56 protein-coding genes, 1 tRNA gene and 1 pseudogene are annotated in these 55,348 nt (G+C 64.1%); 23 read left to right on the top strand and 35 right to left on the bottom strand.

The window, feature by feature from the left end:
• Positions 1-67: 67 nt before the first annotated feature.
• Genes thrC through thrA form a run of 3 tightly spaced genes read right to left on the bottom strand, consistent with a single transcriptional unit; the run spans position 68 to position 4,799 of the window.
• Positions 68-1,354 carry a threonine synthase gene (thrC, locus tag R1L06_RS04975; protein WP_317217060.1) on the bottom strand — a complete coding sequence of 429 codons (1,287 nt, stop codon included), beginning with the start codon at positions 1,352-1,354 and terminating at the stop codon, positions 68-70.
• Between the two features lie 29 nt (positions 1,355-1,383).
• Positions 1,384-2,298, bottom strand: coding sequence for a homoserine kinase (locus R1L06_RS04980; protein WP_317217061.1), 915 nt, complete (start codon positions 2,296-2,298; stop codon positions 1,384-1,386).
• Complete coding sequence (thrA, locus tag R1L06_RS04985; protein WP_317217062.1) at positions 2,295-4,799, bottom strand: bifunctional aspartate kinase/homoserine dehydrogenase I; 2,505 nt, start codon at positions 4,797-4,799, stop codon at positions 2,295-2,297. Before thrA ends, R1L06_RS04980 begins: the two co-directional genes overlap by 4 nt.
• A gap of 27 nt (positions 4,800-4,826) precedes the next feature.
• Here thrA and R1L06_RS04990 point away from each other — a divergent pair, with 27 nt between their 5' ends.
• Positions 4,827-5,141: a hypothetical protein gene (locus R1L06_RS04990; protein ID WP_317217063.1), complete on the top strand. Its 315-nt coding sequence runs from the start codon at positions 4,827-4,829 to the stop codon at positions 5,139-5,141.
• A 9-nt stretch (positions 5,142-5,150) separates the two neighbouring features.
• Here the strand turns inward: R1L06_RS04990 and R1L06_RS04995 are convergent, their stop codons facing one another.
• Together R1L06_RS04995 and R1L06_RS05000 are read right to left on the bottom strand one after the other, a co-directional pair.
• Positions 5,151-6,101, bottom strand: a complete 951-nt coding sequence (locus R1L06_RS04995) for a DMT family transporter (protein ID WP_049462024.1) — start codon at positions 6,099-6,101, stop codon at positions 5,151-5,153.
• 160 nt (positions 6,102-6,261) lie between these two features.
• On the bottom strand, positions 6,262-6,960 hold the full coding sequence (locus R1L06_RS05000; RefSeq protein ID WP_032127419.1) for a helix-turn-helix domain-containing protein: 699 nt from the start codon (positions 6,958-6,960) through the stop codon (positions 6,262-6,264).
• A gap of 81 nt (positions 6,961-7,041) precedes the next feature.
• On the opposite strand from R1L06_RS05000, the gene R1L06_RS05005 reads away from it, so the two are divergent.
• Positions 7,042-7,821, top strand: coding sequence for a DUF6491 family protein (locus tag R1L06_RS05005; RefSeq protein ID WP_317217064.1), 780 nt, complete (start codon positions 7,042-7,044; stop codon positions 7,819-7,821).
• Here R1L06_RS05005 and R1L06_RS05010 read toward each other — a convergent pair.
• The 3 genes from R1L06_RS05010 to R1L06_RS05020 form a co-directional block, all read right to left on the bottom strand.
• Positions 7,818-8,870: a linear amide C-N hydrolase gene (locus R1L06_RS05010; RefSeq protein WP_032127421.1), complete on the bottom strand. Its 1,053-nt coding sequence runs from the start codon at positions 8,868-8,870 to the stop codon at positions 7,818-7,820. The genes R1L06_RS05005 and R1L06_RS05010 overlap by 4 nt on opposite strands.
• A gap of 67 nt (positions 8,871-8,937) precedes the next feature.
• The gene (locus tag R1L06_RS05015) at positions 8,938-9,351 is read right to left on the bottom strand and encodes a DUF6691 family protein (RefSeq protein WP_032127422.1); all 414 of its coding nucleotides are present in this window, start codon (positions 9,349-9,351) and stop codon (positions 8,938-8,940) included.
• Complete coding sequence (locus tag R1L06_RS05020; RefSeq protein WP_032127423.1) at positions 9,348-9,785, bottom strand: YeeE/YedE family protein; 438 nt, start codon at positions 9,783-9,785, stop codon at positions 9,348-9,350. Before R1L06_RS05020 ends, R1L06_RS05015 begins: the two co-directional genes overlap by 4 nt.
• Before the next feature lie 86 nt (positions 9,786-9,871).
• Between R1L06_RS05020 and R1L06_RS05025 the strand changes: the two genes are divergently transcribed.
• The gene (locus R1L06_RS05025) at positions 9,872-10,192 is read left to right on the top strand and encodes an ArsR/SmtB family transcription factor (RefSeq protein ID WP_071228893.1); all 321 of its coding nucleotides are present in this window, start codon (positions 9,872-9,874) and stop codon (positions 10,190-10,192) included.
• Between the two features lie 3 nt (positions 10,193-10,195).
• Here R1L06_RS05025 and R1L06_RS05030 read toward each other — a convergent pair whose 3' ends face one another.
• The 5 genes from R1L06_RS05030 to R1L06_RS05050 form a co-directional block, all read right to left on the bottom strand.
• Complete coding sequence (locus R1L06_RS05030) at positions 10,196-10,624, bottom strand: BLUF domain-containing protein (protein ID WP_032127425.1); 429 nt, start codon at positions 10,622-10,624, stop codon at positions 10,196-10,198.
• An 83-nt stretch (positions 10,625-10,707) separates the two neighbouring features.
• Complete coding sequence (locus R1L06_RS05035) at positions 10,708-11,841, bottom strand: hybrid sensor histidine kinase/response regulator (protein ID WP_317217065.1); 1,134 nt, start codon at positions 11,839-11,841, stop codon at positions 10,708-10,710.
• Positions 11,838-12,413, bottom strand: coding sequence for a chemotaxis protein CheB (locus tag R1L06_RS05040; RefSeq protein WP_032127501.1), 576 nt, complete (start codon positions 12,411-12,413; stop codon positions 11,838-11,840). The genes R1L06_RS05035 and R1L06_RS05040 overlap by 4 nt, the downstream gene beginning before the upstream one ends.
• Positions 12,413-13,237: a CheR family methyltransferase gene (locus tag R1L06_RS05045; protein ID WP_317217066.1), complete on the bottom strand. Its 825-nt coding sequence runs from the start codon at positions 13,235-13,237 to the stop codon at positions 12,413-12,415. The genes R1L06_RS05040 and R1L06_RS05045 overlap by 1 nt, the downstream gene beginning before the upstream one ends.
• Entirely contained in the window at positions 13,234-16,344 is a 3,111-nt protein-coding gene (locus R1L06_RS05050; protein ID WP_317217067.1) for a response regulator, read from the bottom strand. Before R1L06_RS05050 ends, R1L06_RS05045 begins: the two co-directional genes overlap by 4 nt.
• A gap of 151 nt (positions 16,345-16,495) precedes the next feature.
• Between R1L06_RS05050 and R1L06_RS05055 the strand changes: the two genes are divergently transcribed.
• Both R1L06_RS05055 and R1L06_RS05060 read left to right on the top strand, forming a co-directional pair.
• The gene (locus R1L06_RS05055) at positions 16,496-17,659 is read left to right on the top strand and encodes a two-component system sensor histidine kinase NtrB (RefSeq protein ID WP_498371068.1); all 1,164 of its coding nucleotides are present in this window, start codon (positions 16,496-16,498) and stop codon (positions 17,657-17,659) included.
• Positions 17,649-18,008: a response regulator gene (locus tag R1L06_RS05060; protein WP_010482617.1), complete on the top strand. Its 360-nt coding sequence runs from the start codon at positions 17,649-17,651 to the stop codon at positions 18,006-18,008. Before R1L06_RS05055 ends, R1L06_RS05060 begins: the two co-directional genes overlap by 11 nt.
• 30 nt (positions 18,009-18,038) lie before the next feature.
• On the opposite strand, the gene R1L06_RS05065 is transcribed toward R1L06_RS05060, so the two are convergent.
• Positions 18,039-18,605 (bottom strand): TetR/AcrR family transcriptional regulator, encoded by a 567-nt coding sequence (locus tag R1L06_RS05065; protein ID WP_049398528.1) that lies wholly within the window; start codon positions 18,603-18,605, stop codon positions 18,039-18,041.
• A gap of 171 nt (positions 18,606-18,776) precedes the next feature.
• Here R1L06_RS05065 and R1L06_RS05070 point away from each other — a divergent pair, with 171 nt between their 5' ends.
• A complete protein-coding gene (locus tag R1L06_RS05070; protein ID WP_317217069.1) occupies positions 18,777-19,607 on the top strand; it encodes a universal stress protein in 831 nt (276 codons plus the stop codon).
• Here R1L06_RS05070 and R1L06_RS05075 read toward each other — a convergent pair.
• The gene (locus R1L06_RS05075) at positions 19,555-20,448 is read right to left on the bottom strand and encodes a helix-turn-helix domain-containing protein (protein WP_049421337.1); all 894 of its coding nucleotides are present in this window, start codon (positions 20,446-20,448) and stop codon (positions 19,555-19,557) included. The genes R1L06_RS05070 and R1L06_RS05075 overlap by 53 nt on opposite strands.
• Positions 20,449-20,594: 146 nt before the next feature.
• Here R1L06_RS05075 and R1L06_RS05080 point away from each other — a divergent pair, with 146 nt between their 5' ends.
• A complete protein-coding gene (locus R1L06_RS05080; RefSeq protein WP_132809997.1) occupies positions 20,595-21,152 on the top strand; it encodes a GNAT family N-acetyltransferase in 558 nt (185 codons plus the stop codon).
• A gap of 7 nt (positions 21,153-21,159) precedes the next feature.
• Here the strand turns inward: R1L06_RS05080 and R1L06_RS05085 are convergent, their stop codons facing one another.
• Positions 21,160-21,624 (bottom strand): GNAT family N-acetyltransferase, encoded by a 465-nt coding sequence (locus R1L06_RS05085; protein ID WP_317217070.1) that lies wholly within the window; start codon positions 21,622-21,624, stop codon positions 21,160-21,162.
• Between the two features lie 117 nt (positions 21,625-21,741).
• Here R1L06_RS05085 and R1L06_RS05090 point away from each other — a divergent pair, with 117 nt between their 5' ends.
• Complete coding sequence (locus R1L06_RS05090) at positions 21,742-22,632, top strand: dihydrodipicolinate synthase family protein (protein WP_317217071.1); 891 nt, start codon at positions 21,742-21,744, stop codon at positions 22,630-22,632.
• A 671-nt stretch (positions 22,633-23,303) separates the two neighbouring features.
• On the opposite strand, the gene R1L06_RS05095 is transcribed toward R1L06_RS05090, so the two are convergent.
• The 4 genes and pseudogenes from R1L06_RS05095 to R1L06_RS05110 all read right to left on the bottom strand — a co-directional run bounded on the left by R1L06_RS05095 (position 23,304) and on the right by R1L06_RS05110 (position 26,057).
• On the bottom strand, positions 23,304-23,747 hold the full coding sequence (locus R1L06_RS05095; RefSeq protein WP_317217072.1) for a RidA family protein: 444 nt from the start codon (positions 23,745-23,747) through the stop codon (positions 23,304-23,306).
• A gap of 70 nt (positions 23,748-23,817) precedes the next feature.
• A pseudogene (locus R1L06_RS05100) lies at positions 23,818-24,161 on the bottom strand (hypothetical protein); the annotation flags it as partial.
• A 717-nt stretch (positions 24,162-24,878) separates the two neighbouring features.
• On the bottom strand, positions 24,879-25,574 hold the full coding sequence (locus tag R1L06_RS05105; protein WP_317217073.1) for an SGNH/GDSL hydrolase family protein: 696 nt from the start codon (positions 25,572-25,574) through the stop codon (positions 24,879-24,881).
• 57 nt (positions 25,575-25,631) lie between these two features.
• Positions 25,632-26,057 (bottom strand): hypothetical protein, encoded by a 426-nt coding sequence (locus R1L06_RS05110; protein WP_317217074.1) that lies wholly within the window; start codon positions 26,055-26,057, stop codon positions 25,632-25,634.
• 171 nt (positions 26,058-26,228) lie between these two features.
• Here R1L06_RS05110 and R1L06_RS05115 point away from each other — a divergent pair, with 171 nt between their 5' ends.
• Positions 26,229-26,441 carry a hypothetical protein gene (locus tag R1L06_RS05115; protein ID WP_317217075.1) on the top strand — a complete coding sequence of 71 codons (213 nt, stop codon included), beginning with the start codon at positions 26,229-26,231 and terminating at the stop codon, positions 26,439-26,441.
• The gene (locus R1L06_RS05120) at positions 26,389-26,772 is read left to right on the top strand and encodes a tyrosine-type recombinase/integrase (RefSeq protein ID WP_317217076.1); all 384 of its coding nucleotides are present in this window, start codon (positions 26,389-26,391) and stop codon (positions 26,770-26,772) included. Before R1L06_RS05115 ends, R1L06_RS05120 begins: the two co-directional genes overlap by 53 nt.
• Before the next feature lie 7 nt (positions 26,773-26,779).
• On the opposite strand, the gene R1L06_RS05125 is transcribed toward R1L06_RS05120, so the two are convergent.
• Positions 26,780-27,667 (bottom strand): HEPN domain-containing protein, encoded by an 888-nt coding sequence (locus tag R1L06_RS05125; protein WP_317217077.1) that lies wholly within the window; start codon positions 27,665-27,667, stop codon positions 26,780-26,782.
• 106 nt (positions 27,668-27,773) lie between these two features.
• Positions 27,774-27,850 (bottom strand) — tRNA-Arg (locus R1L06_RS05130).
• A gap of 111 nt (positions 27,851-27,961) precedes the next feature.
• Here R1L06_RS05130 and R1L06_RS05135 point away from each other — a divergent pair.
• The 6 genes from R1L06_RS05135 (at position 27,962) to R1L06_RS05160 (ending at position 33,775) form a co-directional block, all read left to right on the top strand.
• Positions 27,962-28,552 (top strand): phosphatase PAP2 family protein, encoded by a 591-nt coding sequence (locus tag R1L06_RS05135; protein ID WP_317217078.1) that lies wholly within the window; start codon positions 27,962-27,964, stop codon positions 28,550-28,552.
• A gap of 109 nt (positions 28,553-28,661) precedes the next feature.
• Positions 28,662-28,967, top strand: coding sequence for a hypothetical protein (locus R1L06_RS05140; protein WP_317217079.1), 306 nt, complete (start codon positions 28,662-28,664; stop codon positions 28,965-28,967).
• Positions 28,968-29,056: 89 nt separating this feature from the next.
• Positions 29,057-30,163 (top strand): polysaccharide biosynthesis/export family protein, encoded by a 1,107-nt coding sequence (locus tag R1L06_RS05145; RefSeq protein ID WP_180864592.1) that lies wholly within the window; start codon positions 29,057-29,059, stop codon positions 30,161-30,163.
• 11 nt (positions 30,164-30,174) lie between these two features.
• Positions 30,175-30,864: a YjbF family lipoprotein gene (locus R1L06_RS05150; protein ID WP_317217080.1), complete on the top strand. Its 690-nt coding sequence runs from the start codon at positions 30,175-30,177 to the stop codon at positions 30,862-30,864.
• The gene (locus R1L06_RS05155; protein ID WP_317217081.1) at positions 30,861-31,634 is read left to right on the top strand and encodes a capsule biosynthesis GfcC family protein; all 774 of its coding nucleotides are present in this window, start codon (positions 30,861-30,863) and stop codon (positions 31,632-31,634) included. The genes R1L06_RS05150 and R1L06_RS05155 overlap by 4 nt, the downstream gene beginning before the upstream one ends.
• Before the next feature lie 44 nt (positions 31,635-31,678).
• Entirely contained in the window at positions 31,679-33,775 is a 2,097-nt protein-coding gene (locus tag R1L06_RS05160) for a YjbH domain-containing protein (protein WP_317217082.1), read from the top strand.
• 45 nt (positions 33,776-33,820) lie between these two features.
• Here the strand turns inward: R1L06_RS05160 and R1L06_RS05165 are convergent, their stop codons facing one another.
• The 13 genes from R1L06_RS05165 to R1L06_RS05225 all read right to left on the bottom strand — a co-directional run bounded on the left by R1L06_RS05165 (position 33,821) and on the right by R1L06_RS05225 (position 48,094).
• The gene (locus R1L06_RS05165; protein WP_317217083.1) at positions 33,821-34,927 is read right to left on the bottom strand and encodes a KpsF/GutQ family sugar-phosphate isomerase; all 1,107 of its coding nucleotides are present in this window, start codon (positions 34,925-34,927) and stop codon (positions 33,821-33,823) included.
• The gene (locus R1L06_RS05170) at positions 34,842-35,393 is read right to left on the bottom strand and encodes a KdsC family phosphatase (protein WP_317217084.1); all 552 of its coding nucleotides are present in this window, start codon (positions 35,391-35,393) and stop codon (positions 34,842-34,844) included. Before R1L06_RS05170 ends, R1L06_RS05165 begins: the two co-directional genes overlap by 86 nt.
• Before the next feature lies 1 nt (position 35,394).
• On the bottom strand, positions 35,395-36,240 hold the full coding sequence (gene kdsA, locus R1L06_RS05175; RefSeq protein ID WP_329764139.1) for a 3-deoxy-8-phosphooctulonate synthase: 846 nt from the start codon (positions 36,238-36,240) through the stop codon (positions 35,395-35,397).
• A 14-nt stretch (positions 36,241-36,254) separates the two neighbouring features.
• Positions 36,255-36,818, bottom strand: a complete 564-nt coding sequence (locus R1L06_RS05180; protein WP_317217085.1) for an acyltransferase — start codon at positions 36,816-36,818, stop codon at positions 36,255-36,257.
• Positions 36,815-37,399 (bottom strand): acyltransferase, encoded by a 585-nt coding sequence (locus R1L06_RS05185; RefSeq protein WP_317217086.1) that lies wholly within the window; start codon positions 37,397-37,399, stop codon positions 36,815-36,817. The genes R1L06_RS05180 and R1L06_RS05185 overlap by 4 nt, the downstream gene beginning before the upstream one ends.
• A gap of 95 nt (positions 37,400-37,494) precedes the next feature.
• Positions 37,495-38,781, bottom strand: a complete 1,287-nt coding sequence (locus R1L06_RS05190) for a hypothetical protein (RefSeq protein ID WP_317217087.1) — start codon at positions 38,779-38,781, stop codon at positions 37,495-37,497.
• Positions 38,782-38,891: 110 nt separating this feature from the next.
• The gene (locus R1L06_RS05195; protein ID WP_317217088.1) at positions 38,892-40,157 is read right to left on the bottom strand and encodes a lipopolysaccharide biosynthesis protein; all 1,266 of its coding nucleotides are present in this window, start codon (positions 40,155-40,157) and stop codon (positions 38,892-38,894) included.
• Positions 40,157-41,419 (bottom strand): hypothetical protein, encoded by a 1,263-nt coding sequence (locus R1L06_RS05200; RefSeq protein WP_317217089.1) that lies wholly within the window; start codon positions 41,417-41,419, stop codon positions 40,157-40,159. Before R1L06_RS05200 ends, R1L06_RS05195 begins: the two co-directional genes overlap by 1 nt.
• A 50-nt stretch (positions 41,420-41,469) precedes the next feature.
• Complete coding sequence (locus R1L06_RS05205; RefSeq protein ID WP_317217090.1) at positions 41,470-42,510, bottom strand: WaaS/CpsH family glycosyltransferase; 1,041 nt, start codon at positions 42,508-42,510, stop codon at positions 41,470-41,472.
• A gap of 29 nt (positions 42,511-42,539) precedes the next feature.
• A complete protein-coding gene (locus R1L06_RS05210) occupies positions 42,540-43,673 on the bottom strand; it encodes an NAD-dependent epimerase/dehydratase family protein (protein WP_317217091.1) in 1,134 nt (377 codons plus the stop codon).
• A gap of 106 nt (positions 43,674-43,779) precedes the next feature.
• Entirely contained in the window at positions 43,780-45,990 is a 2,211-nt protein-coding gene (locus R1L06_RS05215) for a polysaccharide biosynthesis tyrosine autokinase (RefSeq protein WP_317217092.1), read from the bottom strand.
• 58 nt (positions 45,991-46,048) lie between these two features.
• Entirely contained in the window at positions 46,049-46,483 is a 435-nt protein-coding gene (locus tag R1L06_RS05220; protein ID WP_317217093.1) for a low molecular weight protein-tyrosine-phosphatase, read from the bottom strand.
• Between the two features lie 153 nt (positions 46,484-46,636).
• On the bottom strand, positions 46,637-48,094 hold the full coding sequence (locus tag R1L06_RS05225) for an undecaprenyl-phosphate glucose phosphotransferase (RefSeq protein ID WP_317217139.1): 1,458 nt from the start codon (positions 48,092-48,094) through the stop codon (positions 46,637-46,639).
• A 439-nt stretch (positions 48,095-48,533) separates the two neighbouring features.
• On the opposite strand from R1L06_RS05225, the gene amaB reads away from it, so the two are divergent.
• The 7 genes from amaB (at position 48,534) to R1L06_RS05260 (ending at position 55,210) form a co-directional block, all read left to right on the top strand.
• On the top strand, positions 48,534-50,066 hold the full coding sequence (gene amaB, locus R1L06_RS05230) for an L-piperidine-6-carboxylate dehydrogenase (RefSeq protein ID WP_032127496.1): 1,533 nt from the start codon (positions 48,534-48,536) through the stop codon (positions 50,064-50,066).
• Between the two features lie 40 nt (positions 50,067-50,106).
• Complete coding sequence (locus R1L06_RS05235) at positions 50,107-50,916, top strand: SDR family NAD(P)-dependent oxidoreductase (protein ID WP_317217094.1); 810 nt, start codon at positions 50,107-50,109, stop codon at positions 50,914-50,916.
• Between the two features lie 179 nt (positions 50,917-51,095).
• The gene (locus R1L06_RS05240) at positions 51,096-51,380 is read left to right on the top strand and encodes a DUF4190 domain-containing protein (RefSeq protein WP_010484694.1); all 285 of its coding nucleotides are present in this window, start codon (positions 51,096-51,098) and stop codon (positions 51,378-51,380) included.
• Between the two features lie 5 nt (positions 51,381-51,385).
• Entirely contained in the window at positions 51,386-52,156 is a 771-nt protein-coding gene (locus tag R1L06_RS05245; RefSeq protein WP_317217095.1) for a class I SAM-dependent methyltransferase, read from the top strand.
• Between the two features lie 8 nt (positions 52,157-52,164).
• Positions 52,165-53,220 (top strand): quinone-dependent dihydroorotate dehydrogenase, encoded by a 1,056-nt coding sequence (locus tag R1L06_RS05250; protein ID WP_317217096.1) that lies wholly within the window; start codon positions 52,165-52,167, stop codon positions 53,218-53,220.
• 8 nt (positions 53,221-53,228) lie between these two features.
• Entirely contained in the window at positions 53,229-54,290 is a 1,062-nt protein-coding gene (murB, locus tag R1L06_RS05255; RefSeq protein WP_107431775.1) for a UDP-N-acetylmuramate dehydrogenase, read from the top strand.
• A 32-nt stretch (positions 54,291-54,322) separates the two neighbouring features.
• Entirely contained in the window at positions 54,323-55,210 is an 888-nt protein-coding gene (locus R1L06_RS05260; RefSeq protein WP_317217140.1) for a DMT family transporter, read from the top strand.
• The last annotated feature ends 138 nt before the right edge of the window (positions 55,211-55,348 follow it).

Below are 55,348 nucleotides of genomic sequence, written 5' to 3' on the forward strand. Positions count from 1 at the left end.
TATCTGGAACGCGCGGCACCGCCACGGGTAGTGCCGGCCGCTGGCCGGCAACCGCGTCCCTCTCCGCTCAGCGCAGCAGTACCTCACGCAATGCCGCGTAATCGGCCGCCAACGGTTCGGCGTGCGCCGGCCGCTGCAGCAACGCATCCAGCGCAGGCGGCACCGCCACCGTTTCGCCGATCAGCGGCTCGACCACGGCCTCGAACTTGGCCGGATGCGCCGTGGCCACCACCGCCCAGTCGCCCTTGGCACCGCGAGCACGCAGGTCCTGCAGCACCTTCACCGCGGTCGCCGTGTGCGGGCAGAACAGCTCGCCATTGCTGGCATGCGCCGCCGCAATCGTCGCGCGGATGGTCACGTCATCCACCGCGAACGCGCGGAACGCAGCACGCAGTTCCGCGTCGTCGCCGTGGTAGAGCCAGCGCAGTCGCTCGAAGTTGCTCGGCGCACCCACGTCCATTGCATTGGCCACCGTCGCCACACTGGCCTGCGGCTGGTAGTCGCCGCCATTGAAGTACACCGGCAGCACGGCATTGGCATTGGTGGCCAGCACGATCTGGCCGATCGGCACGCCCAGCGCGCGCGCCAGCACGGCCGCCATCGCATTGCCCAGGTTGCCGGTCGGCACCACCAGGTTGAGCCGGCGACGATGCGCGGCGTAGTGGGTCAACGCTGCATGCGCGTAGTAGCTCATCTGCGGCAGCAGTCGGCCCAGGCTGATGCTGTTGGCCGAACTCAACGGCACCTGCGCCTGCAGTTCGCGATCAGCCAGCGCATGCTTGACCATCGCCTGGCAATCGTCGAACGCACCGGCCACGCGCAGGGCCTGGATGTTGTCGCCGAAACAACCGAGCTGATGCGCCTGGCGCGGAGATACGCGGCCATCCGGATACAGCACCACCACGCGCACGCCGGGCTGGCGATGGAAGGCCGCCGCAACGGCGGCACCGGTATCGCCGGAGGTGGCGACGACGATCGTCAGATCGCGGTCCTTGCCGGCCTGCAGCCGCGACAGCGTACCGGCCAGGAAGCGCGCGCCGATATCCTTGAACGCCGCCGTCGGCCCATGGAACAGCTCCAGCACATGGTCACCGTCGCCCAGCGGGCGCAGCGGTACCGGAAAGTCGAACGCCTCGCGGCAGATCGATGGCAGTGCAGACTCCAGCGCGTCGCCAGCAAAGAACGGCATCAGCAGATCGGCGGCGGTATCGGCCAGGGTCGCCCCGGCCTGCAGCTCGCGTGGCGCCGGCAGCATCTGCGGAACGTACAGCCCACCATCAGGCGCCAATCCGGCGGCGATCGCCGCGCTGAGGCCAACGGCCGGAGACTGGCCGCGGGTCGAAACAAATTGCATGGGTTCGGTATCCAGTAAAGGGGAAGGATTCAGCACAAGCGAGCTCCCGGTGCATCCAGCGGCGACACCCAGGCGTCACTGTCGAAACCTGCGGCTGCAAATGCGGCCTGCACCGGTGTGGCGGCGGTACGCGCCTGGTCGGCATCCTCGAACCAGGCGAACACGCTGGGACCGGCACCGGAAATGCCCGCGCCCATTGCATTGGCCGACAGCGCCGCATCACGTGCGGCTTCGAAGCCGGCAATCAATCCGGCCCGGCGCGGCTCCACCAGCACGTCGCGCAGTCCCGCGCGCACCAGTGCGGCATCGCTGCGATGGCAACCACTGAGCACCAGTGCGAGGTTCGCGCTCTGCGCCACGAACTCGCCCAGCGCATAGCTGCCCTGCAGGGCCTGGCGTGCGCGGCGTGTTTCCAGCACCGCATGCGGATGCACCAGCAGGCTGTGCCAGGTAGCCGGCACCGGAATCGGCAGCAGCCGGTCGGCCGTGCACAGCGCAAGACCACCCAGCAGCAGCGGCCCCACGTTGTCACCGTGGCGGCCACCACTGGCCACCGCCTCGCCATCCAGCGCAAACGGATACAACGCCTCGCGCGACAGCGGCACATCCAGCAGCGCGTTGGCGGCGACCAGCGCCGCAACACTCGACGCTGCCGAACCGCCCATACCGGAACCGAACGGAATGCCCTTGTCGATCTCCACCGCGAAACCGAAGTCCAGGCCCAGCCCTGCGCGCAGCGACATCAACGCTGCACCCGCAGTGTTTCCAGCCGCATCCAGCGGCAAATCAATGGCACTGCCGCGGATCGCCTCGATGCGCACCAGCGGCTCATCGATGCGGCGCACGCTCACGGTATCGCCAATGCCGGCAATGGCATGGCCGAGAATATCGAAGCCCACCGCCACGTTGGCCACCGAGGCAGGCGCGAACGCACGTGCGATCACAGGCGCGCTCCTTCACCGGCCGCGACCCGCAGCAGGTCGGCAAACACACCCGCCGCGGTGACTTCCGGGCCGGCGCCCGGCCCCTGCACCACCAGCGGGTTGTCACAGTAACGGCGGGTGCGGAACTGGACCACGTTGTCGGTCAGTCGCAGGTTGGCGAAGGCATGATCGGCCGGCAGTTCCTGCAGGCCGACCGAGGCGCCATCGGCACCCAGCTGTGCCACATAGCGCAGCACCGCCCCCCGCGCCCGCGCGTCCTGCAGGCGCTGCAGCAGGCTGGCATCAGACTCACCCAGCCGCGCCATGAACTCATCCACGCTGCCATCGCGCAGCAGCGCCGGCACCAGGCTTTCCACCTGTACCTGTTCCAGGCTGAGCGCGTGGCCGGCTTCGCGGGCGAGGATCACCAGCTTGCGCGCCACATCCACGCCTGAAAGATCATCGCGCGGGTCCGGCTCGGTGTAGCCCATCGACCGCGCCTGCGCGACCAACTGCGAGAACGGCTGGCTGCCATCGAAACGGTTGAACAGCCAGGCCAGCGTGCCGGAGAAGATGCCTTCAATCGCCAGCACCTCGTCACCGGTATCGACCAGATCGCGCAGCGTGGTGATCACCGGCAGGCCCGCGCCGACCGTCGCCTCGTAGCGGAAGCGCGCGCCACTGGCCGCCGCTGCAGCACGGATGCGCTGGTAACGCGGCAGCGGCCCGGCACCGGCCTGTTTGTTGGGGGTGACCACATGGATGCCGGCCGCCAGCCAGCCCTCATAGCGCTCGGCCACCTCGGCACTGCCACTGCAGTCGATCACCACCGCATGCGGCAGGTGGGCGGCCAGCAGGTGTTCGGTGAAACGATCCAGATCGCTGGACTCGCCCGCTTCGCGCAAGGCCTCCCGCCAGTCGGCGTGCAGGCCATCCACTTCCAGGCGCATGCGCGAACGCGAGGCCAGCGCGCGCAGGCGCAGATCCACATTGGCCTTGGCCAGCAGCTGCGGGCGTGCGGCAAGCAACTGGTCCAGCAGTGCGGCACCGACGTTGCCCGGCCCGATCACACCGACCGCAAAGGTCTGCGGCGACAGCCAGAAGCCGGCATGTGCAGCGCGCAAGGCGCGGGTGGCATCGGCACTGTCCACCGCCACCGAAATGTTGCGCTCGGACGAGCCCTGCGCGATCGCCAGGATGTTCACCTGCGCACGGCCCAGCGCCTCGAACAGACGTGCGGCCACACCGGGCTGGCCGGCCATGCCGTCACCGACCGCGGCCAGCACGCTGACCCCCTCGCTGACCTGCACGCGCTGCACCTGGCCCACCGACAGCTCATGCGCGAACGCGTGCAGCAGTGCCTCGCGGCCACGGCCGGCTTCAGCAGCACGCACCACGCAGCAGATCGAATGTTCCGACGACCCCTGCGAGATCATCACCACCGACACCTGCGCCTGACGCAGGGCGGCAAACACACGCTCGGCGGTACCCGGCACACCAATCAACCCGGTGCCTTCCAGGTTCAGCAGGGCCAGCCCGGGGCTCAGGGTCAGGCCCTTCACCGGCCCGCGCGGCGAGCGCTCGGCGCTGATGCGCGTCCCCGGATGCGCCGGCTGGAAGGTATTGCGGATGAAGATCGGCAGGCCGAGGCGGATCGCCGGCGACATCGTCTGCGGGTGCACCACCTTGGCGCCGAAATAAGCCAGCTCGCAGGCCTCGTCGTAGCTCAGCGACTCCAGCTGCACCGCCTCGGGCACCAGCCGCGGGTCGGCCGACAGCACGCCGTCGACATCGGTCCAGATGTGCAGTTCATCGGCGTTGAACAGCGCGGCGAAGATCGCGCCGGAGTAATCGCTGCCGTTGCGGCCGAGCGTGGTGATGCGGTCATGACGGTCACGGGCGACGAAGCCGGTGGCGACCAGGCGTGGCTGCGGATGCTGCAGGCGCCACTTGGCCAGGCGGTCGGCACTGGCTTCCCAGTCGACATCCACGCCCAGTTCGCCATGCCCCACCACCAGTACGTCGCGCGCATCCAGCACTGCACAGTCTGCGCCCAGCGCCTGCAGGTGCGTGCCGAGCAGCTGCGCGGAAAACACTTCGCCCAGGCCCTGCACGCGGTCGAGTACTTCGCGTGGCAGCTCGCCGATCACCGCCAACGCCGCCAGCACGTCGGCCAGTTGATCGAAGCGGGCATCGATCCATTCGACGGTCTCGCCCACCTGCTCGCCCAGCAGCGCCACAGCGGCGCCACGATGGCGCGCGCGCAGCGCATGCCAGGCCTCGCGCCAGCCGTCGTCCCCCTTGGCTGCCAGCTGGGCCAGATCGATCAGTGCGTCGGTGACGCCCTTCATCGCCGAGACGACAGTGACCTGCAGCGATTCGGGGCGGGCCAGCAGCAGGCCGGCAACATGGCGGTAGCGTTCGGCATCGGCCACCGAGGTGCCGCCGAACTTGTGCACGACGATGGACGGTGCAGCCAGATCGGCCGGGGCAACGGGATGAGCGGGGGCGTGGGAAGACATGCAGACCTCGGTAGGAGGCCCCGTCGCATGCAGGTGTCGAGTTTCCCCGCCACCTGTATGGTGCGGGGCCGTGGTTTTCGGGAGTTACACGAAGACGACGGGCCGCACCAGGGCAGTGGTGACGGTGGTGGTGGTAATGGTGGCGACCGGCGCAGTCGAACGGCCCGCAGTAGCGGGGGCGATCAGGCTGGCGTGGGCGGCATCAAGAACCATGACGCACAGAAAACACCGTGCGCCGGGCCGCTGTCAAGTGCTGCGGTGCAAAAAGTCGTTGCCGCGATCATCGGCCAACATGCCGGCATTTGGTTGCATCTGAGACAAAGCGGCCATCAGTATGCTTGACGACCGCATTCAGCCGGCATGTTCGGCGATCGCGCGGGGCGTGCGATGCGCATGCGCGCACAGCATCACGCCGGCCACCAGGAACACGATCGCCAGCGCTTCGAGCAGCGAGGGCCAGCGCTGCTGCCAGGCGAATGCGTAGAGCAACGCGAACAGGGTCTCGAACACGATCATCTGGCCGGTCAGGGTCAGCGGCAGCAGGCGGCTGGCACGGTTCCAGAACGCATTGCCAAGGATCGAGGCGACCACCGCCACACCCGCGCTGATCGCCCAGAAACCACTCCACTGCGCCGCCGTGTGCCCGCCGGTGTGGCCGATGAAGGCCATCGGCACCAGCAGTAGAGCCAGGCCGCCGGTGGTGACACCGGTCAGCAGCGACCAGTCGTGGCTGGACAGATCCGGTCGGCGCGCCAGCCAGCGGCTGTTGCCGATCGAGTACAACGCCCACGAGAACAGCGCGCCGAACGCGCACAGCAGGCCGATCAGGCGCTGCCGCCACGGTGTCGCGAGGTGCTCAGACATCAGTGCTTCCCAGCCAACCAGTGCCACGCCCAGCACGCACAGGCCCAGTGCCGGCAGCAGCTGCTTCAGCGGCACCGCGCCCTGCTCGCGCACACCGACCAGGGTCACTACCACCGGAATCAGGCCGACGATCAAGGACGCCGCCGCACCGCCGGCCCACTGCACCGCCGTCGCCAGCAGCAGGAAGTACACCAGGTTCCCGGCCAGGCTCAGCCACAACAGGCCGATCCACTCGGCGCGGCCCAGCCGTGGTGCCAGCCGCTTCCAGCGCGGCAGCAGCAGGGCTACAGCGATCAGACCGTAGACCAGATAGCGGCCGGCCGACAGTTGCAGGGCATTGAACGACTGCAGCACGGCGGGCGCGAGGAAGACCACGCCCCACAGCGCGCCAGCGGCAACGCCATTGGCGATGCCCAGGGCCATCGGGTTGTTGCGCATTCGGGTTCTTCGGGGGGAGAGAACAGGCCGCGCAGTGTAAGCGCTGGCCGCTGGGCGCTCTTGACCGAGGCTACTGCCCTCCCGCCTTTGTAGCGTCGAGCCATGCTCGACTGCCGTTCACGAGGTGGTCGGTGCAGAAGCAGTCGAGCGTGGCTCGACGCTACAGTCCGGCGCCCCTGCGCCACGCGGCCGGCGTCTGCCCACACTCACGGCGCAGCGCGCGGGTCAGTGCACTCTGCTCGGAATAGCCTGCGGCCAGCGCGATATCACTGATCGGCGCCGTGCTGGAGCGCAGCTGGTGCTTGGCCCAGCGCAACCGGCATGCACTGAGCCATGCCTGGGGGCTGAGCCCGAACTCACGCTGGAACAGCGCGTGCAACCGGCTCTCGCTGACCCCGACAGACGCGGCCATGCGCGCCACCGGCCACGCCTGGCCCGGATCGGCCTGCACTGCCGCACACAGTCCCTGCATGCGCGCGCCACTGCCGGCCGGTGCAAACACCTGCAGCAGCTGCGGCAGCAGGGCCGGCATCGGCTGCCCGTCCTGCACGCCCGCCAGGCGTTGTCGCAGCGCATGCGGCAGGTGCAGCCAGCGCTGCCGGCACAGATGCTCCTGCGTGCCGTCATCAAGCACGCCGGGAGGACAATCGACGATCACGAAACCGTTCGGGCCATCGGCCATCTGGTCATGCGCTTCGCCGGCCGCAACGAAAACCCCCTGCAGCAGGTCGAGGCGGCCACCGCGGCCTTCCATCTCGAAGTGCAGTTCGCCCTGCAGCGGCAGCACCCACTGCGCGTAGTCATGGCGGTCCAGGCCGGTGGCCTGGCCGTAGTGCCGCAGATGGAAGATGGCGCCCATCCGCGCAGTGTGCGCGTGTAGCAACGGCCGTGCAAACCGCTGCTATAGTCGATCCGTCATCCAACGCAGGGAGTGCAGGACATGGCCCATCGGCAGGCGTCACTGGTGCTCGCCAGCAGCCTCGGCCTGGCGCTCGCAGCTTCGGCGTCCGCACAGGAGCGTACGCCCCCGGCCCCGCACTGCATGGACGCGGTCGGCGTGCAGGAAGTGGAGCAGGCATCACCGCGCTCGATCGCACTGCGCGCCGCCTCCGGACAGGCCTATCGCATCGACTTCAGCGAGGATTGCCCCGGCGTCCGCGGCGCTACCTCGCTGAAGCTGGAAGCACCTGCCGGCTGGGCCTGTGGTCGCCCCAGCGAACGCGTCGTGGTCGACGGCCGCCGCTGCGCCGTCAGTGCGGTCACCCCGCTGCAGGATCGCGACTACGCCAGCGTCGCCCGCGACAGCGACCGCCGGCGCACGGCCACCCTGCCCGCCGTGACCATCCGCGAGCGCAGGGAAATCCGCCGCAGCTTCGGCGGCTCACCGTCGTACTGCTTTGCCACCCGCAACGTGCGTGCCTGGTCATCCGACCAGCAGGGCATGCTGGTGGAGACCAATCCGCGCCGCAATGGCGGCCACCGCTACTACCGGGTCGAACTCGGCAGCCACTGCCGCCAGCTCGACCGTGCGCCGCAGCTGAGCTTCCACTCGGGCCTGCAGAACGGCCTGATCTGTGGCAATCCCGGCGATCGGATCATGACTGCCGAGTTCGAGACAGACGATCTGCGCGGTGAAAGCATCGCCCCGCTGCCGCAGTACACCCGCGGCAGCTGCGCGATCCAGGCGGTCTACCCGGCCTCCAGCCAGGCGTCGAACTAACCGTCGACGCCCAGGAAGGTGAACGGTGCGCTGGGCACGAACTGGCCCAGTGCATCGCCGGCAAAGGTATTGCGCTGGTCCTTGCCAAGATCGAGCTTGAGCACCTGGCCGCCGAAATCGACCTTGTTCAGATCGACCCAGAAGGTGTTCGGGGTCAACGCCGACTCGAAGAAGTACAGCCGCCGCTTGTGATCGGCCACCGTGCGCCAGCGCGTGGATGAGATGTTTGGCTCACCCGGCGTGGTGATGCCATACGGCACCGACGCGTTGCGGATCACGCTGAACACACTGGCCAGCGCCTCCACCGGATCTTCGGCCTTGGGAATGGCGTTGATGTAGAACGAGGCGCGCGCGAAACGATCGGCGGAGCGGTTGGTGCCCGGCAGCATCACCGTGCCGCCGATCTGCTGCCAGTAACTGTTGAGGGCCAGCTGCTGCTCGAAGATCGGCGAATTGGTCATCACCTGATAGCGCCGGTCATGGTGAATCACCTGGCGACCGCCGATGTACTCGACGATGGCGCTGTCGCCGGTGGCATCGGACAGCGACAGGTGCAGCGTCGCCTGGCGGTCTTCGCCCGGCACCTTGTCGGTGACGATGGAGTACGGCTCACGTTTGAGCGCCGCGACCGCCTCGTCCACGGTGGCGAAATTGTCCAGCACATACTGCGCCCACAGCGAGATCGCCAGTCCCGGCTTGTTGCCACGCTGCTGCGGATACTCCGATTCCACCAGCCACAGCAGGTTGGCCACCAGGCCCTTTTCGTTCATGCCATCGGTGGTCGACACGTCGTAGCCGGTGGCCACCACGCTGCCGTAGCGCGCAGTCCAGGCCAGCGATTTCGGACCGGCCAGGCCGGTGCGTGCGATGCCACGCGGCAACACGTAGAGGTTGGTCGCCACATCGACCTTCCAGTCCATCGAGCGCGCAGTGATCACATCGCCGTTGTCGCCCCGATACACCGCACGCGTGCAGGCCAGTGCCGGCGTGATCGCAGATGCCAGCGCCATGGCCAGCATTGCCTTTCCCTTCCACTTCATCCGTGCCATGTCGTTACGCTCCTTTCCCCGTGGTCCGTCGATCTGACCCGATCCATGGTGACACAGGGGTGAAGCCTCAGCGCACGAAGCGATCGTGCAGCCAGAAGCCCACCACCATGGCAGGCACGAACCACAGCGCTTCACGCGATGCGACAGCCAGCCCGGCGATGGCCGGTCCAGGGCAGTAACCGGCCCATCCCCAGCCGATACCGAACAGTGCAGCACCCAGCAGCAGGCGAGCATCGACATCACGTGCACTGGGTAGCTGGAAGCGCAGCGCGAACCACGGCTGCGCGCGTCGCAGTACCCAGCGCTGCCCGACGGCACTGACCAGCAGTGCCGAGCCCAGCACCCACATCAACGTCGGATCAAAATCACCGGCCACATCGAGGAAGCCGAGTACCCGACGCGCGTCGGTCATCCCCGAGAGCGCAAGCCCCGCGCCAAACAGCGCACCTGCCACCGCGGCGGCCACGACCGCGCGGCTCATGCCAGGCCTCCGCCGTGACGGACCAGGAACGTGGTCAGCATCGCGCAGGCCATGAACACCAGCACTGCCAGCAGCGAGCGCTTCGAGCCGCGGGCCATGCCACAGACGCCATGACCACTGGTACAACCACTCCCCAGGCGCGTGCCGAAGCCCACCAGCAGGCCGGCGCCGATCAGCTGCCAGGCGGGCAAGGCATCGCGCAGCAGCACACGTGGCGAGGCCTCGGGCAGCGACTGCCACCACAGCACCAGCCCCGCTGCTGCGAGCAGCCCCAGCAGGAATGCCCAGCGCCAGCCACGCTCGCCTTCCGCTGCGCGCAGGCTGCCCGCAGCGATCCCGCTGATACCCGCCACGCGCCCGACAGTGGCGAGCAGCAACACCGCGGCGGCGCCGATCAGCGCTCCGCCAGCCACCGCAGTCCATGGCAGGTTCATGCCCTGCCCTCTTTCACGCCGCTCATGGGATTGCCCTTTGATTTAGATTTATCTAAATTAGACACTTCTAAACAAAAAGGTCAACCATGGCCCGCACCCCGCTCGACAGCGCCGCCATGGCCGAACACGCCGCCGAGGCTGCAACGCTGCTTAAGAGCCTGGCCCATCCTGCGCGGCTGCGCGTGCTGTGCCGCCTGGTCGAAGGTGAGGCACCAGTACCGGAACTGCAGGCATTGACCGGCCTCAGCGCATCGGCGCTGTCACAGCATCTGGCGGTGTTGCGCGAACTGGATATCGTCGCGACGCGTCGCGAAGCGCAGGCCATCCACTACCGCGTGATTGAAGGGCCCGCACTGGGCGTGCTGCAGGCGCTGCATGCCGCCTACTGCGGCGGCACTTCGCGTTGACGCTCAGCCGGCGTGCAGGGCGGGCTGCACGACGTTGTCGAGCAGATCCACCGGGGTCGGCGCCGAACGATCACCTTCCAGCGCCCGGCTGAAACCCGACCAGTCGCTGGCCGACAGCTGGCGCAACAGCGCCGCATCCACCGGCAACGCGCGCATCGACCAGTACGGAAACTGACGCTGGCCCAGGCGGCCGCGCGCCAGCTCGATGATGTCGACATGGCTGCCGGCCTGCAGGATGCGCTCGTACACCGAATCGATACCGTCCGGCGGCCCCTCGATGTACTGCAGGAATCGCCCGCCGTCATGCAGAAGCACACCGGTCACGCCCGCCATCTTGTTGAAGCGGGCGGCATCGTCGACCAGCGCCTGCAACCGTTCAGCGGAAAGATCCGGCAACGCCTGGCTGACGTAGGCGATGGCACGCAGTGGCATGGTGCTTCCTTGACAAGATGTACACCCACGGTAGCAGTTGCGGACGAGTCCGTCTCAGTGCCCGTGGATGTTTCCTGAAGAATTCAGTTTGCCGCTGCAGGCAGCCCTTCTGCGCGTCTCGGCAGCAGGGCTTCGAACACCACCTGCCCGGCCTCGTTGCGCGCTGCGATGCGCCCTCCGTGCGCGCGCACGAACTGATCGACGATATACAGGCCCAGCCCCAGGCCCTTGCTCTGGTGGAAGCTGGCCTTGAACGGTTCGAACAGCCGCGGCAGCAGCGCGTCGTCGATCCGGCCGGCATTGCTGACCCGCAGCAGCACGTTGCGCGGATCGCGCCCGTCCACCTCCACCCTCGCCTCGCTGCCATGAGTGAGCGCGTTGCCGACCAGATTGGCGGCAACCTGGCCGAGACGGTCCAGATCGCCCTGCAGCCGCGTATCGCCATGCATGTCCAGATGGATCCGGTCCGCGCCATGCGCGCTGCCCGCTTCGGCCACCACCGCACGGGTCACGTCGGCCAGATCGCAGGCACTGGCCTGCAGGCGCAGGCCACCGCTGCGGATCCGTGAGAAGTCCAGCAGCTGTTCGACCATGCGTGCCATGCGCAGGGCGCTGGCCTCCAGGTACTGCAGGGTCTGCTGCGCACCCGCATTGTCCTGCGGGATCTCCAGCGCCAGCTTGTCACTGCACAGCAGGATCGCCGACAGCGGCGTGCGCAGGTCGTGGGTCAGCACCGCCGCCATTGTTTCGTTGAGCTTGAGCGCGCGTTCCAGCGCCTCGTTGCGCGCCTTCAGCAGCTGCCGCTGCTGGTACAGCTCGATGAAGACGTTGACCTTGCTCAGGATCACCTGCGGTGCCACCGGCTTGTGCAGGAAATCGACCGCACCGCTCTCGTAGCCCTTGAACACGCGCAGGGGATCATCCGGGGAGGCGGTCAGGAAGATGATCGGCACGTCGCGGCTGCGATGCGAACCGCGCATCAGTTCGGCCAGGGTGAAGCCATCGATCTCCGGCATGTGCACGTCCAGCAGGGCCAGTGCCACCTCGTGCTCGAGCAGCAGCTCAAGCGCCTGCGCGCCGGAACCGGCCAGCAGCAGATTCACGCCCTCGCGCTGCAGCAGCGCCTGCATGGCCACCAGGTTCTGCGGCACGTCATCGACGATCAGCAGGTTGACCGGGGACTGCGACTGCGCAGGGTCCGGTGGCAGCAGGTTCATGCAAACAACTCCTTCAGGCGACGACACATCAGTTCAAGGGGCAGCACGGCATCGGCGCCGGCGTACTGCAGGGCGGAGGCCGGCATCATCGACGCTTCGGCTTCCTCGGGACATTGCAGCCAGGCACGGCCACCGGCACGGCGCACGGCGGCAACGCCCTCGCTTCCATCACTGCTGGCACCGGTCAGCAGCAGGGCCAATACCCGCCTGCCGAACACCGCAGCAGCGGAGTCGAACAGCGGATCGATGGCCGGACGGGAGAACAGCACCGGCGCATCCACCGACAACGCCACCGCCCCCTCGTCCTCCACCAGCAGGTGGTAATCCGGCGGCGCGAACGTCACCGTGCCCAGCTGCAACGGCTGCTTGTCTTCGGCTTCGCGCACCGGCAGCGCGCAGTACGGCGCCAGCACCTCAGCGATGCGGCTGGTGCGGTCACGCGGCAGGTGCAGCACGGCCAGTACCGGCACCTGCAGCGTCGCCGGCAGCGCACCGAGTACCGCCTGCAGGGCCGCCACGCCACCGGCAGACGCGCCGATCACCAGCACGGCAGGACGCGCCGGCAGGGCCATCAGGCCACCTTCCGGTACAGGCGGTGCTCGCGCGAACAGACCTCGAAGGCGTCATGGTGGCACCCGAACTGCAGCGATTCCTTGCTGCCAAGACCGAGGAAGCCCCGGTGCACCAGCGCTTCGCGGAACAGACCGACAGCGCGGTCCTGCAGGTCGCGGTTGAAATAGATCAGCACGTTGCGGCACGACACCAGGTGCACTTCGGAGAACACGGTATCGGTGGCCAGGCTGTGGTCGGCGAACACCACGTTGCGGCGCAACAGGCGGTCGAACACCGCGCCATCGTAGGCCGTGGCGTAGTAGTCGGACAGCGACGCCGTGCCACCGGCAGCCAGGTAGTTGCGGCTGAACTGGGCCATCCGGTCGATGCCATAGGCGCCCGCCTCGGCGGTGGCCAACGCGGCCGGATTGATGTCAGTGGCATAGACGATGCTGCGATCAAGCAGGCCTTCCTCATGCAGCAGGATCGCCAGCGACCACACTTCCTCACCGGTGCTGCAACCGGCCACCCACAGCTTCACCGAGGGATAGGTGCGCAGTACCGGCACCACCTGCTCGCGCAGTTCACGGAAGTACGCTGGATCACGGAACATCTCCGAGACCTGTACGGTGAAGAACTGCATGGCCTGGGCGAACAGCTCCGGCTCGTGCAGCAGCCGGTACTGCAGGTCGACCAGCCGTTCGCACTCATAGCGCTGCATCGCCTGGCGCATGCGCCGGCGCAGCGACGACACCGCATAGCTGCGGAAATCGTAGTGGTAGCGCTGGTACAGCGCCTCCAGCAGGACCTTCAGCTCCAGGTCGAACAACGCCTGTTCGTTCATTGCCGCGAGCACCAGACCCGGCACAGCGACACCAGCTTGTCGACGTCGATGGGCTTGGCGATGTAGTCGTTGGCACCGGCCTGCAGGCACCGCTCGCGGTCATCGGGCATGGCCTTGGCAGTCAGCGCGATGATCGGCAGGTCCTGCAGGTGACGCTGCGCGCGGATCTCGCGCATCGCGGCCAGGCCGTCCTTCTCCGGCATCATGATGTCCATCAGCACCAGGTCGACCTCGCGCTCGGCCAGGCGATCCACCGCTTCCTGGCCGTTGCGCGCGATCTCCAGCGTCACGCCCAGCGGCTCAAGCACGCTGGACAGCGCGAAGATGTTGCGCACGTCATCCTCGGCCAACAAAACAGTACGGCCATCGAGCACGGTGTCGCGACGGCGGGCCTCGCGCAGCAGGCGCTGCTGGTCGGTGGGCAGGCTGGCTTCCACGCTGTGCAGGAACAGGGTGACCTCATCCAGCAGGCGTTCGGGCGAACGCGCGCCCTTGATGATGATGCTCTTCGAATAGCGGCGCAGGCGCTGCTCTTCCTCGCGGCCGAGCGCGCGACCGGTATAGACGATCACCGGCGGGAAGCCGACATCATCATTGCCGGCCATGTGCTCGAGCAGGTCGTAGCCGCTGCCGTCGGGCAGCGACAGGTCCATCACCATGCAGTCGAAGGTGACCGTGCTGAGCTGCTCCAGCGCGCCGGCCAGCGTTCCCACTGCAACGATCTGCAGCTGATCACGGCCCAGCAACAGTTCCAGGTTGTGGCGCAGCTCGCTGTCGTCCTCGACGATCAGCAGGCGCCGCACGTCGCGCTGGCTGGTCTGTTCCAGCTGTTCGATGGCCGTCACCAGCCGCTCGCGCGTGGTCGGCTTGATCGCGAAACCAATCGCACCCAGCTCGCGCGCCACCTGGCTGCGGTCCATCGCCGAAACCACGTGCACTGGGATATGCCGGGTATCGGGGTTGCGCTTCAGGCGCTCCAGCACGCTCAGGCCGGACACGTCCGGCAGGCCGATATCGAGCAGGATGCCGTTGGGGCGCAGTTCGCTGGCCAGGGTCAGCGCCTCTTCGGCGGTCCCAGCCACCACGCAGTCGAAGTCCAGTTCATGGGCCAGGGCCACCAGCGCTTCGGCGAAGGTGACGTCGTCCTCGACGGCCAGGATCAAGCGGCCGGCGCGTTGGCGACGGCCGCGGTCATCGGCCACGCTGGCGGTGACGGGCGCCACGGATGCAACGGTCGGTGCGACAGGGGTGCGCGCAGCGATCGGCGGCGCAGGCTGCGGCGCAGGCGCTATTGAGGCGGCGGCAGGCACTTCGCCCGGTTCCGAAACCGGCGCGCCCTGCAACGGCAGTTCCAGGATGAAGCAGCTGCCGCGACCCGGTTCACTGTCGACCTGGATGCTGCCACCCATGCGCTCGGCCAGATCGCGCGAGATCGACAGGCCCAGGCCGGTGCCACCGTAGCGGCGGCGGGTGCTGCCATCGGCCTGGCGGAAGGCTTCGAAGATGACCTGCAGCTGCTCGCGGGCAATGCCGATACCGCTGTCGCAGACCTCGAAACGGATGCGTCCTTGACCGCCCGCACGCACGTGCAGGCTGACCTTCCCATGCTCGGTGAACTTCACCGCATTGGCCAGCAGGTTCTTCAGGATCTGCTGCAGGCGCTGGCTGTCGACCACCAGCTGGCTGGGGGCCAGCGCATCGGCCTCGATCTGCAGGGCCAGGCCCTTCTGCCGCGCCATCGGCTCGAAGGTCTCGCGCAGGCGCTGCAGTACGCTGCCCGTCACCACCACTTCATCAGCCAGCTCGACGTGGCCGGCCTCGATGCGCGACAGGTCCAGGATGTCATTGATCAGCGCCAGCAGATCATTGTTGGACGACAGGATCGCGCGCGCATACTTCACCTGTTCTTCGGTGAGCGTGCCGTCCTTGTTGTCGGCCAGCAGCTTGGCCAGGATCAGCGAGCTGTTCAGCGGCGTGCGCAGTTCATGCGACATGTTGGCCAGGAACTCGGACTTGTAGCGCGAGGTGGCGGCCAGTTCGTTGCTGTTGCGCACCAGCTGGCTCTGCGCGACCAGCAGCGCCTGCTTCTGCGCTTCTAGCTCGTGGGTGCGCTCCTCCAGCTGGACGTTGCTCTGTTCCAGCTCGGCCTGCTGTTCTTCCAGATGGGTCTGCGAGTGCTGCAGGCTGCGGCTCTGCTCTTCCAGTTCCTCATTGGCCACGCGCAGCTCTTCCTGCTGGGCCTGCAGTTCCTCGCCCTGGCGCTGCGATTCCTCCAGCAGCACCACCAGTTGTGCGCGCAGCAGCGAGGCACGCAGCGCCATGCCGATGGTCTCGCCACAGCGCTCCAGCAGCTCGACATCGAGTCGATCCTGTTCGCCGGCGCGGGTGCGTCCCAGTTCAATGATGCCCACCACCGCGCCATCGCTGCTGATCGGCGCCAGGATGCGCTCGCGCACCGGCAACCGCCCCAGGCTGGTCTGCAGCTCAAGCACCGCATCATCACCCCCATGCAGGTGGCGGATGCGTTCGTCGCGTGCCACCTGCCCGGCCACGCCCTCCTGCAATGCCAGCGACGCCGGCATGCCGGACGGCAACGCCAGCCCGCCGGTCAGCTGCAGTCTTCCCCCTTCCAGGCGGTAGACGGCGGCGACATCCGCCTGCAGCTGAGCCCCCAGGCTGGTTGCCGCCGCCTCGGCGATCTGCTCCGGACCCAGATCACCGCGCAGGCTCATCGCCACCGCGTTCTCGGCCTCCTGCAGCCACAGCGCCCGCATCGCGTCGCGCCGCGCCTGGATGGCGCGGGAGACGATCAGCGCGATCATCAGGAACGCACACCCGCCAATGCTGCGGTTGACGAACGAGAACGCCGAGTTGGAGCTGGCCGGGGCAACGTTGTAGCCGATGATCAACAGGATGCAGGCGACGACGGCCACGATGAACGGCGCGCGTGCACTGCGCTGGAACAGCGTGACGCCGACAGCGAGGAAGTACGCCAGCCAGACGGCGTAGCCCAGCGGAACCACCAGTTCCAACGCAATGGTCGCTGCCAGCAGTACGGCGGAGGTCATCCAGATCCAGCGGTCACGCGTAGTCGCACCAGGACGCATGCAGGTCGGTTCCAGAGCACAAAGGGTGGGTGATGGTACTCCGTGTCGTATTCAGCCGCACAGGACCATTGGCACGTGCCGCGCCTGCACGCACTCTTCACACTGCACTGCCTAGCTTCACGTCCCTCCCAGGGGTAATGCTCATTTCCACGTGGACGCAGCTGCTTCTACGACGTCCGTGCTGACGGACCCTTCCCGCCAACTGCGACTGCTGATCGACAGCGTGCGCGACCATGCGCTGTACCTGCTTGATCCTGATGGCATCGTCTGCAGCTGGAACCCGGGCGCGGAGCGCATCAAGGGCTATTCAGCCGGTGAAGTGGTCGGCACGCACTTTGGCCGTTTCTATCTGGCTGCTGATCGCGAAGCCGGGGAACCGCAGCGCCTGCTCCACCTCGCAGCGCAGCACGGTCACGTCGCCAGTGAAGGCTGGCGGGTGCGCCGCGATGGCTCGTCTTTCCGTGCCAGCGTGGTCATCGAGCCGGTCGTCGAAGCGGGCGAGCTGCTCGGCTTCGTCAAGATCACCCGCGACATCACCGAGCAGTGGCAGGCACAGCGGCTGCTGCGTGATGCCCAGCGTGCGCTGCGCAATACCCAACAGTTCGAGACCGTCGGCCGCCTCAGCCGCGGGCTGTCGCACGAGTTCAACAATCTGTTGACCACCATCGGCAACGCCCTGGACCTGCTGTCCCTGCGCGTGAACGGTGACGATGCACGCGCCGCCGAGCTGCTTGATGCGGCGCAGACTGCGACCGATCGTGGTGCGCTGCTGACCCGCCAGCTGTTGGCCTTCAGCACCGGCCAGACCCTGATCCGCGAACCTGTGGATATCAATGCGCTGATACGGCAGTGGCTGCCGGACCTGCAACGCGCCTGCCCGCCCACGGTGGTGCTGGATGCCCAGCTGGCGCCCGGCCTGCCTGCGATCAACACCGATGCGCTGCAGCTGCAGACGGCGCTGGCCAATCTGGTCGCCAATGCCGCGGATGCTACCCTTGAAGGCGGCCGCATCCTGATCGGCACCGCGCTGGAGCATCGCCTCGACCCGGATGCGGACTCCACGCTGCAACGTGGCTATGTCACCCTCAGCGTCTGCGATGAGGGCCACGGGATGGCGGCCGACATCGCCGAACGGGCGACCGAGCCGTTCTTCACCACCAAGGACATCGGCAAAGGCAGCGGCCTGGGCCTGAGCCAGGTGTTCGGATTCACTACCCAGAGCGGCGGCTTCGTCGACGTGTCCACCACGCCCGGTGTCGGCACCACGGTCAGCCTGCTGCTCCCCGCAATGGAGGACCCTGCCGATGACCGATGACCCGATCCGCGTATTGATGGTGGAAGACCAGACCGATCTGCGTGAAATGATCGGCCTGGCCCTGCGCGACCTCGGCATCGACGTGGCCACGACCGCCGATGCGCATGAGGCCGCCGCCCTGCTGAAGGGCGAAGCGCGTTTCGACGTGGTGTTCAGTGACGTCAGCATGCCCAACGGCATGTCCGGCATCGAACTGAGCGAGCATGTGGCGCGCGAACAGCCGCAGGCGCGGATGATCCTGTCGTCCGGTTATGCGCGCTCGCAACTGCCGCCCCTGCCGGAACAGGTGGAATTCCTGCCCAAGCCGTACCGCCTGCGCCAGCTGGTGCAGTTGTTGAAGCAGGCGTAAGGCACGGTGCCCCGGCAGCAAGCCCCTGGGTCAACCCTTCATCGCTCCCCGCTGGAACGAAGCCAGCAGCGTAGAGGCTGCCGCTGCCGGCGCCAGCCGACCGCGCGCCAGTGACCAGGTGATGCCGTAGAAGCAGGTCCAGTAGAAGTCCGCGAGCCACACTGCGGTGAAACCAACGTTGAACTCTCCGGCCGCCTGACCACGCAGGAAGAAGGCCTCGAAGCGCTCGCCGATCGGCGCCCAGCGCTCCGGCAGCAGATGCAGGTCACCCTGGCGCTGCTGCTCTTCCATCATCCGCGCGAACAGCAGCGTTACCAGTTCCCAGTCCGCCAGCAGCGTGGCGGTGACCTGCTCCAGCACGTGGTGTGCATCACCGCCCTCATCGAACCAGACCGCCGCCGCTTCCACGCGCTCGAAGCCGGCCGCGAACAGTGCCTCGTCGATCGCCTCCCGGGTGGGCGCAAACCGGTACAGGGTCGCGCGGCTGATACCCGCCCCGCGCGCGAGTTCGCTGAGGGTGCAGCGTGGATGGCTGACCAGGGTGGCCGCCAGCGCATGGGGCAGGTCGCGGCGGGTGCGTGCTGCGGCAGGTCGCATGAAAGCGCTGAGGTGTGGGTTCGCCCTCACGCTAGCATGAATCACCAATTAATAAACTGAATCAAAAATGATTCATTCGGATCACCGATGCGCTAAAACAGAGATGCGTCCGGTGCACCCGGGTCGGTGCACGGCAGGGAACGCGTCACAGGCATCGAAGGAGACAACGCCATGCTGCATCCACTACGCGATATCGCTGTGTTGTTCGACGCCAGCGACACCGGGGACCGCGTTCTCAACATCGCCGCCCATCTGGCGCAGGCACAGCAGGCCCATCTGGTCGCGGTCTCCACCGCCCAGCATCCCACCGACATCGCCAACGGCTTCGCGCGCGGTGCCGGCATCGCCGCCGCACTCGACCACGAGGCGCGCGCGGATGCCGCCTGCACCGCGCAGCTGATGCAGAACCTGCGTGCCGTGTCCGAGCCACTGCAGATCAGCACCGAACTGCGCATCGTCTCGGACTATCTGGGCGGCGCCGACCTGGCCCTGCAGTCGCTGTACTGCGACCTGATCATCGCCGGCTATCCGCGTACTCCCGGCGCCCCTTCTGGCTGGCACCCGCTGGGAACGCTGCGCCAGACCGGCGTGCCGATGCTGCTGGTACCACCACATTGGCAAGGCGACCAGGTCGGCCATCGCATCGTGGTGGCCTGGAATGCCAGCAAGCAGGCACGTCGTGCGGTAGCCGATGCGTTGCCGCTGCTCGCACGTGCGAAAGCGGTGCACCTGCTGATGGTCGACACGCCCAAGGCCGAGGCCACACCTGGCGCCGAGATGGCCCAGCACCTGGCGCGGCACGGCGTCGAAGTAGATATCCAGGCGATCAGTTCAAGCCAGGGCGGCGTTGCCGCGACCATCCGCCAGCACGTGCTCGATGCCGACGCCGACCTGCTGGTGCTGGGCCCCTACAGCCGCAGCCGGGTGGTCGAGCGTGTGCTCGGCGGGGTCACCGAGGATCTGCTGGCCGAAGTACCGGCGCCCTTGTTCGTGTCGCACTAGTACCGCCCTGCCCTGCCCGGCGATAGCCGGTCAGCGACTGCCCGGTGTGCCGCCGGAAGTAGCGGCACAGGTAGGACGCATCCTCGAAGCACAGGCGCTCGGCGATGCGACCGATCGGCAATTCGCTGTAGGTCAGCAGCGCCTTGATTTCCAGCACCACCTGGCGATCAATCAACGCCTTTGGCGTTTCGTCGAAGCACTCGCGGGTCAGCTGCGAAAGATAGAACGGGGTGATGCACAGCGCGTCGGCATAGGACTGCACGTCGCGCTGGCGCGTACTGCGCTCACCGACCAGTTCCCAGAAATTCCAGGCCAAGCGCTCGCGTCGGCTGACCTGCGCCACGGCCACACTGCGCGCCGGCAACAGCGTTGCGAATTTGAGGAAGAACGTCTGCAGCAGGTTGCGCAGCATCACGTGACGATAGCGGCCACCATTGTGCTGCGCATCCATCAACTGCTGCAGCCAGCCCTGCAGCAGCGGCACGTCCAGCGGCGACGGCACGCAGTGGGGCTGATCGTGCAGGAACTTGAACAGTGCATTGGGAAGCACATAGGCCACCTCCGATGCCAGCGCCTTGGGCATCAGGCAGACCACCGCCAGAAAGCCGCGTGAGCGCTGCCGCAGCAGCGCCAGCGTGTCCTCTGCCAGCACTAGCACATCGTGCCGCTGCACCGCTACCTCGCGAAAGTTCAGTGCAAAGCGTGCGCGCCCCGATACGCATACCAGCACCGCCAGATAAGCGTGGCCGAACGACAGCGGGACGCCCTGCCCTTCGGCCAACGTACTGACCTCCAGGCGCATGGATTCGTCCTGGTCCAGGAGCTGGGGTACGCGATCCATCGGCCGATCCGGCTGTATTCCGGGCCCCAGCATACCCGGGCTCGGCCACCCGTTGTGAAAAGTACCGAAACCATCAAGGTCCCTCTCTGGGCCGATCGCGCCCGGCGACCTAGCCTGTGCACTCTCTTTGTTCCCGTGGAATTGACATGCAGCTGCACACCGAACGCTTGATCCTTCGCCCCTGGCGCGACACCGACGCTGCCGATCTGTACGAGTACGCCCGCGACCCGCGCGTGGGCCCCATCGCCGGCTGGCCGGTGCACACCAGCGTTGAGGAAAGTACCGAAATCATCCGCACCGTCTTCAACCGGCCAGAGGTCTACGCGCTGCAGAGCCGCGAGGACGGCCATGCGATCGGCTGTGTCGGCATCCTGATCGGCACCGACAGCAACTTCGAGATCAGCGATCGAGAGGGTGAGATCGCCTACTGGATCGGCGTTCCGTACTGGGGCCGCGGACTGGTGCCCGAAGCGGTGCGCGAAGTGATGCGGCACGCCTTCATGCAACTGGAACTGGACGCACTGTGGTGCGGCTACTTCGCTGACAACCTGCAATCGCTCAGCGCACAGAGCAAATGCGGTTTCCAGCATCACCATACCGAAGTGAACAAGTTCAACAGCTTCCTCGGCGACTACCGCACAGAGCACATCAGCCGCATCACCCGCGAGCAATGGTTTGCCCTGCAGGCCACCTTGCCAGCATGAGCGAAGTTCAGGCCGACGTGCGCTGCATGAACAGAAGTTCCGGCGTCGAGAACGCATCAACCTGCTGGAAACCGAGGTCGCGATACAGGGTCACGGCGGCGGTGTTGTCACGATAGACGCGCAACGTGAGGCGCTGCACACCGTCTTCGCGCATGGCCTGAGCACTCAAGGCGTGCATGAGCAGCCGGCCAAGGCCGCGCCCGCGTGCCAGGGGGGAAACAATGATGCGACCCAGGTGCGCGGTGCCGGCGTCGGTCATCCAGTACTGGCCAAAGCTCAAGCACTGGCCCTGCTCGTCCAGCAGCGCCCAGCCCGGCCTCGGCCCGAGTTCGAGCACCTGCGCGAACCGTTCCTGCGGCAAGGGAAACGGCACGCCGGGGCCCGCCCAGCGCTGGGTGGCCTCGGCGGAATCAAGCCAATCGGCAATGGTGGCGTAGTGGGAAGGCTGGACGGCGCAAAGGCTTGGTTTCATGACCCGCATGGTGCGTCATTCGTGACGATCAGACACGCTGCGTGGCGACACTTGAGTTTTGTCATAGGACAATAAACAATTCCAGGCGTCCAGCCCATTCCCCCTTCGGGAGATCCCATGTTCAAAGGCCTCAGCGCGTTTCCACTGACCCCGCTCTCTGAAGCCGGCACCAACTTTCGTGCGTTTGCCGGACTGATCGAGCGCCTGGCCGATTCCGATGTTGATTCGATGGGCGTGCTTGGCTCCACTGGCAGCTACGCCTATCTGGAGAAGCACGAGCGCAAGCGCGTGCTGCGCGAAGCGCTCGCGCACGCCGGGGGTGTTCCGGTGATCGCCGGCATCGGTGCATTGCGTACTCGCGATGTGCTGGAACTGGCCCTGGACGCCGAGGATGCAGGTGCTGCAGGCCTGCTGCTCGCCCCCGTGTCCTACCAGCCCCTGAAGGATCACGAGGTGCAAGCGCTGTTCGAAACAGTATGCGCAGCGGTGCGTACACCGATCTGCGTCTACGACAATCCGGGCACCACGCACTTCCGCTTCACCGATGCACTGCTTGGCCGGATCGCCGCGCTGCCCAACATCGCTTCGATCAAGATTCCGCGCCTTGCTGATGATCCGGCCGATGCGGCCGCGCGTGTTGCGGCATTCCGTGCGTGCGTTCCCACACATGTGACGCTGGGCGTCAGTGGTGACGCATCTGCGGTGCGTGGACTGCTGGCGGGGTGCGATGGCTGGTATTCGGTAACCGCCGGGCTATTCCCCGAGGTAGCGCTGCAGATCATGCGGGCCGTGGGTAGTGGCGATGAAGAGGGTGCTATTGCCCTGTCTGCGCGGCTGGCGCCGCTGTGGTCGCTGTACGACCGGTTCGGCGGGATTCGCGTCATGGCCTGCGCGGCGGCCCTGCTGGGACTGTGCGGCGAGAACTGCCTGCCGTTGCCGTTGCAGGGGCTGCGGGACGGTGAGCGCGAGGAGGTGGAGGCGGTGCTGGGTGGGCTGGGGTTGTTGTAGAACCCCGACGAGCGGGGGCCTGCCGCGTCAGCCACACGGTGAACGCGCCGCGGAACAACCTCGAGGGCCTGTTGCAGAAGATCGCCTGACATTCGCTATCCCAAGACGTGGATTGTTGCCTGTAAGGCCCGCGAAAGCCCGGAGCCATACCCTTTGCCCTCTTCGCAGTACAACACAAGCAGCGGACGCTAATCGCGCATCAGTCTTTGCATGGGGGCAACGTGGCGAGCTTGAGTTGGTTCGACGGAATGGTCCTCGGCTTTTTGCTCGGCGTCGCTGCCAGCGCAATTGCCGCATTCCTCGCCCTCCGCGACAAAAGCCGGGATGAATGACCACAGCGAAATTCCGCACAGCGCCAGCTTCCCGCGCTTGTGGGAAGAAATGGCGATTCAAGACACTTGTAAGCCTGCCAAATGCCAGAAGCCATTGACTCATGGTGACCCCGGCCCGATTCAAACGGCCAACCTTCCCATTAGGAGAGGGGCGACGGCGCCATGAGAGTCAAGGGCTTCGGTAGCATCTGTGCCAATCGTGTGCCAAAACAGGGCTTACGGCAGGCGGTTACGCCCCTGGAAGGGTTGCGCGGCGGCCCATTCCCGCCGCGTCATCAGTCGCTTCGACTTGGGCCTCGTGATACCAGCGGGCGGAGTCGACCCCGCCCGCCCATGTCTTCAGCTCTGCACTTCCGCCCGGAGGGCAATCTCGATCAGCTGCTCGGGGAAGGCCAGCGCCGAGACCCCAATCAGGTTGCTGGCCACCTGCGGCACCGGCTGGCCATACACGGCCGGCCGGACCTTGCCACTGGCCGCGAAAGCGGCTGGAACGTCGATGACGAACAGCGTTTCCTCGACCACATCTGCGAGCGACCCTCCCAGCTCTGCCAGCAGCACCTGCGCGTTCTCGTAGGTCCGCCTCATCTGGACTTCCATGGTGTCGAAGTTGGCGGGCTTGCCGTTCGCTCCCAGCTCCGCAGGCGCGACCAACTGCCCCTCCGGCGTGTGCGACAGCTGGCCGGACACGAAGATCGTGTTGTTGACTCGGACGGCTTGGACGTACCCATAGGCCGTTTCCCACGGCACTCCGAAGCTGGCGGTCTTGCGATTGGTGGCGCTCATCGTCGCTCTCTCTGGTGAAAGGGCAAGTCTGGCAAGCAAGCAGCGTCGACCGCCTCCCCTGAACGGGGGATCAGATTCGAGCTCGGGACAGCTGCTCTTTACCTGCCCCTGAGCCACGCCTTCATAGGGTCCCTCGCCCTGAGCTTGGTTTTCTTCAGCGGTCGGCGCGGTTCCAGCGCTTCCTTCCCCGCGCAGTAGCCGCGGCCGTTGCCTCGGCTAGGCGCCGGGCCTGGTGCTGCTGCTCGCCGGTCGGCAGCAGGCCGGGCAGCGGTTCGAGCGGTTCTTTCGGCGTGGTGTCGCCGCGCGCAGGCGAAGCTCTGGGTGGAGCCTGACCGCACACCAGCGTTCGGCATAGCGTCTGCCCTGCGCGAGGATGGCGGCCCACTCGTCCTTGGTCTGCCACATCTCTAGGGCAGGAAAACTTGCGCCACCGAGGACCCAATCGAATTTAGCGTGCGACACGAACAAGTTCGAATGATCACCCGCCAAACGGCTGGCCTGATCGGCAGGGGCCACTCACGTCCACCACCATCACGCCCATCCCAGTGCCCGAGGCTACCGGGTCGAGATACCCCAAGGTGCGTAGGACCCCTCTCCGCTGTTCCACGTCTGCAGGTCGTATCCATCGCCCCGCAGGCACACGAAGCCCTCTGAACAGGCAGGCTAGCCTCCACCGCACCGGAGCTGCTGGCCGGCCTACTCGGAAGGCTCTACGCCTCTGCGAAGCCTGGAACGGCGCCAGCCGCCATGCGACTTGAAGTAGCCGCTATCTCCAGTCAGTGAGTACCTGAGTCCAACCCACGCCGAAACCAGTACCGGAGCGTGCCAGCCACGCGCCTTCTGATAGGCGTATCGGTAAGCCTCCATTATCGCGATTCCTGTCGTCGTGCTGAGCGCCGGCTAGCAGCCGCCTTCCAGCAGAGGGCAACTCCATGGATTAGCGCCAACACGACGCTTGCTGCCAGCGCCGCTACGCCTAAGGAAATGAGAAGTTTCAAAGCGGAGTCCTACAAAGCCGTGGGGAGTAAGCACTGTCGAGCGCTCGGCCGTTGAGCACCCAGCAGTCCCCCTTCCGCTATGTGTTGAACATTGCCGCCAACGCATGAATGCGATGTGAAATCCAACCCCATATCAGCCTAGGACCGAGCGCACCAGCACCTGGCCGTAGCGCGAGAATTCCGCCGGCCCGGCGCGGTTGAACAGCGCCGCAGCACCGGGCGACTCAGGGCTCGCACCCATGCCGCCCAGCTGCTCATCGGTAACGATCCAATGCTGAGGTGCGAACGCCGCCCCTGCTTCAACAGCAGAGCGCCACAGCACGCGGTTGGTGTAGTTCCATCCTGTCAACCACGGGCCATCCACCACGTTGCGCCGCGGCACCGACATGACGATGACGTCCATGCCAACGGCCCGGGCCTGGCTGACGATGCTCTTGTGGTTGACCAGCGTTGTGGATTGCCCCAGCTCGTTCATACCGAAATGCAGCAGCAGTACATCAGCGCCGGAATCGAGTGCATGGTGCAGGCGTGCCGGCCGCAGGGCATTGTGCTGCGTGTTAGCGGAGGCCGAACCACCGCGTCCCAAGTTCAGGTATTCCACTGGCTGACCCGACGCCTGCTCAAGCGCTCCGATCAACGACCAGATCGCGCCGATCTTCACATGCACCTGCCCTGCACCGTCTTCGAAGTCGTACCTGGGCAACGCGGCGAGGGTGTCCGCAGGCATGTTGATCAAGTAGTTCTCGGGCCGATCGCGTCCAGCACCATCGGCCGTGTACGGCGGATCATTGGCGTGGCCCTCGACGCGTACGTGGTGGTTGCGGATCAATCAGCTGCGCACCCGTATCCGGGTGCGCAGTTCAAGCCCGGCGAGGCCATGCAGGCCTCAGCCTTTCTTCCACTTGATCCTGGCGAAGACGCGAGTCTGGCAGGCAGTCGCAGCGCTGCACCAGGTGTGGTGGCCGGCTTCAATTCTTCCCAGGATCTCAGGGGTTGTAGCAATGCTGATCGCGGTCCTCGGCTCGAGGCGGTGGGGGAGCTTGGTGCGCTCCAAGAGATCTGCAATCACTGCGGATCGCGTCTTGGAGCGGCGGGCGAAGTGAAATGCCACCTCAGTAATGGTCACCGGCAGGTAACCGGTGTTGATCACCTCAACCGCACCCGTCCAGAGATCGTCGCGCGGAAGGTAGATCGACACGAATCTGACCTTCAGTCGGACCGTGTCCTTGCGGATCAGCCACAAGGCGTTGAACACGCCGAGCGTGGCGCCCAGCACCGCAATCCCTAGCGTCAGCCAGTTCGTCCATTCCATGGCCGAAGCATAGCTGCGGCCGCCCGAAACGCGAATACCTCCTGGAGAACTCCATGCAGCGCCGCAAACGGCCCTTATGGCACCTGATCCTCGCTATCTACGCCCTCGGCGCCCTCGCCTTTGGCGCGTGCATCGGCTTCGGCCAGCGCCTCTTCGGGCAGGAGTGCAGCCATGACTCTCCTCGCCCACCATTCCAACGAGCAGCGCGCCGCTGCAGCCGCTGGCATCGTTGCCCGCACCGGGCGCCGCTGGGGCCTCCTCCCCAACCTGGTCGTCGCTGCCTCCAACATCGCCGCCAATGCCGTCCTGCGGCAGGGCAAGAGCGCTGCAGGTGCTATCGTCGCCGCTCGCCGTGCAGCGCGCGCACAAGCAGGTGCTGCATGAGTGCCCCAACTTCGCCATCATCGAAGTGCGTGGCTGCGGTATGCGCCTGCGCGCCATGAAGGACGAGGGCGGCTGGCGCATCTCCGGCTGGCGACGAACCCAAGGCGCAAAGGCCATGGTCATGTTCGCGGCTGCGGATACCACACCGACCTTCAGGGAGACCGCCGGCCAGCACCACCACACATTCTGCGCTCACATGGTGATGGCTGGTGTGCCATTGCGTCGCGTTCAGCTACTTGCGGGTCATGCAGACTATGCAACCACTGAGAAGCGTTACGCCCATCTAACTCCAGACGGAGATGACGGCGCCGTCTCAAAGCTCATGTACTGACCGGCTTCTACTCACCAAACAGAAGGCTCTCGAGCTCTTCCTTTGTCGGTACACGCCTGGACTCGATCATCCTTATGATGACCTTTCGCAGCAACTCCAGCGATGCCAGCAAGTCCTCCGAGGAATGCTTTGGCGACCCGTGGGCTGCTGCAGACCTCGCGTCGTAGAGCTTCATTACTCGCTTATGCTGGGCGATTCGTTCGGGCCCCGGCGGTTTCAGGTATGCAGCGATCATCACTGATACGCGAAACCTGAGCTCGCTATTTGCCCCCGTAAAAAGAGCTTCAAGTGCGCCCCAGACAGAGACAAGCCCGAGGGCAGAGCTGTGGACCAACTGAACGTTGAAAATCGCGTCCAACGCCAGGCTGAATGATGCACTCGATTCAGCGAGATCGATTGCGGCTTCCCAGTGATCTCGAATCCACTCCAGATCTTTCAGGGTATCCCTTTCAGTCGCCGGATGGAGCTCGAAATACCAAGGCTGCACCTCGACCGCAGAAGCAACGTGGACCCTCTCCTTCTCAGGCGCACATTGAATTCTGTGAGGAGGGATGTGGGACGCCAGAGTCCAGCGAATCCGAGGATCGACCCAGAGGCGGAGCAATCCTGCTATGTACCTTGCGACGGCTCCGGAGTCAGACTTCGCACGCCTGTAGCCTGCGGGGATAAAAAGAACTGCCTCGGAGTCGAAAGCGAAGCCATTCCCGGTTGCGGCCCAAGGACCAGGATGATGCCGGCCTGGTGCTGCAGGTCGCTCAACGGCAACCATTGAACTAGACATGACGCGTGTGTAACCCGGGGCAATCGACAACCCATGGCCCAAGTCGAACGCTTGGTCTCCCACCTGGAGAGACGACAAGCAGCAGTAGAGGTCCAACTTCTCAGGCTCTTCCATGATCAGCACAGCTCGATTGAACTGTGCCAACTGTGCCAGAACGCGGCCTATTCACGGCGAAATAGAGCTGCGCATCTCTGCAGAAACGACGCAACCCTTCGATTCATGGTGACCCCGGCCCGATTCGAACGGGCGACCTTCCCCTTAGGAGGGGGACGCTCTATCCAGCTGAGCTACGGGGCCATTGGCAGCGGGGAAGGATACCGCGTCTGGCTGAATGGACCAAGCCATCGAAACGCTGTGGACAGGCAAACACCCCTAAGCTGACGTTCCCCGCTCCCGCCCGCCCCATCGATGCAGATTGTCTGGTCGTCCCTTTCCGCCCTCGGTGACAGCCGCTGGCTTCTGCCAATGGCGCTGGTGCTGCTGCTCACCCTGCCCCGCAGCGAAACGGGCCTGAAGGCGCGATGGCTCAGCGCCATCGCAGTGGCCGCCTGTGTGACGCTTGCATCCAAGCTGGCCTTCATGGGCTGGGGTATCGGCATCAAGAGCCTGTACTTCACCGGTTTCTCCGGGCACGCGGCGATGTCCAGCGCCGTGTATCCATTGGTCGGGGTGCTGCTGGCGGGACCCGAAAGACGCGCCCGGGTGGTCGGCCTGATGAGCGGGGTGTTGTTGGCGGTGGCCATTGCCTGGTCCCGCGTCCCCCTGCACGCGCACAGCCTCTCTGAAGTCATCGCCGGGCTGGGCCTCGGCCTGGGCTGCAGCGCATGGGCGCTGCGCGGCAAAGCACCTTCCAGACGCCCGAGTGCTGTGACCGCCACGGCCGCCGTGCTTGCCGGAATGTTCCTGCCCCTCACGCTGCCTGATATCCAGACCCATCAACTGGTCATCGCACTGGCAAAATTGATCTCCGGCAGGACTGAGCTTTTCCAGCACTCCTGAGAACTGCAAAGGGCACCCCACATTTCCTTCACGTACCTTGACAGAGCAAACGAATAGCCGCCAACATAGCGGTGGAAAAATTTCCCTCACGGAGTAGGAGACCCCGTAGATGAAGAAGATGATTGCCGCCCTGGCCCTGCTGGGTCTGTCCTCGCCGGTGTTCGCTCAGGAAGCTTCTGTCGCCACCGAAACCAGCGCCGAAGTTGCGAGCGCCGAAGCCGCTGGCGCCGCTGCCTCTGGCACCCTGACCACCGCTGCGTCCATCGGTCTCGGCGTTGCAGCCGCAGCTGTGGTCTACAGCGTCGCCGCAGACAGCAGCAGCGACGATGCCGGCAACAACAATGGCGGCGGCACCACTCCGCCGGGCGGCACCACCGGTAGCACCGGCACCACCGGCACGACCGGCACCCGCTGATCGAAACGCCGTTGTAGTACCCACGCCCTCGCCGGGCGGCAGTTCGGCGAGGGCTTTTTCATGCCCGTTCGGGCCAGGAATGATTAACGATGGACTGCAAGCGTCTCGTCGCCGCCATGGCGTTCACCCTCACCATGTCAGGCTGCATGTGGGCCCCCGGCCAGCACATGCGCTCGAACTCCCTGATGGGTAGCAGCCAGCAGATTGGCAACGATCAGATCGAGTTGATTCCGATCACGCCCAAGCTCATCGCCATGGAGCGCGGCGCAAAGAGCGCCCCCGGGCTTCCGGCCTCGTTGATGCAGTACCAGCCCGGGCCCTATCAGATTGGTGCAGGCGACATCCTGTACATCACAGTCTGGGACCACCCCGAACTGACTGTCCCTGCCGGCCCGCAGCAGCAACTCAGTGCAGCCGGTCGCTTGGTGCAGTCCGACGGCACGCTGTTCTACCCCTATATCGGCAAGGTCACCGCCGCCGGCAAGACACCCGCCGAGCTGCGTGAAGAGATCACCACCCGACTGGCCCGCTACATCGAAGCGCCGCAGGTGGATGTCTCGATGCTGACCTATGCCAGCCAGCGCGTGTGGGTCACCGGCGCATCGCGCCAGCCGGCCACGGTGGCACTGACGGTCACTCCGCTCACTCTCGGTGATGCCATCAGCCAGGCAGGCCTCGACCCGGCACAGGCCGACCTGTCCGGCGTCCGCCTCACCCGCGACGGCACGACCTTCACCATTGATCTTGACGAGCTGGGCCGCAATGGCGGCGGCGATACGAACGTCTTCCTCAAGGCGGGCGATCACCTGTATGTGCCGTATCTCGACCGCAAGGAAGTCTTTGTCGTCGGTGAAGTGAACCAGCCCGGCGCCATGAGCTTCAAGACCGGCGGGATCTCACTGAGCCAGGCGCTGGGTCGCGCGCGCGGTCTGCTGCAGACCACCTCCAACGGCAACGCGGTCTACGTGATCCGCGGCTCGAACGACCTCCAGGACACGCCCTCGCAGGTGTTCCACCTGGAAGCCAAGTCGCCCTCCGCTTTCGCCGTTGCCAGCCAGTTCAACCTGCAGCCGGGTGACGTCGTGTTCGTGGGCGCAGCTGGCGTGACACGCTGGAGCCGCTTCGTGAACCAGCTGTTGCCGTTCACCGCCATCATCAGCAACGCAGCCAGCGCGCGCAACGATCTGGACAACTGACGAGGCTTCAGATGAGCAGGAACGCTCTCTCCCGCCTCGTGCTCCGGAGTTTCCGCCCGGGCCTGCTGGCTACCGTCATCGCGGTCTCTGCAACCGGCTGCGGTGTTGTCGGTCGCAGCAGCGTCAAGGCAGTGCAACTGGCCGTGCAGGGTAAGCCGGATGTGCAGCCCAGCGCCGAGGACGTTGCACGCAACCGCTATCCACAGATCAAGGTCAACGGACCTGCTGGCGGCGCAGTGCTGGTGCTCGGCGCAGTGGATGGTGGCCGCCAGGCCTGGTACAGCAGCGAACGCAGCATCGTGTTCCTGCGCAATGGCCTGATCGAAGCGACCCACGGCGGTACTCCCGAGCTGCAACAGATGCGGATCATCGGGCCGAACCCGCTGCTGGACCTGCGCAAGGTGAAGGATGGCGACGTCGTGCAACGACGTTACGACCTCATGCCGGACTATCGCTTCAACATGAAGGTGACCGGCACCCTGCACCCGCTGGGCACGGAGAGCGTCGAGATCCTGGGCCGGACGCGCGAACTGCTGCACGTGCGCGAGGAGCTGCGGGGTGACGGCTGGAAGCAGCAGAACCACTACTGGGCGGACCCGTCCAGCGGCTTCATATGGAAAAGCCGCCAGGCCATCGCGCCGGATGCCCATCTGGAAATCATCCAGCTCAAACCCTATTCGCCGGACCTGCAACCCCGATGAAGCCGCAACTGATCGTGATGGCCCTTGGCGCTGTACTCGCCAGCACGGGCCAAGCGGCCTCTCCCATCCAGGTGGAAGCCTTCGGAAACGTTCGCTCACCGGGCCCCCACACCCTGGCAAGCGATGCCCGGCTCAGCGCCGCAGCCCTTGCCGCCGCACCAGACGAGCATGCCTACATGGCGGGCGCCGCGCTGCTTCGCACGAACAGCCTCGAAGCGCAGGCACGCCTGAAAGCGGGGCTGCTGTTCGACCTGGAAACACTGGCAGCTCTTGAGGACGCGCCAGAGATCGCCGACGCAGCGTCCCGGATGGCCCGCGAGTTCGGCGCACTTCCCATTACCGGGCGCGAACCGCAACTGCTCGAGCCGCGCTCCCTGGAAGCCGATCGCCCGCAGGATCGGCCGGCCCGCGCAGGCGATCGACTGATCTACCCGTCGCGGCCAGCGACAGTGACCATCATGGGCGCCGTCCCCCATTCGTGCTCTTTGCCGCACGCTGCAATGCAGGATGCGCGCAGCTACCGCAACCAATGCGAGCTGCTGCCCGCAGCCAGTCCGGACAACCTGTATGTGATCCAGCCCGATGGCCGGGTCACGAAGATCGGCATTGCGCTGTGGAACCGTAGCGCACGGACAACGCTGGCGCCCGGAGCCGTGATCTACGTTCCCATCGTGGGATCTGCCGTCCGGTCCGCCACCCCCGATATCAACGATGAAGCCGCGCGCTTCCTCGCCACCCAGGTGCTGGACGCGCCGGGAGTTCCAGATTGATGTGCCGTAATCGATTGCCGCTGGCTCGCGCTGGCGCCGCCCTGTTGAGCCTCAGCATCAGCGCAGCCCTGTATGCCCAGGAAGCTCCCGCCCCCACCGCCAGCGACTGGGGCGGTATCGGCCTGCTGCAGACCCCCTCCGCGCGCATGAGCGAAGAAGGGGAGCTCAGCCTTACCGCAAGCCACACCTCGCCGTACAGCCGGTACACGGTGGTCATGCAGCCCCTGCCGTGGGTGGAAGGCTCCTTCCGTTACATTTCGGTTGCCAATCGCCGTTATGGCTCGCAGTGGCTCAGCGGCGACCAGAATTACAAGGACAAGTCGATCGACCTGAAGCTGCGCCTGTGGCAGGAAGGACGCTGGCTCCCGGAAGTGTCCGTCGGCGCGCGCGATCTTGGCGGCACCGGGTTGTTTTCAAGCGAGTACGTCGTTGCCAGCAAGCGCTTCGGCGCGTTCGACGCAAGCCTCGGTGTGGCAACCGGCTATATCGGCAACCGTGGCGACCTGGACAATCCACTGGGCGCGATCGACGACCGCTTCAAGGAACGCCCCGGCGTCAATACACCGGGCGACTTCAATACCAGCGCGATGTTCCGCGGCCGGCTGGGCGTATTTGGCGGCGTCAGCTACCAGACCCCCTGGGACCGCCTGCAACTGAAGCTCGAGTACGACGGCAACGACTATCGCAACGAGCCGCAGCGCAACAACCAGAAGCAGTCCTCGCCCATCAATCTGGGTGCCGTTTTTGCGGTGAACGACAACGTGTTGCTGCACCTGGGCTGGGAGCGCGGGAACACCGCCATGGTCGGCATCACGCTGCGATCCAACCTTGCCCAGGCCAAGCCCATGACCAAGCTCATGGACCCGCCCCCGATTGCCCGCAACCCTGCAGCGCAGGGCGAGCCGCAGACGGTCGCCACAACCTCGGCGACAACACCCACCGACTGGTCATCCATTGCCCAGGAGCTGGAGGAGAACGCCGGCCTGCGGGTGAAGCGCATTGATCGAAGCGGCCAGGAGCTGATCGTCAGTGCCGAGCAGCGTCGCTTCATCTACCCGGCACAGGGCATTGGTCGTGCGGCACGCATTCTTGATCCGCAGACGCCTCCCAATGTCAGCTGGTGGACATTGCGCAACGTTCGCCTGGGCCTCCCGATCATCGAGACCAGCCTCGAACGCAAGACGTTCAACCAGTACCTGGACGACCGCACGGACCTGGCGACCGTCAGCCGCCATGTCGAAATGAACGCCCCGTATGCAAGGCGCTCGGAAACGCTGTACGAAGCCCCGCTGAAGCGCTTCGACGGTGCGTTCAACGTCGGCTACCGGCAGAGTGTGGGCGGCCCCGACGGTTTCATCCTGTTCCAGGTAGCTGGGATGTACGGCGCGACCTTCCGCTTCAACGAAAACCTCTGGCTGAGCGGCACGGCCAGCTACAACGCCTATAACAACTACGACAAATTCAAGTACGACGCCCCCAGCCGGCTTCCGCGCGTGCGTACCTATGTGCGCCAGTATCTCACCACTTCGGACTTCACCCTGCCCAACCTGCAGCTGACCGGCACGAAGCAGCTCGGCCGCGACCTGTACGGCATGGCCTATGCCGGCATGCTGGAGTACATGTATGGCGGCGTCGGCGGCGAAGTCCTCTATCGCCCGATGGACGAACGCTGGGCGCTGGGCGCTGAGCTGAACTGGGTCAAGCAGCGCGATTTCGACCAGCGCTTCAGCTTCCGCGACTACAGCGTGACCACGGGCCATGCCACGCTCTATTACCTGTGGGGTGACCAGCGGCGCCTGATCAGCGCGGTCAGCGCAGGTCGATATCTCGCCAAGGACTGGGGTGCGACCGTGTCGGTTGCACGCATGTTCGACAATGGCGTGACCATGGGCGCCTACGCCACCAAGACCGACGTTTCATCCAAGGACTTCGGCGAAGGCAGCTTCGACAAGGGCATCTACTTCTCGGTGCCTTTCGACTTCATGCTGCCGCGCTCGACCCGTGCCCGCGCCGATTTCATGTGGAACCCGTTGTACCGGGACGGTGGTGCCCGCCTCTCGCACTCCCACAGCCTTTACCAGCTGACATCCGAGCGCGACTCGGAGTTTTTCTACCGAAACTTCGACGCCATTGCGAAGTGATACCGGCACAGAACGAAGGCGCCCTGCAAGGGCGCCTTCCTCTTTCTACTTCTTGAACACACCGGCCAGCACGTCGCCGTCGAACACCAGCAACGACGAGATCCGCCGCCGCTCCATCAGCACCAGCGCATCCTCAACCCGCGTCCCTACGCTCACCTGGGCAGGTGAGGCGGTCATCAGCTCGGCCGCGGACTTATCAAACACCTCGCGGCCATGACGCTCGAGCGCGCGGCGAACGTCGCCATCGGTGATGATCGCGTAGCTGGTGCCAGCCCGTACGATCGCCAGACCGAGGCTGGAGCGGGTAATGGCCTGCAATACGTCCATCATTGTTGCTGCTGCGTCCACCACCGGCAGATCGCCAGCAACCATCTCGTGCTCCACGCGCGACAGCAGGCGCCGGCCCAGCGAGCCACCCGGGTGGAAGCGCGCGAAATTTTCCGGCTGGAAGCCTCGAGCCTCCATCAGTGCAACTGCAAGCGCATCACCCATCGCCAGCGTTGCCGTGGTCGATGCGGTGGGTGCCAATGCAAGCGGGCAGGCTTCCTGCGAAACACCCGCATCCAAGTGGCAATCCGCGGCCTGGGCCAACGTGGACGTCGCACGACCGGTGATCGCCACGAGGAAGTTGCCGTTGTCCTTCAGGAAGGGCAGCAGCTTCACCACCTCTTCGGTTTCGCCGGAGTAGGAGATCGCCACGAATACATCGGTGGCGGTGACCATGCCAAGATCACCATGGAACGCTTCACCCGGGTGCATGAAAAAGCTGGGGGTACCCGTGCTGGCCAACGTCGCAGCGATCTTGCGCCCGATGATTCCCGATTTGCCCATGCCGCAGATGATGACCCGGCCCTGCGAACCCAGCACCTGTTCCACGGCCTGGGTGAACTGCCCATCGAGCCTGTCGGCGAGCGCGGCGACAGCCGATGCCTCGATCTGCAGGACGCGCTTGGCCGATGCAATGTGATCGACGACTGATACGACGGAGGACATACCTTGTTTCCTTCTGATGATAATTCGCAGAGCACCTGCGTGCGCTGCGCTTACCCGCGCAACCCTGCGCCGGCTACTGCACCGCTCCAGCGGCGTTCCATCCTGCAATGAGGGGCGCGTATGCTGCAGGCAGATCCACCCCGCCTTCGGCAAGAACACGCTCGGCCACCTCGCGCCCGACGCCACGTCCGCCCTGTGCGTCTGCAACCACGTCAGCGGCTACCAACACCAGCGGATGCGCGTCGGAAGGCGCGTAGAAGCGCCCTACCCGTCCCGCCAACGGCAGGTCCACGACGTCGTCCCCCACATAGGCGATCTCGGTCTCGTTGATTCCAAGATCCCTGCAGATGGCGGCCAACGCGTCGAGCTTTTCGAGGCGACCGGTCACCGCCACATCCATGCCCAGTTGCTGGATCCGGAAGTCCAGGGAGGGGCTCGCCTTGCCCGACAGCACGCCACACCGGATGCCATGCACACGCAGCAATGCGACGGCCAGGCCATCGCGGACGTTGAACGTCTTGAACTGCTCGCCCTTGCCATCGATGTGCAGGCCACCATCGGTCAGTACGCCGTCCACGTCGAACAGGACCAGCTTGATCGGCCCCCGGTACTTCGCCGATTCCATGTCAGGCAATGTCGAGCTTCGGGAACGACTTGACCAGATCATCGACCGCCTTGATCTGTGCCAGGAACGGCTCAAGTGCGCTCAACGGCAACGCGCTCGGGCCATCGCAACGCGCGTTGTCCGGATCCGGATGCGCCTCCAGGAACAGCCCTGCCAGGCCAACCGCCATACCTGCGCGCGCAAGTTCCACTACCTGGCGGCGGCGGCCACCGGAGGCCTCACTGCCCGAGTCGCGGCGCTGCAGACTGTGGGTCACATCGAAGATGGCCGGCAGGCCACCGGTGGCCTCGATCATCTCACGGAAGCCCAGCATATCCACGACCAGGTTGTCGTAGCCGAACTGCGCGCCACGCTCGCACAGGATGATCCGCTCATTGCCGGCCTCACGGATCTTGCTGGCGATGTTCTTCATCTGCGACGGGCTGAGGAACTGCGGCTTCTTGATGTTGATCGCCCGGCCAGTACGCGCAATGGCAGTGACCAGATCGGTCTGGCGCGCCAGGAACGCAGGAATCTGCAGCACGTCGACCACTTCGGCCACGGGAGCCGCCTGCTCCACTTCATGGACGTCGGTAATCACCGGCACGCCGAAGCGGCGCTTCACTTCCTGGAAGATGCGAATACCTTCTTCCAGGCCAACGCCACGGAAGGACTTGATCGACGAGCGATTGGCCTTGTCGAACGAAGCCTTGAAGACGTAGGGAATACCGAGCTTGCCGGTGACCTCGACGTACTTCTCCGCCGCAAACAGCGTGGAGTCGAGGTCCTCAAGGACGTTCAGGCCGCCGAACAGGACGAAGGGGAGGTCGTTGCCGACAACTACCTTCTCGGAAATGGAAACGTTCATCACACAACCTCTCATCAATGTTTAACAGCTCGGACCCACGCCTGCTGGCTTGAGTCATAGGTCCGCACGACTTTCGCAGGAGCGCCGACAAGAACCGAATTGGCAGGGTATTCTCCCCTGACTACCGAGTTCGCGCCAACCACGCAGCCATCGCCAAGGCGCGTACCTGGCTGAATCCGAGCCCCCATTCCAATGAAGCAGTTCTTCCCGATGCTGGTTTCCCGCGTTGTGTGGCCTTGGGACATCACCGGCACACCAACCTTCTGGTACTCGTGGTCGATATCGGTGATTGATACGAACCCGGCAATCACCGTCCCTTGCCCAATAATCAATCGTGCGCCACATGTAATGTGCACGCACTGCCCGAGTGCGACATTGTCTTCGATCACAAGCTCACCTGAACCGTGACACTCGGCGCGCAATCCAGGAAAAACACGGACGCGCCGCCCTAGCGCCATTCTGCGCAATCCCAAAAGAAAGATCGGAGGTCCAATGTACCCCGGAAATCGAAATGACCTCATTAGAACGCCGTATATCAAAGCGCGAATCGACCACCCTACTTTCGAGAAGAAACTCATGAGCAAACCTCCCGAGCAGCAGCCTCTGAAGGTCGAACCCATGCAGACCTCTCGAAGTCGTAGTACTTGACCACACGAGCCGGTGCCCCCACCAACATGGAGTAGGGCGGAAAATTCCCCCTCACCACGGAATTTGCTCCAACAACACACCCCTCTCCCAAGGAGGTCCCAGCCTGAATACGCGCCCCCACACCGAGAAAGCATCGTTTACCGATAACTGTTGGACGGACAATATTGGGTTGGCGCAAAACAGGGACACCAGGATCATCGAAACTATGGTCGGTGTCGGTAACAAAAACGTTCGCGGATATAAGGCCGCCCCCGCCAATCTGAACCGAGCCACTTGCAATCACATGAAATCCCTGCCCGATGGAGACATCGTCACCAATCGAAAGTGTTCCTGAGCCGATGCATTCAGCGCGCAGCCCAGGAAAGATACGAACAGCGCGTCCAAAGTACATGCTGCGCCCGCCCGCGATGAAGGCCGGGGGACCCAAATACCCCCCCCAGCCGTATTGACCGAAGAAGCGCCCAAGGATCAATGCGCGAAGGACCCATGTCAGCTTAAAGAGCTTGCCCATGAACCTGTCTCCTGTTGCAACGTTCGCACATCTGCTGTACCGAGTCCGCTTCATCGCGGACTGGCACCCGACAACAAAACCAGAACTCGAATCTGTTACGCCACATGTCCGATCCTCTCACTCAAAGGTGCGCCCACCTGCAGTACAGAGCAGATACGATCTACCTGCCCATCGCTATCATTGAACCACCGAGCTAGACCGTCTATGCGCTGAGTCATCACCACCTTGTCCTCCATGTCGACCTCAATCGCATTCAGTATCGAAGCTGCATCTGGCCAAGAAAGTCCATCCAAGCGAAACACAGAAGCCAGAGAGCCGTCATCGAGCAGGTAGACTGGATATCCGTGCTCCAGAACTTCCACTACCGCGCCCGACATGTGCCCAAGACTGAATCGAACCTGGTCCAAATACTTTTCAAGTGAAAGATGGGCCAAGCCGACGCAACGCGGCCCGACCGCGCCGGAGTAATCGGCAGCCCGGCTCCACGGATGCAACCTCACGCGGTAGCCGATGCCAAGCCTTTCAGCAATCTCGTCCGCTGCCTGCAGAAGATTCAGGTTCGATCGTCTGGCGTTCTCACCGTTTAGCATCACTCCAAAACATTGCGCGCCTATCCCCAAGCGCACACCTGCGGCCCCAGGCCGTTTGATCCATCCAGTTACAGTCAATCGCGATGATTCAATTCCGGCCTTCTCAAACTCGCGGACGGTCGCCGCCCCCCATGCCAGCATCTGATGGCTTTGAAAGTTCGCATATGCCTCAGAATCAGCACTCATGTTCGTGTGATCCAATATTCTGTACTGACCGTGTTGATTGGTGATGGTCAACAAGCCTCTCGAATTTGCGATCTGCGTGGCCAGATTCTCGATTGGGTGCGCGTCACAGAACGTCACCAGAGTGTCCGCGCCACCCAAGACCTGCGCAACCGTTGAATGGAGCGTGCCACGTGCTCTGGAGATCACGAGAGCACATAGAAGCCGCTGCATGAATCCCTCCTCATATCCACGCGTCAACGGCCAAGCAGCCGTCAAGCCCGCAATTGTCTTGAACGCCTGAAAGACTGAGGGGCTGTCAGTGATCTCGACCAGCCGCACTCGGCCCGACATAAGACCAGTCAGTGAGTCCACAATGTAATCGTAGTCGACGCGATGCTTTCCGCGCGCCGAATACAGCATTACGTGACTAGCTGTCTCGGGGCCTTCATTGGTAACGCGAACTCCCATAACGAGAGCATGAATAGCCCGTCTCAGCCACCCAATGAATGTGGTCTCGTAGAGTAGCGTGGCTACTACATTCGCGAAGTTCGCGCCATTGACCACGGCCACTCCGCTATTCTTGAATGCCTGAATTCGAAGGTGACGCTGATAGACGCTCGTAGTCATTGGCATTCTCTCTATCTCAAAGCTGCGGCACTGGCCGCTCACCTGGCACACTAACGCGCACGAAGCGGACTTCTCCGGCTTGCATCCAAGCTTGCGCCTCTCTCAAATATTCAGGCCACCGCTTCAACGGAAGCTCGGACCTTCACACACAGAATGGAGGCCAGCAAGCCATAGGATAAAGGGAACACCATTACTGCAAAGTAGAGCGGCAAGGACGCACAACAGACAGCCAGCACTGCGATCGAAACGACTGCAACAACCATCTGCACGCGAAGAAGAAATACTTCCATACGGCACATGCTCAGAACAAGGGCGAAGATTGCTGCTACTGAGAACGCAACCTGCCCGATCATCATGACAAGCACGATTTCCGCATATCCCTCAGGCACTCGGGCGTAGCTCAGAATCTGGGGCATGAACAGCCAAACACCCATCAACATCACGATGCTCGCAGCAAGAATGGCTGTGACTGAAATGCACACGAGTTTCCACAGCTCTCGCAACTGCCCCTGAGCATGCAGGGATGCGAACTTGGAAGAAAAGGTAAAGTTGATTGCCAGCATCAGCAGACTGATAAGCGTTGCCAGCTTCTGAGAAACAACGAAAGCGGCATAAGACTCGTCTCCGAAGAACGCCGGCACGATTCCAACAGCACTCCAGCCCAGCGCTTGTTGCGCTAGCACGACTGCCCCCAATCGATTGGCTGCAGCGATGTCTGCACCATTCATGGCCGCATTTCCTTCGACGGAGAACGCACGAAGAACAGCTGCACCGTACTGAGAAATTACGACAAATACATACATGAAAGCGGCCGCCAACAGGTAGCACACCATCAGATCTCGAGCACTGAACTGGGAAACCATAACGCTCAGCAGCAAGAGCGCGACCACAGATAGAGCTGGCGCGAAGATGTTCAAGTAGAAGATAGCCGCGTCCACTCTCCCATTTGCCTGCATTACCCTTGCTGCGGAGGCAGCACAAGCGATCAGGCCCGATGCGAGCACCATCAGACAGAAATCGAAATAGTTCAGACGCACATGCCCCTCAATCGAAGGCACACACAGCAAGAGCCCAAGCAACAGAGCTATTGCAACCCAACGCAGAACTCTGCGATGGGTATGGACGACCAATGACACTGCGATTCGCTTGCGATCGATCGCATCTGCCGCTGCTATGCGCCTTATCACCACCTCATCCATACCCCAGCGGAAGCATACCGAAGCAATTACACTCGTATTGAAGAGAACAAAGAACAACGCAGCTTCGGACGTTGGCAGCATCCGGGAAACCAGCACGGTGAATAGCACTGCAATGCCAGAACCCAACCCGCGAAAAATCAGGGTCCTGAGGACTGCCAAAACATTCCGGACAGCCATCAGACGGATCCTATGCGCCCAACTCTACCTTGCACTGGTGCCGATTCCGCAGTGCGTGAGAGATAGATCATTACGAATGCGAGAATCACGCCATTTGCGTAGTACTCACCCATGCGCAGCAAAATGATGGACAGCGTAGCCATGTAGGCGATCGCCATCGACTTATCCCCCACAGACCGTAGATTCCTCCACGCCCAGTACAGCACCGTCAGGAGAATGATCCAACCTGCCAACCCAAGTTCCGCCGTGACACGCGCAAACAACGACGTAGCCGAACCGCGTCCAGGAAGATCATCGCGATAGGCCGGCAGTTCATATCCAGAAATGTACTGATCGAACACCGAACTGTACATCCCAAAGCCTACGCCCACTCCATAGTTATCCGCGAAGGAGCGGAACGATATGAGAGAGTTGACTGCGTTGGAGTAGGTGCTGAGGTTCATCCCATCCTCCATGGTCAGCTCCCCGCCCTGCAGCACTGAGATCGTATCGTTCCACCTGATCTGAAAGAACTCCAGGCTGCTAACCTTGAAGGCAAGAATCAAGATAATTGGAGCCGATAGAATCAGAATCCAGAAACGCCTCACACTGAATCCGACCACGAAAGTCGCTGCTGCGGCGAAGAAGAGACCTATGTAGCCGAGGGCAGATGTTGACAAGACAATAGCAAGAACGATCACCATGCCCCGGAAAGGCATACGAAGCTTCTGCACAAACTTCGAAACGTGATATGCACCCGCAGGAAGCAGGGCGCAAGCATAGAAGGCAGGCTCGACACTTAGGGCAGCAATACCGAGATGAGACCCAAGCTGCTTTGAACCCGGGGATAGCTGGGCCAGAATATTGATTCCTGCGATTACAAAGACCATCTGTTGCAGCACGCCCAGGGCAGCAAAGAAGTACGCAACCCTAAGGTACACAGAGAATAGTTTGGACACCGATCGCCCAAGCAGATTGTAGATCGATGTATAGAAAAGGACGAAGAACATGAGCAGCGCGATCTTCGCTATTGAGACCAGAAACACCAACGCGCGCGCGCCTGCGGCTGAGTCATTGAAAAGCGCCCCTGCAAATGAGAGCAGGACCAGCGCTCCGGCAAGACCCACATACTCTCGCCGGAGCCCGAGGCCACCCGTCTTCATCACCAGCACGACATAGGTCGCGACCATGCACAGGTAAGAGAAGTACATATTTCCGATCGGTGTCGGCACATAGATGCCCGATATGAATATCGTGGACAACGCCAGCTTGGAAAGCCACATTCCCCCGAATTTCCGACGTCTAGGAAACGACGGCATTGCCATGGATGTACTCATTCAACACCGATTTTTGTAATCTCATTAGCGGCACGCGGCTGCAGCAGTGCCTGCCTTACCCAATTCCCTACCGTGTAACGCGTCCTGACAGCATCGTCAAAAGGCCTGTGGCTGGCTGTCAGGAATTCATCCTGCACTACCGGGGCAACCCTATCCACAATCTTCACCGCCGAACTGCTGTAGAGATCGTAGGAACTGACATCCTCATTGGTCGTGATCAGCTTCCGCTGTGCACCCAATGCCTCGATCGTCCGCATCGTCAGGCCCTTCTGATCAGGCCGATTGATGTCGATCACGCAGCGAGACACGCTGATGTAATCAACAACCTTCGACAACGGCAGCCCAACGAAATTCACGTACTTCTTCGAGAACCTGCGGAAGCCGGGATCCACCAGCGAGCGCAGGCGATGCAGGACCCTGGACGGGTAATAGCAGTACACGAACACCCGGCGACCATCCCGCTCCAGAGACTCCAGCAGTTTCTCCAGAATCCGGTAGCGGTCGGTATGGATCGTGCCGATGAAGCAGGCGTCGTACTCGTACTCACCGCGCCACTCTGCCGCACGGGCATATTCGTTGGCGAAGAACAGCGGTAGGAACTCGATCTCGGAGTTCTCGGACACATCAACCCGATCGAACGACAGAACCGAATCGAAGTACGGCTTGATAAGACGCGCGTTCGGGTTGTAATGCATCGAGTCCCAGAGGTACAACGTCAATTTCGCGGTCGACTGGGTGGCACGGAGCTGCGCAATGATCTGCGGCGAGATGGCTTCACCACGGATGACCAACACATGATCGTACTGCGAGCCAGCCGCAGCCTCGACAATGCCCCGGTAATGCTTCGCGATTCGCCGAGCAAGCAGGCGCCGATCAATACGGATCAAGGCCTTGGTGAGAAAATCCGCACCCGGGCGATCGGGGTGGAAATCAACCTGTGCACCCTGCTGCTCCAGCTCCGCCTTGATCAGCTTTTCATAGCCGAAGAACATAGGGGCGATGAAGAGCACACGCTTCCCCTTCAGGGATTCGCTCACAACCTGCCCGTCCGATCGCCCATCAATCTTCACTTGAGCAGGCCCTTCGCGCGCATCTCATCCACCGACCGCTGGTAACCGGAGTCTTCGATCTGCTGGGTCAGTACCCAGGCGGCAAAGCGCTTCACGCCTTCGGCAAAGGTGACGCGCGGGCGATAGCCAAGAGCAGCCTCAGCGCGGCTGAGATCGGCGAAGTTATGCCGGATGTCACCAATGCGGTAGTTGCCGGAGATGCTGATTTCTCCACCCTTGCCATACGCGTCCTTCAACGCGCTTGCGACGGTGATGACATCGGTCGCTTCGCCGGTGCCCACATTGAAGGCCTGGCCACTGACATCCGCATCGATGGCCGAAACAGTTGCCGCCACCACGTCGTCAATGAAGACGAAATCGCGGGTCTCCTTGCCATCCTCGAAGATGTTGACGCCCTTGCCCTGCAACAGCAGGGTGGAGAAGATCGACAGGATGCCGGTGTAGGGGTTCTTCAGTGACTGACCCGGGCCGTAGACGTTCTGATAGCGCAGGGCGATACCCTGGATGCCAATGGCGGCGGCCCCCACCAGCACCAGCTGTTCCTGCACCTGCTTGGTGATGCCATAGATCGAGCTCGGGTGAATGCGGGATTCTTCGTTGGTGGGCAGCGGCTCCACCAGATCGCCCGTCGCCGGATCGCGGCATTCGAAGATGCCCTTCTGCAGGTCCTCGTCGACGCGCGCCCCCGGATAGACCGGGCCGCTGGCACCCTTGTACTTGCCTTCGCCGTAGATCGAGCGCGAAGACGCGACAACGACCCGCTTGACCGACTCGCAGCCCTGCACCTTGTTGCCGATCAGGTCGAGGAACAGCGACGTACCGCGCACGTTGACATCAACATAGCGGTCAATTTCGTACATGGACTGGCCGGTTCCCGTTTCAGCTGCCAGGTGGACGACAACGTCCTGGCCGGGAAGCACTTTCAGCCAATCCTCGCGCAGGCGCACGTCGCCCTTGACTACCACGGCCTCGGGCGGCAGCGAAGCCAGCAGCGCCGAACCTTCCGGGCTGTCACCGTGGATCTGGGGCGAAAGGTTGTCCAGAACCGTCACCTGGTCGCCACGAGCGACCAGCGCGCGTGCCAGCGCACTGCCAATGAACCCCGCACCACCCGTAATCAGTACTTTCATGCATATCTCCGCAGTTTCTTGAAGTGCGTCGCGGTCCCGCGTTCTGCAGCAGCCGTGACTTCCGTGTCAGGCAGAGCACCCGATGGTGCTCTGCCGCGTTTCCCCGTTACCGGGTCGACTTGTATTCGTAATAGCCGTAGCTGTAATAGCCGGTCGCACGACGCTCGACGGCATTGAAGATCGCCCCCTTCAGCTGCACGTTGTTCTGCTCGAAGCGCTTGCGTGCAAGTGCCAGCTCCTTGGGCTGATTCAGGCCGAAGCGCGCAACCAACAGACAGGTGCCGGCGTGATGGGCGATGATCGCCGCATCGGTGACCGCGAGAATCGGGGGCGTATCGATGATGACGAGATCGAATTGCTTCTCCACCGTTTCCAGCAACTCCGTGAAGTTGCGGTGCATCAGCAGCTCCGAAGGATTCGGCGGCACATCGCCGCGCGAGATGAAGCTGAGGCTGTCGAGGCCCGGCACGGTACGGATGGCGGTTTCCAGTGTCGCTTTGCCGACCAGCACGTCGGACAGGCCCGGCGTCTGGGTCGCGCCCAGCGCCTTGTGCAGCGTACCCTTGCGCATGTCGGCGTCGATAATCAGCACGCGCTGACCCGCCTGCGCGATCACAGCTGCCAGATTGGACGAGACGAATGTCTTGCCCGCGTTAGGACTGGAACCGGAAATCAGAACGATATTGTTCTTCGCCTCCAGACGTGCGAAGTGCAGGCTGGTCCGCAGGCTGCGTACTGCCTCGATCGCAAGGTCCGCCGGATCCTTCATTGCCAGCAAATGCAGCTTGCCGTCGGCGCGGAACTTGCCGCGTACCGAATCAGACTGCTGCCCTGGACTGACAGGAATGGACGCGTAGACCGGCAGGCCGATTTCTTCGATCTGAGATGGATCTTCGACACCGCGATTGAGCAGCTGTCGCAAGAGGACCAGACCGATGGAAAGGAAGGCGCCCAGAAGAGTCCCAACCAGCACAACCATGCCCTTTCGCGGCTTCACCGGCTCGGTAGCATCCACATCCGCAGCATCCACGATGCGAACGTTACCGACCGTGCCGGCACGCGCAACATCCAGCTGCTGCGCTTGATTCAGCATCGCGGTGTACATCTCGTTGCTGACCTGCAGATCTCGGGTCAGGCGCAGAAGTTCCTGCTGCGCTTCCGGAAGCTGTTTCACCTGGCCTTGGAAGCCATTCTTGCGCGACTCCAAGTCGCCAATCTGGCGCATCAATGCCTGATATGCCGGATGGTCCCTGGTGAACTTCCGATCCATTTCAGCCTGTTGCAAGCGCAACTGCTGGATACTGGTTTCAACCGCCACCTCCTGATCAAGCAACCCCTTGGTCTGCAGGGTCAAGTCCACAGAGTTAGCGCGCATCTGATACGCACTCAACGCCTTCTGGGCGGCGTCGACCTGGTTGCGTACGTTTGGCAGTTGTTCCTTGACGAAGGTCAGCTGTGCAGAGGCCTCCGCAGAGTTGCGCTCCACGTTCTGCCGAACATAGGCCTGCGCAACCTGCTGCAGGAAGCTCCTTGCGAGATCGGGATCTGCATTCTCGTAGGTCAGCGTAAGAATGCCGGAGTCTTTTCCGGCCTCACCGACTCCAACTTCCTGCTGAAGAGCGCTAACTACGCTGAGGTGGCGATGACGGATTACCTTGAACCGCATGCCTGAATGGGCCTTCAGCGTCTCGACTTGAATCGTCACATCATTGCCGCTGGCAACTGTGCCCACAGCCCCGGACAGCAATTGTCGACCATCTTCGTCGAACAGTTCATAGCGCCCACCTTCTCCAGTGACCAGCTCCAGATCGGTGGTCAGCAGGGCCGCAGGAACATCAAGCTGGAAGATCCGAAGCTGCTCACCACCCCAGCCGAAGCTGGAGAGACCCAAGAGCGGGCTCGCAAGCTGACCGGGATCGCGCTTCTCGGCCCGACGCACGAAATAGCCGCCGATCAAAGGGAAACGCCTGGGAATGATCTCGATGTCCAGACGCAGCGCATCAACAGCGCTGCCCACTACTGAACGGGATTTGATCAATGCGATCTCGGTCGCCGCCTCTGCCGTGCCGGCATTGATGCCAAGCGATTGGCTTAGGTCAGTCAGGCCAGGAAGCGAAGGGGTCTTCGGCTCAACCTGTACAATTGCATCCGCACGATAGATCGGCGTGACCAGAAATACGTACGCGACAGATGCAACCAGAAACGCGCCGGTAATGATCAGGATCCACCACTTGTGGTCGACCAAGGTACCGAGCAACTGGCGAAGATCAATCTCTTCTGCGTCATCCTGTGCGATGGAGCGTGAATCAGTGGTCATATGCGCTTGGATTCAAATAGGAAGGTGGGTTGGTCGATCCGGCGAAGCGGGCAGCAATCTAAAGATGACGCGCCCAACTCTCCACGCCCTCGGCCATCAACTTGTAAACATGCTCGAACGCCGGGCGCTGCTGGCGATAAGGATCAGGAATCTCCCGATCCTGCTGCCATTTGCCCAGCAGAAAGGTCTTGCCGGATGCCTGGGGGGCGATCTCGGCAATGCGGCGAACGTGCTTCCGCTCCATGGTCAGCACCAGATCCGCCACGCCGAGAATGGCGTCATCGATCTGGCGGGCACGGTGGGCCAGGCCATCCAGACCCTGCTCCACCAGCAGCTCCTGCGCGGTGGCATCAATACCGTGACCAACCAGCGCACCAAGCCCAGCCGAAGACACCTGGATGCCCTTGCCAGAGACAGCCTCTCTCAGCATGACCTCCGCTGAAGGGCTGCGGCAGATGTTGCCCACACATACAAAAAGAACGTTCTTGAACACTGATCTGGACCCTGTGGCATTCCTTGCGGCGCACGCAACCAGAAACAACCTGGAACGGCAGCAGCCGCACAGCATACCTTACACGCGCATTACAGGCGATGAAATCGCCAACAGATTCATGGGATTACGTCGCAGTTCCAGGATCAAGCTGCCTTAATAGGCCGACTTCTGCCCCAGCACTTTCAGCGCGGTCAGCACGATGATCCGCACATCCAGCGTCGGGCTCCATCGCCGGATGTAGTCGATGTCGTACTGAACGCGCTTCTTCATCGAGCGCAGCTCCGGCGTCTCGCCACGCAACCCATGCACCTGCGCCCAGCCGGTGATGCCAGGCTTGACGTAGTGCCGGTGCATGTAACGCTCGATTACCCGTTCATAGTGGTCGTTGTGCTGGATCGCATGCGGCCGCGGCCCCACCACCGACATGTTCCCGCCCAGCACATTGAAGAACTGTGGCAACTCATCCAGGCTGCTGCGACGCAGGAAGGCGCCGAACCGGGTCACCCGCGGATCACCACGCGTCGCCTGGGTGATCTGCCCTGTGCCCTCTGCATGCACGCGCATGGAGCGGAACTTCAGCATCCAGAATTCCTTGCCGCCCAGCCCATGGCGCTTCTGGCGGAACAGCACAGGGCCCGGCGAACTCAGCTTCACGCCAATCGCCAGCAGGGCAAACAGCGGCGCCAGAAGGATCACCGCAATGCCTGCCACAACGATGTCCTCAACCCGCTTGAACAGGCGGAAGCGATGATCCACCAAGCCCTGGCGCACGCCGATCATCGGCACGTCACCCACCTGGTGCACGCCGGGATTCAACGCCCCCAGCCCCGTGGTGTCTGGAATCAGGCGTACCGGCACCGGGAATCGCTCGATCTGCTTGAGCATGTCCTTGATTGCAGCCGCATGCCCCATCGGCATGGACACCCAGACCTGGTCGAACTCACCCCGGTGCTGATCCATGTACTTCGGTACATCTTCCAGGACACCCAGCCGCTGCGGGGAATCCCCACCACGACGGGTGGCGATATCACCGGCAGTGGCAAAATAGCCAACCACGTCCTTGCCCAGTTCCGGCTTCCCGCGCAGCAGGCGATGCAGCCTCAGGGCAGGTGCCCGCAGCCCGACCAGCAGGATGCGCTCATGATCCATGCCCCGCGAGCGCAGGCGATGCAACTGCACCCTCAACAGCACGCGCAGGGCCGACATGGCGCACAACCCGAGGACATACCAGCCAACAAGCCAGGCAGAGGGCACCGCGTCAGCAAGGCCAACCAGCACGACATAGAGGGAAAACAGCGCGAAGGTGCCGGACCAGGCCAGCAGCAACAGCCAGAGGTCCGCCAGAAGGCCCCGGATCCGCCAGTTGCGGTACACCGGCGCTACAGAGAAGCAGACGATGGCGCTGAGAATCACCGCGCCGAACACGATGCGCTGGGAGGAGTCTGGCGCGCCTGTTCCGTTCAGCAGCATGTGGGAGAGCACGGCCATGCCCGGCAAGAGCAGCAGATCGCCCAGGCGCAGTCCCAGCTCAAGGGCGGCCCGGGCCTCGACGCGGCGGCGACCTGTTCGGGCCTGCTCCGCGCGAAGGTCTTCTACTGATCCATGTAGCAAAGCACTTCTCCATTGTCGGCCCGACACGACGCCGAAGGATTCGTCGTCACGTGCATGGACTCCCCTTCCAGCACGGCTTCGTCGGGATTTCGTCAATCAAATGTGGAGGCATTGTGAATGAAATCACACACAAAAGATAGAAAAGTCTGAGGCAGAAGTCGTTACCGTACACCTCGAATGAGTGCTAAGCCATTATAAATACTAGTATTTTTTAATGTATCGCAATACTTCAAGATGCGTCGATTTGCGTCAAGCCTGAACCGGCCGGTGATCGCGCCAACGCCTGGAACGTCAAGGTATTGACGATCCCGCACACAGCCTCACCCCGCACCGCACCAAAGCCCCACCATCACCCTCTGCTACCATCGGGGGTTCTGTTCATCGCGCCCCCACCTGCCCGCGATGGCGCCAAACAACGTAACGAAACACAGGAGTCTGCATGTCTTCCGAGCTGCTCAAGTCCCTTGGCCTGGACGCGATCAACGCTGGCACGTACCTGGGCAACGGGGAGTGGTCGAGCGCGACCAGCGGTGAGCTGATCACCCCGGTCAACCCGACCACCGGCGAGCCGATCGCGCAGGTCCGCGCGACCACCGAGGCCGAGTACGAGACCGTCGTCGCTCGCGCCCAGGAAGCCTTCAAGATCTGGCGCACCACGCCGGCTCCGCGCCGCGGTGAAGCCGTGCGCCTGTGCGGCGAAGCACTGCGCAAGCACAAGGACGCCCTGGGCTCGCTGGTCGCCTTGGAGATGGGCAAGAGCAAGCCGGAAGGCGATGGCGAAGTGCAGGAGATGATCGACATCGCCGATTTCGCCGTGGGCCAGAGCCGCATGCTGTACGGCTACACCATGCATTCCGAGCGCCCCGGCCACCGCATGTACGAGCAGTACCACCCGCTGGGCCTGGTCGGCATCATCTCGGCCTTCAACTTCCCGGTCGCGGTATGGAGCTGGAACTCGTTCCTGGCCGCCATCTGCGGCGACGTGTGCATCTGGAAGCCGTCCAACAAGACGCCGCTGACCGCCATCGCCTCGCTGAAGATCTGCAACGACGCCCTGCGTGAAGCCGGCTTCCCGGACATCTTCTTCCTGATCAACGATGCCGGCACCGCGCTGTCGGAGAAGATGGTCGATGACCGCCGCGTGCCGCTGATCAGCTTCACCGGCTCGACCCAGGTTGGCCGCACCGTCAACGAAAAGGTTGCGCGCCGCCTCGGCCGCTGCCTGCTGGAGCTGGGTGGCAACAACGCCATCATCCTGGACGAAACCGCCGACCTGAAGCTGGCCGTGCCGGGCATCGTGTTCGGCGCCGTCGGTACCGCCGGCCAGCGCTGCACCACCACCCGCCGCCTGATCGTGCACCGCTCGATCTATGCCGACGTGCTGGCCACGCTGGTCAAGGCCTACAAGCAGGTGGAAGGCAAGATCGGCGACCCGACCGACGCCGCCAACCTGATGGGCCCGCTGAACAGCGATGGCGCCGTGCAGCAGTTCCTCGATGCCATCGCCCAGGCCAAGGCGGCCGGCGGCACCATCGAAACCGGCGGCACCCGCATCGACCGCGCAGGCAACTTCGTGCTGCCGGCGATCGTCTCGGGCCTGAAGAACAGCGACGCCGTGGTCCAGCATGAGACCTTCGCGCCTATCCTGTACGTGATGCCGTACGACAGCATCGACGAAGCCATCGACATGCAGAACGGCGTGCCGCAGGGCCTGTCGTCCTCGATCTTCACCCAGAACCTGAAGACCGCCGAGAAGTTCCTGTCGGCCGCCGGCAGCGACTGCGGCATCGCCAACATCAACATCGGCACGTCCGGTGCGGAGATCGGTGGTGCCTTCGGTGGCGAGAAGGACACCGGCGGTGGCCGCGAGTCCGGCTCGGATGCATGGAAGGTCTACATGCGCCGCCAGACCAACACCATCAACTATTCGGATTCGCTGCCGCTGGCCCAGGGCATCAAGTTCGACCTGTAACGCTATCTGTAGTGCCGGGCCATGCTCGGCAGGATGCGCCATGAACACCGCAGGAAATACAGCCGAGCATGGCTCGGCTCTTCAGGCTGGCAAGCCGGTGATTGATTTCACCGGCCGCTGCGTGCTGGTCGCCGGCGGCAGCAAGGGCATTGGCCGTGAAATGGCGCTGGCGTTTGCCGGCGCCGGTGCGCAGGTCTCGGTCTGCGCTCGCGGCCAGGCCGGCCTGAACGCCCTGCGTGCCGATGCACAGGCACAGGGTGTCGACCTGCATGCGTTCCCTGCCGATCTGGGCGATGCCAGCCAGATCCAGGCTTGGCTGCAAGCCGCCGCCGATACCCTCGGCGGCATCGATGTACTGGTCAACAACGCCACCGGCTACGGCATGGCCGATGACGAGGATGGCTGGGCCGCCAGCCTGCAGATCGACCTGATGGCGGCGGTACGGGCCTCGCGCCTGGCCCTGCCCTGGCTGCGCAAATCCAGCGACGCCTGCATCCTCAATCTGTCTTCGATCGCCGCGCAGCAGCCGCGTCCCGGTGGTGCGCCCTACGCCGCTGCCAAGGCCGCGCTGTCGCACTACACCACCTCGCAGGCCCTCGCGCTGGCCAAGGACCGGATCCGCGTCAACGCGATCGCACCGGGCTCGATCGAGTTCGATGACGGCCTCTGGGACCGCCGCCGCACCGAAGATCCCGCCCTGTACCACGGTACGCTGGCGAAGATTCCGTTCGGTCGCTTCGGCCACCCGCGTGAGATCGCCGATGCCGCCCTGTTCCTGTGCTCGCCGCTGGCGCGCTGGATCACCGGCCATGTGCTCAACGTGGATGGTGGCCAGGTGTTGATGGGCTGACACCGGCACTCCGGTAGTTGCCAACCTTGGTTGGCATGCCTTTCGTCGACCAAGGTCGACGCCTACCACGGCTGAAATGCCCTTCGTCCGCCAAGGTCGACGCCCACCATCGCATCCGCCGGGCATGGGATTGCCCGGGCAGAGGCACTATCATGTGCACACTGCCAAGGAGGACCCCGATGAGCGTGGCACCCCGACAGACAAGCGCCCTGGCCGTGGTCAGCCTGGTCATGGGCATCGCCAGCTGGACCGTCCTGCCCTTCGTGGCCAGCATCGTGGCCATCATCACCGGCCACATGGCCCGCGCCGAGATCCGCCGCCGCCCGCATGAACTGGAAGGCGATGGCCTGGCCGTCACCGGTCTGGTACTGGGCTGGGTGATGGTCGGCGCCGTGATCGCCGCCATCCTGGTCTTCATCCTGTTCTTCGGCGGCCTGGCCTGGCTCGCTGCGATGTCGAACTGACTGCCATGACCGCCTCCGACAGCACTGAACGCTTCAGCAGCCGCGTCGCCGACTACGTCCGTTACCGGCCCGATTATCCACCCGCGCTGCTGGAATGGCTGCACGGCCCGATGGGCGTCAGCCGCGAGGCGCTGGTCGCCGACATCGGCGCCGGTACCGGTATTTCCAGTTGCCTGTTCCTGGCCAGCGGCCATCCGCTGGTGGCGGTTGAACCCAACGCCGCCATGCGTGGCGCGGCCGAGGAGTGGCTGGCCCCGCAGTACCCGCAGTTCCGCGCGGTCGACGGCCGCGCCGAGGCCACCACACTGGACGACGCCAGCATCGATCTGGTCAGTGTCGCGCAGGCCTTCCACTGGTTCGACACCGTGGCGGTGCGCGCCGAGTGGCAGCGCATCCTGCGCCCGGGTGGCCTGGCACTGATCTACTGGAATTCGCGCCTGCTTGATGCCAGTCCGTTCCTGGTCGGCTACGAACAGTTGCTGCTGGATTACGGCACCGACTACTCCGCCGTGGCCGAGCGCTACCAGGACGATGCCACCATGCAGGCCTGGTTCGGCCCCGGTCTGCGCGGCATGGTCGAGCTGCCGAACGTACAGCATCTGGACGTCGACGCCCTGCGCGGGCGCCTGCTGTCCTCCTCCTATGCTCCGCAAGCCGGTCATCCGCGTCACGCGCCGATGATCGACGCTCTGCAGGACCTGTTCGCCGCCCACGCGGTCGACGGCCAGGTCGCTTTTGAATATCGAACCCGAGCCTTCCTCGGCACGCTGGACTGAACCGACGCATGTATTCGCTTGCCCGCCCCTTCCTGTTCTCGCTCGACGCCGAGCGCGCCCACGGCCTTGGCCTGTCCGCACTGGACCTGGCCTACCGCACCGGCACCACGCCGCTGCTGGCCGCACGCATCGCGCCGATGCCCAGCACGGTGTTCGGGCTGACCTTCCCCAATCCGGTCGGCCTGGCCGCCGGCCTGGACAAGAATGGCGAGCACATCGATGCGCTGTTCGCGCTGGGTTTCGGCTTCGTCGAGATCGGCACCATCACTCCGCGCCCGCAGGCCGGTAACCCGCAGCCGCGGCTGTTCCGCCTGCCGGAACACAACGCGATCATCAACCGCATGGGCTTCAACAATGCGGGCGTGGACGCGCTGGTGCGCAACGTCGAGCGCGCGCGCAACCGCCGCGGCCTGCTCGGCATCAACATCGGCAAGAACAAGGACACCCCGAACGAACAGGCCGTGGACGATTACATTGCCTGCCTGGACAAGGTGTACCCGCTGGCCGACTACATCACCGTCAACATCTCCTCGCCCAACACCGCCGGCCTGCGTGAACTGCAGGAAGAAACCGCGCTGCGCCAGCTGGTCAGCCAGTTGCGCGACCGCCAGGAAGATCTCGCGGCCCGCCACGGTCGCCGCGTGCCGATGCTGGTCAAGGTGGCGCCCGACCTCAGCGAGCGCGACATCGATGCCGCCGCCCGCGTGCTGGGCGAACTGCAGGTGGACGGCGTGATCGCCACCAACACCACAATCGACCACAGCAAGGTGGCCGGCGACCCGCTGGCCCACGAGGCCGGCGGCCTGTCCGGCGCGCCGGTGCTGGAGCAGTCCACCCTGGTACTGCGCCGTCTGCGTTCGCGCCTGCCCGAGTCGGTGCCGTTGATCGGTGTTGGCGGCATCCTGTCAGGTGCCGACGCGGTGGCCAAGATGGCTGCTGGTGCGGCGCTGGTGCAGTGCTACAGCGGCCTGATCTTCCGTGGCCCGGCCCTCGTCTCCGAATGCGTGGAGGCGATCCGTCGCCGCCGCGAAGCGCCGAGCCGCGGCGCGGTGGCCCCACTGTGAGCGCGCCCATGGATACCGTCGACGGCAACGCCCCGCTGCGCTGGACGCTCACCCGCAATGCGCCGCTGCAGGCCCTGAACACCTTCCATGTGCAGGCCAGCGCCGCTCAGCTGCTGGAACTGCACGATCCCACGCTGCTGCCGGAAGTGCTGGCATTGCCCGAAGTGGCCAGCGGCCCGCTGCTGGTGCTGGGTGCCGGCAGCAATGTGCTGATCGCCGAGGACCTGCCGGGCACCGTGCTGGTGTTCGGCAACCGTGACATCAGCTTCCTCGAGCATCGCGCCGACCATGCCGTGATCCGCGCCGGTGCCGGTGTGCCGTGGCACGGCCTGGTGATGTGGTCGCTGCAGGAAGGCCTGTCCGGCCTGGAAAACCTCGCCCTGATTCCCGGCACCGCCGGTGCCGCGCCGATCCAGAACATCGGCGCCTACGGCGCGCAGGTCGGCGAGTTCATCCAGGCCGTCGAAGCCTGGGACTGCCAGGAACAGGCCTGGGTGCGGCTGGACAACGAACAGTGTGGCTTCGCCTACCGCGACAGCGTGTTCAAGCAGCAGATGGACCGCTACCTGATCACCGCCATCGAACTGAAGCTGCCACTGCTGCATGACCTGCGCATGGACTACGCCGGCATCCGCGAGGAACTGCAGGCGCAGGGCGTGGAATTGCCGAGCGCGGTGGACGTGGCCAATGCGGTGATCGCGATCCGCCGCCGCAAGCTGCCCGACCCGGATGTACTGGGCAACGCCGGCAGCTTCTTCAAGAACCCGGTGCTGCCGCTGGAACAGGTCGACGTGCTGCTGCAGCACTTCCCCGAGCTACCGGTGTTCCCGTCCGACCAGGACGGCAAGCGCAAGGTCTCGGCGGCATGGATGATCGAGTCCTGCGGCTGGAAGGGCTTCCGCGAAGGCGATGCTGGCGTGGCGCCGAGCCACGCACTGGTGCTGGTCAACCACGGCAACGCCACCGGCGCTGAACTGCTGGCGCTGGCGCGACGCATCTCTGCTTCCGTGCTGGAGAAGTTCGGCGTGCCGATCGAACCGGAGCCCCGCCTGCTCGGCGCACAGTGGTGAACACCCCCGCCCTCTCCCCCAGCGCCACCCCGATGCGGGCGGCGCTGCTGATGCTCGGCAGCACGATGGCATTCGGCCTGATGGCCCTGGCGATCCGCTACGCCACGCGCTACGTGCCCACCCAGGAAGTGGCGTTCTTCCGCAATGCCTTCGGCCTGCTGGCACTGCTGCCGATGCTGCTGCGGCCGGGCCACGCGCCGCTGAAGACCCAACAGCTGCCGCGCTACTTCGTGCGCAGTGCGATCGGCCTGGGTTCGATGCTGTGCGCATTCTGGGCACTGGGCCACCTGCCGTTGGCGCAGGCGGTGTCGCTCTCCTACTCCACGCCGCTGTTCGTCACCATCGCAGCCGTGCTGTGGCTGGGCGAGACCGTGCGCGTGCGCCGCTGGGCCGCGGTCGTGGTCGGCTTCATCGGCGTGCTGGTGATCGTGCGTCCCGGCACCGCCGGTTTCACCGCTGGCAGCCTGGTCGCGGTGGCCGCCGCCGTGCTCAGCTCGCTGGTGGCGATCCAGATCAAGCAGCTCACCCGCATCGACAGTGCCGATACCGTAGTGCTCTACACCTACGTGTTCTGGGTGCCATTGTCGTTGGTGCCGGCCGTGTTCGTGTGGGTCTGGCCCACCGGCATGGCGTGGCTGTGGCTGCTGGCCACCGGCGTGCTGGGCACCATCGGCCAGCTGCTGTGGACGCGTGCGCTGCGCCTGGGTGAAGTCTCGGCACTGACCCCGATCAGCTTCCTGCAACTGCCACTGGTGACGCTGTTCGGCTGGCTGCTGTTCAACGAAACGGTGGACCGCTGGACGATCATCGGTGCCGGCATCATCCTCGCCGCCAACGCCTACATCGCCCATCGCGAGGCCGTGCTGTCGCGCCGCGCCGCAAGCGCAGCGGCCTCGGCGGCAGCCAAGCCCGCCGAGTAGATCCGCGCCATGCGCGGATGATTCCTGTCCGCCCGATCAACGATGGCGGCACAAAGAGCTGCCGAGCGTGACTGTAGAGTCGAGCCATGCTCGACTCATCGCGCGAAGCGCGACGGTTCACCCATGGCAGGTGACGTG

It is taken from the genome of Stenotrophomonas mexicanensis, assembly GCF_032911605.1.
GTDB classification, from domain to species: domain Bacteria; phylum Pseudomonadota; class Gammaproteobacteria; order Xanthomonadales; family Xanthomonadaceae; genus Stenotrophomonas; species Stenotrophomonas maltophilia_A.

What these genes read in the sequence shown, in the direction of transcription:
- R1L06_RS05235 (WP_317217094.1), top strand. Translation starts at nt 50,107, where the DNA reads ATGAACACCGCAGGAAATACAGCCGAGCATGGCTCGGCTCTTCAGGCT.
- R1L06_RS05040 (WP_032127501.1), bottom strand. Translation starts at nt 12,413, where the DNA reads ATGGCCCTGCCGGCGCGTCCTGCCGTGCTGGTGATCGGCGCGTCTGCC.
- R1L06_RS05200 (WP_317217089.1), bottom strand. Translation starts at nt 41,419, where the DNA reads ATGTGGCTTTCCAAGCTGGCGTTGTCCACGATATTCATATCGGGCATC.
- R1L06_RS05010 (WP_032127421.1), bottom strand. Translation starts at nt 8,870, where the DNA reads ATGGCACGGATGAAGTGGAAGGGAAAGGCAATGCTGGCCATGGCGCTG.
- R1L06_RS05140 (WP_317217079.1), top strand. Translation starts at nt 28,662, where the DNA reads ATGAAGAAGATGATTGCCGCCCTGGCCCTGCTGGGTCTGTCCTCGCCG.
- R1L06_RS05005 (WP_317217064.1), top strand. Translation starts at nt 7,042, where the DNA reads ATGGCCCATCGGCAGGCGTCACTGGTGCTCGCCAGCAGCCTCGGCCTG.
- R1L06_RS05185 (WP_317217086.1), bottom strand. Translation starts at nt 37,399, where the DNA reads ATGGGCAAGCTCTTTAAGCTGACATGGGTCCTTCGCGCATTGATCCTT.
- R1L06_RS05245 (WP_317217095.1), top strand. Translation starts at nt 51,386, where the DNA reads ATGACCGCCTCCGACAGCACTGAACGCTTCAGCAGCCGCGTCGCCGAC.
- R1L06_RS05015 (WP_032127422.1), bottom strand. Translation starts at nt 9,351, where the DNA reads ATGAGCCGCGCGGTCGTGGCCGCCGCGGTGGCAGGTGCGCTGTTTGGC.
- R1L06_RS05240 (WP_010484694.1), top strand. Translation starts at nt 51,096, where the DNA reads ATGAGCGTGGCACCCCGACAGACAAGCGCCCTGGCCGTGGTCAGCCTG.
- R1L06_RS05195 (WP_317217088.1), bottom strand. Translation starts at nt 40,157, where the DNA reads ATGGCTGTCCGGAATGTTTTGGCAGTCCTCAGGACCCTGATTTTTCGC.
- R1L06_RS05155 (WP_317217081.1), top strand. Translation starts at nt 30,861, where the DNA reads ATGAAGCCGCAACTGATCGTGATGGCCCTTGGCGCTGTACTCGCCAGC.
- murB (WP_107431775.1), top strand. Translation starts at nt 53,229, where the DNA reads ATGGATACCGTCGACGGCAACGCCCCGCTGCGCTGGACGCTCACCCGC.
- R1L06_RS05045 (WP_317217066.1), bottom strand. Translation starts at nt 13,237, where the DNA reads ATGAACGAACAGGCGTTGTTCGACCTGGAGCTGAAGGTCCTGCTGGAG.
- R1L06_RS05035 (WP_317217065.1), bottom strand. Translation starts at nt 11,841, where the DNA reads ATGAACCTGCTGCCACCGGACCCTGCGCAGTCGCAGTCCCCGGTCAAC.
- R1L06_RS05135 (WP_317217078.1), top strand. Translation starts at nt 27,962, where the DNA reads ATGCAGATTGTCTGGTCGTCCCTTTCCGCCCTCGGTGACAGCCGCTGG.
- R1L06_RS05125 (WP_317217077.1), bottom strand. Translation starts at nt 27,667, where the DNA reads ATGGAAGAGCCTGAGAAGTTGGACCTCTACTGCTGCTTGTCGTCTCTC.
- R1L06_RS05210 (WP_317217091.1), bottom strand. Translation starts at nt 43,673, where the DNA reads ATGAAAGTACTGATTACGGGTGGTGCGGGGTTCATTGGCAGTGCGCTG.
- R1L06_RS05150 (WP_317217080.1), top strand. Translation starts at nt 30,175, where the DNA reads ATGAGCAGGAACGCTCTCTCCCGCCTCGTGCTCCGGAGTTTCCGCCCG.
- R1L06_RS05260 (WP_317217140.1), top strand. Translation starts at nt 54,323, where the DNA reads ATGCGGGCGGCGCTGCTGATGCTCGGCAGCACGATGGCATTCGGCCTG.
- thrC (WP_317217060.1), bottom strand. Translation starts at nt 1,354, where the DNA reads ATGCAATTTGTTTCGACCCGCGGCCAGTCTCCGGCCGTTGGCCTCAGC.
- R1L06_RS04990 (WP_317217063.1), top strand. Translation starts at nt 4,827, where the DNA reads ATGCAGGTGTCGAGTTTCCCCGCCACCTGTATGGTGCGGGGCCGTGGT.
- R1L06_RS05215 (WP_317217092.1), bottom strand. Translation starts at nt 45,990, where the DNA reads ATGACCACTGATTCACGCTCCATCGCACAGGATGACGCAGAAGAGATT.
- R1L06_RS05170 (WP_317217084.1), bottom strand. Translation starts at nt 35,393, where the DNA reads ATGGAATCGGCGAAGTACCGGGGGCCGATCAAGCTGGTCCTGTTCGAC.
- R1L06_RS05030 (WP_032127425.1), bottom strand. Translation starts at nt 10,624, where the DNA reads ATGCCACTGCGTGCCATCGCCTACGTCAGCCAGGCGTTGCCGGATCTT.
- R1L06_RS05180 (WP_317217085.1), bottom strand. Translation starts at nt 36,818, where the DNA reads ATGAGTTTCTTCTCGAAAGTAGGGTGGTCGATTCGCGCTTTGATATAC.
- R1L06_RS05115 (WP_317217075.1), top strand. Translation starts at nt 26,229, where the DNA reads ATGACTCTCCTCGCCCACCATTCCAACGAGCAGCGCGCCGCTGCAGCC.
- amaB (WP_032127496.1), top strand. Translation starts at nt 48,534, where the DNA reads ATGTCTTCCGAGCTGCTCAAGTCCCTTGGCCTGGACGCGATCAACGCT.
- thrA (WP_317217062.1), bottom strand. Translation starts at nt 4,799, where the DNA reads ATGTCTTCCCACGCCCCCGCTCATCCCGTTGCCCCGGCCGATCTGGCT.
- R1L06_RS05070 (WP_317217069.1), top strand. Translation starts at nt 18,777, where the DNA reads ATGCTGCATCCACTACGCGATATCGCTGTGTTGTTCGACGCCAGCGAC.
- R1L06_RS05080 (WP_132809997.1), top strand. Translation starts at nt 20,595, where the DNA reads ATGCAGCTGCACACCGAACGCTTGATCCTTCGCCCCTGGCGCGACACC.
- R1L06_RS05060 (WP_010482617.1), top strand. Translation starts at nt 17,649, where the DNA reads ATGACCGATGACCCGATCCGCGTATTGATGGTGGAAGACCAGACCGAT.
- R1L06_RS05085 (WP_317217070.1), bottom strand. Translation starts at nt 21,624, where the DNA reads ATGAAACCAAGCCTTTGCGCCGTCCAGCCTTCCCACTACGCCACCATT.
- R1L06_RS05065 (WP_049398528.1), bottom strand. Translation starts at nt 18,605, where the DNA reads ATGCGACCTGCCGCAGCACGCACCCGCCGCGACCTGCCCCATGCGCTG.
- R1L06_RS05110 (WP_317217074.1), bottom strand. Translation starts at nt 26,057, where the DNA reads ATGGAATGGACGAACTGGCTGACGCTAGGGATTGCGGTGCTGGGCGCC.
- R1L06_RS05145 (WP_180864592.1), top strand. Translation starts at nt 29,057, where the DNA reads ATGGACTGCAAGCGTCTCGTCGCCGCCATGGCGTTCACCCTCACCATG.
- R1L06_RS04995 (WP_049462024.1), bottom strand. Translation starts at nt 6,101, where the DNA reads ATGCGCAACAACCCGATGGCCCTGGGCATCGCCAATGGCGTTGCCGCT.
- kdsA (WP_329764139.1), bottom strand. Translation starts at nt 36,240, where the DNA reads ATGAACGTTTCCATTTCCGAGAAGGTAGTTGTCGGCAACGACCTCCCC.
- R1L06_RS05050 (WP_317217067.1), bottom strand. Translation starts at nt 16,344, where the DNA reads ATGCGTCCTGGTGCGACTACGCGTGACCGCTGGATCTGGATGACCTCC.
- R1L06_RS05250 (WP_317217096.1), top strand. Translation starts at nt 52,165, where the DNA reads ATGTATTCGCTTGCCCGCCCCTTCCTGTTCTCGCTCGACGCCGAGCGC.
- R1L06_RS05075 (WP_049421337.1), bottom strand. Translation starts at nt 20,448, where the DNA reads ATGGATCGCGTACCCCAGCTCCTGGACCAGGACGAATCCATGCGCCTG.
- R1L06_RS05090 (WP_317217071.1), top strand. Translation starts at nt 21,742, where the DNA reads ATGTTCAAAGGCCTCAGCGCGTTTCCACTGACCCCGCTCTCTGAAGCC.
- R1L06_RS05000 (WP_032127419.1), bottom strand. Translation starts at nt 6,960, where the DNA reads ATGGGCGCCATCTTCCATCTGCGGCACTACGGCCAGGCCACCGGCCTG.
- R1L06_RS05190 (WP_317217087.1), bottom strand. Translation starts at nt 38,781, where the DNA reads ATGACTACGAGCGTCTATCAGCGTCACCTTCGAATTCAGGCATTCAAG.
- R1L06_RS05020 (WP_032127423.1), bottom strand. Translation starts at nt 9,785, where the DNA reads ATGAACCTGCCATGGACTGCGGTGGCTGGCGGAGCGCTGATCGGCGCC.
- R1L06_RS05025 (WP_071228893.1), top strand. Translation starts at nt 9,872, where the DNA reads ATGGCCCGCACCCCGCTCGACAGCGCCGCCATGGCCGAACACGCCGCC.
- R1L06_RS05095 (WP_317217072.1), bottom strand. Translation starts at nt 23,747, where the DNA reads ATGAGCGCCACCAATCGCAAGACCGCCAGCTTCGGAGTGCCGTGGGAA.